We start from the raw sequence: 57,125 nt of genomic DNA, 5'->3' as shown, positions 1-57,125 counted from the left end.
CGCCTCGCCGCGGCCTCCGGCCAGGTCATCCTCACCGGCGGAGCCACCGCGGCCGGCCCGGCGATCCTCTGCTCGCTGCGCGCCACCGTGGAGCGCACCGAGGACGTGCTGCTGCCGCTCACCCCCGGGCTCCACCGGCGCGGCTTCGCCACGGCCGTGGTCCGTATCGGCGGGGCCAGGCTGGGCGTGCTGAGCTGCCATCTGAGTCTGCAGAAGGACGAACGCCGCGAGCAGGCCGCGCTGCTCCTGGACCGCCTCTCCGGTCTGGGCGCGGACCACGCCATCGCAGGCGGCGACCTCAACGAAGGCCCCGACGGCCCCGCCTTCCGCCTGCTCTCCGCGAGCCTGAAGGACTGCCGGGCCGTGGCCCCCTGGGGCGGCGCGGACACCTGGCCGCACAGCGAGCCCCCGCAGCGCATCGACGCCGTCTTCGCGACCAAGGGCATCGAGGTGCTCGGCTGCGGCGTGCCCCTCGGCCAGCCGGGCGTCACACGGGCCGACCTGATCGCCGCCACGGACCATCTCCCGGTCCTCGCCGCCCTGCGCGTACCGGTGGCGTGAGCTCCGCTTGAACGAAGTACAGGAAAGGCTTGCGGGCCCTGCGCGGGACGCCTACAGTCGCACCTGTACTTAGTTCAAGTACCCGCCAGGAGGGGGAACCTGATGTCCGGTGAGCGTGAGTCGCTGGCCGCGTTCGTGGAGACCGCGGCGAAGGAGTTCGGGGTGCCGGGGGCCGCCGTGGCCGTACTGACCGGTGGCGAGGAGATCCATGTCGGCCACGGCGTGACGAACGTGGAGCACCCCCTGCCGATCGACGAACACACGCTCTTCCACCTGGCCTCGGTCAGCAAGACCTTCACGGCGACCGCGCTGATGCGCCTGGTCGGGCAGGGCAGGGTGGACCTCGGCGCGCCGGTCCGCCGGTACGTTCCCGAGCTGCGCCTCGCCGACGAGGAGACCGCCGCCCGGATCACCCTGCTGAACCTGCTCAACCACACGGCGGGCCTGGACTGGAACCTGGTCGGCACTGACGAGGGCGACGGCTCGCTCGCCGCGTTCGTCGGACAACTGGACCGGCTGCCGCTGATCGGCCCGCCCGGCGCCCGGGCCTCCTACAGCCAGGCCGGATACAACCTGCTCGGCCGGGTCGTGGAGAACGTGACCGGTCTGCCGTTCGAGCAGGCGCTGGCCGAACTGGTCCTTCAGCCGCTGGGCCTGTCCGACACCGTCTTCGACCTGGACGACGTCGTGGTCCGCCGCTTCGCCGTCGGCCACAACCGCGCCGAGGACGGCTCCCTCACCCTCGCCCGCCCCTGGAAGTCGCGGCGGGCCGGACTGCGCGGCAACAACCCCGGCGGCGGTGTCGTCTCCTCGGCGAGCGATCTGCTGCGCTGGGCGCGGTTCCAACTCGGCGACGGAGAAGGGCTGTTGACCGCCGGGATGCTGGGCCGCATGAAGGAACCCACCGTCGAACTGCGGGGCAGCACGCTCGGCGACGCCTTCGGCATCGGCTGGTTCCTGCGCGACGTGGAGGGCGTGCGCACGGTCGGCCACGGGGGTTCGGGCAACGGGCAGTTCGCCGAGCTGCTGCTGGTGCCGGAGCGCGACTTCGCCGTCGTCTCCCTCGCCAACTCCGGCCCGGACGGCCACCAGTTCAACCAGGCGGTGCTGAAGCGGGCGCTGGAGCTGTTCCTCGATGTGGTCGAACGGGAACCCGAGCCGCTGCCGTACGACGAGGAGCGGGCGCGGGAGGTCGCCGGGCGGTACGAGATCGACGCCATGAATCTCGACATCGCGGCGGAGGACGGCCGGCTCACCCTGGCCGTCGGCATCAAGCCGGAGATCCGCGCGGCGTCGGACGCGGAGATGCCGCCGGACCATCCGGCGGCGGCGATCGGCTTCCTGCCGGGGGACGAGTACATCGTTGTGGAGGGTGGCCTGAAGGGGCAGCGGGGCTGTTTCTCCCGCGCGGAGGACGGCAGGGTGACGGGCGTCGACCTGGCCGGGCGCCTTTTCAGCCGGGCCTGACACCCGTGGGCACTCTTCAGCGAGCAGCGCCCCTGGTCGTTCAGGCAGTACCGGGCACAGTGTCCGCCCCGCCCGGCCGCAGCCCGTCGAGCAGTGCCCGCAACCCCGCCGCGTAGCTGCCGTCGGGCGCGGCCCCGTACTCCGCGGCCGCCGCCGTCCCCAGCCGCTCCCGCAACCGCGGAAACGGCTCCGCCGCCTCCGCCGCCTTGGCCAGGGTCTCCGAGACCATCCCCTCGGCATCCGCCCCGGCCCGCCGCAGCCTCCGCGTGAGGGAGGCGGCGGCGGAGGCGCCGAGCGCGTTGCCCAGGACGTACGTCACCACCGCACCGGCGGCCCGGTCCGCCTCCTCCGGCGTGAACCCCGCGGTCTCGAAGACGCCGAGGAGACGGTCGTCGTAACGGGCCTTGCCGGTGCCGTAGAGGACATGGGAGCCGATCGCCTGCACCAGCCACGGATGCCGTACGAGCATCGCGTGCAGCCGGTCGGCCATCGTCGTGGCCGTGCCCCGCCAGTCGTCCGCGTCGAGCGCCGGCAGTTCGACCTCGTGCCACACCCGGTCCGCGGCGAGCAGCAGGAGGTCGTCCTTGTTCTTCACATGCCAGTAGACGGCGGTCGCCGCGGCCCCCAGCCGCTTGCCCAGGCCGCGCATGTTGAGGCCTTCGAGGCCCTCGTCGTCCAGCAGCCGCACGGCGGTCCGGACGATCTGTTCCTGGGTGAGCGTGTCGCGCGGCATGGGCTCACCCTAGGAGCCCCGCAGCACTTGTACAAAGTTCAGACCACCGCGCCCCGCCCCGGTCCGTCGTCCTCCTCGTCGTCCGTGCGCATCCGCATCACCAGCGTGGCGAAACCGCCGAGGAAGCCGCCGATGCCGAGGGTCGTCAGCCACCAGGTCATGTCCCAGCCGAGCAGCACGGCCAGCAGCAGCAGGATCGGCCCGCCGACGACGCCCAGCCAGGCGAACTTCGCGGTGGCGTCGGCCTCCGGCAGCGGCGGCGGCTCCGGGGGGACGAAATGGCCCTCGTCGTCCTCGTCGAAGTCGTCCTCGGAGGGCTCGGGCGGGTTGTGGTCGCGCGGGCCGACCCCGGGCGCGAAGGAGACCGAGCTGCCCAGCGGCCGGACCGGCGCCTTGTCGGTGTCGCTCTCGGCGCCCTTCTCCGGCTCGGGCAGCGCGAGGTCCTCCACCGGCTTGAAGGGCCTGGCGCCCGGCGGGTCGGCCGGCTCCTCGCCGTACCCCTCGACGATGGCCCGCCAGGCGGCGTCCTCGTCGAAGGGCACCTTCTGCTCGTCCGGCTCGCGGCCCTCGCGGTCGGACTCGTGCTCAGCCACCTGTGGCCGTCCCTTCCTTGCCGAGACTGGGTGCGAGCCGGCCCATGAAGGCGAGGCTCTCCTCGAAGATCCGGTCCGCATCCTGGTCCAACGTCGCCACGTGGTAGCTGTGTTCCAGCACGATCTCCGTCACGTCCGTGGACGACACCCGGCTCAGCACCCGGGCCGAGTCGGCCGCCGGAACGACATGGTCCTGGGCGCTGCGCAGCAGCAGCAAGGGCTGGGTGACCTGGGGCAGCTCGCCGTCCAGCCGGCGCAGGAACACCCGCAGCGAGTGCGCCGCGTGCAGCGGCACCCGGTCGTAGCCCAGCTCGGCCGCGCCCTCCTTGGCGATGTCGCTGGCGATGCCCTTCGTCGTCCGCACGAGATGCCGGGCCACCGGAAGGGCGTACGCCGACAGGCCGTGCACCTTGTTCGCCGGGTTGACGACCACCGCGCCCGCGACCCGCTCGCCGTGCCGGGCCGCCAGTGCGAGCGCCAGCGCGCCGCCCATCGACAGGCCCGCGACGAACACCTGCGAGCAGCGCTCGGCGAGGAGGCGCAGCTCGCGGTCCACCTCCGCGTACCAGTCCTGCCAGCCGGTGACCTGCATGTCCTCCCAGCGGGTGCCATGGCCGGGCAGCAGGGGGAGCGACACGGTCAGGCCGTGCGCCGCGTGGTGCTCCGCCCAGGGGCGCAGCGACTGGGGCGAGCCGGTGAAACCGTGGCAGAGGAGGACCCCCACCTCCCCGCCCTCGTGGCGGTACGGCTCGGCTCCGGGGAGGACCGGCACCTTCGACGCTCCTGTTCCTGAAGAGGGCCCCCACCGGTGACCGGTGGCGGCGTGAGGGAAACGTGCGGATGTGCTTCACCGTACGCGACCGCACTGACACCGACCAGGGTCGTCGGGGCCTTTGGCGGTCCTGAAGGGTTAAGGTCTGTTCGACGGAAACGGGAGGCAAGCGGGTGTTGTACGGCACGATGAAGGTCGCCATCGGGGGGCCGCTGAAGGTCGCCTTCAGACCTTGGGTGGAGGGCCTGGAGAACATACCGACTTCAGGTCCCGCCATCCTGGCGAGTAATCACCTGTCCTTCTCGGACTCGTTCTTCCTGCCCGCGGTCCTGGACCGCAAGGTCACCTTCATCGCGAAGGCCGAGTACTTCACCACCCCCGGGGTCAAGGGCCGGCTGACCGCGGCCTTCTTCAAGGGTGTCGGACAGCTCCCGGTGGACCGCTCCGGGGCGCGCGGCGCCGGCGAGGCCGCGATCAAGAGCGGCATAGAGGTGCTGGAGCGCGGCGAGCTGTTCGGCATCTACCCCGAGGGCACCCGCTCGCCGGACGGTCGGCTCTACCGGGGCAAGCCCGGCGGCCTCGCGCGCGTGGCGCTCGCCACCGGCGCTCCGGTCATCCCGGTGGCGATGATCGACACCGAGAAGATCCAGCCGCCCGGCAAGGTGGTGCCGAAGCTGATGCGGCCCGGCATCCGCATCGGCAAGCCGCTGGACTTCAGCCGCTACCACGGCATGGAGCACGACCGTTTCGTGCTGCGCGCCCTGACCGACGAGGTCATGTACGAGATCATGAAGCTGTCCGGCCAGGAGTACGTCGACATGTACGCGACGGCGGCCAAGCGGCAGATCGCGGAGGCGGCGAAGGCGGCCAAGGAGGCCGAGAAGAAGGAAGCCGACAAGAAGGCGGAGGCCTGAGGGAGGGGCCGGGGGACGGGGGGGACATGGCCAGGCGCGAGCGCGTGATGAGGATGTCGGTCGAGCTGCCGCTGTGGCGCGCGCTCGCCGGCTACCGCGTCCTGACCATGCTGTACGCGATCGGTCTGGGAGCCACCAGGCACGGCCTCTACACGCGCCCCTGGGTCGCCGTCGGCTACTTCGCCGTCCTGTTCGTCTGGACCCTCGCCACCCTGCCGAGGGTGCGCAACGCGGCGAGCTGCACCAAGCGCTTCCTGGCCGTCGACCTGACCGTCGCCCTCACCGGCGTCCTGGTCACCCCCCTCGCCGACAGCCATCAGCGGATCGCGGGCGGCCCCACGCTGCCGTCGATATGGACCGGCGGTGCGGTGCTGGCCTTCGCGATCAAGGGCGGCTGGCGCTGGGCCGCCGCGGCCTCCACGCCGGTCGCGCTGGCCAACCTGGTCGAACGCGGCCATCCCGCCCGGGACACCGTGCACAGCCTGATCCTCGTCTGGGTGGCCTCGATCGCCGTCGGCTACGTCGTGGAGGTCGCCCGCGCCTCCGAGCGCACCCTCGCCCGCGCCCTGGAGATCGAGGCCGCGACCCGGGAACGGGAGCGGCTGGCCCGGGACATCCATGACAGCGTGCTCCAGGTGCTGGCGATGGTGCAGCGGCGCGGCGCGGTCATCGGCGGCGAGGCGGCGGAGCTGGGGCGGCTCGCCGGGGAGCAGGAGGTGGCGCTGCGCACGCTGGTCTCCGGGGGTCTGCTGCCGGTCTCCCGGGTGTCGGAGGACGCCTCCGCGGGAGCCGTCGTACGCGTGGTGGAGGAGCCCGACGACGACGGACCGGTCGACCTGCGCATCCTGCTGGCGCCCTACGCGGGGGCCCGGGTCAGCCTGGCCGAGCCCGGCGCGCCGGTCGAGCTGCCCCGGCCGGCCGCGCGGGAGCTGGCCGCCGCGGTGGGCGCCGCCCTGGACAACGTGCGCGAGCACGCGGGCGAGCGGGCCCGGGCCTGGATCCTGGTCGAGGACGAGCCGGACGAGGTCCTCGTGACCGTCCGGGACGACGGCCCCGGCATCCCCGAGGGCCGGCTCGCCCAGGCCCAGGGGGAGGGGCGGCTCGGTGTGGCCCAGTCGATCCGGGGACGGCTGCGCGACCTGGGCGGCAGCGCCGAACTGGTCTCCGTCCCCGGGCAGGGCACGGAAGTGGAACTGAAGGTACCGAAGAACGCGAAGGCGGGGCGTCGATGAGCGAGCAGCAGGACCCGATCAAGGTCATGGTGGTGGACGACCACCCCATGTGGCGCGACGCGGTCGCCCGGGACCTGACCGAGTCCGGCTTCCACGTGGTCGCCACCGCCGGCGACGGCGAGCAGGCGGTCCGCCGCGCCAAGGCCGCCGTCCCCCACGTCCTCGTGCTGGACCTCAACCTGCCCGCCAAGCCCGGCGTCCAGGTGTGCAAGGAACTCGTCGCCCACAACCCGGCGTTGCGCGTCCTCGTCCTCTCGGCGAGCGGTGAGCACGCGGACGTGCTGGAGGCGGTGAAGTCCGGCGCGACCGGCTATCTGCTGAAGTCGGCCTCCACCGAGGAGTTGCTGGACGCGGTGCGCCGTACCGCCGTCGGCGACCCGGTGTTCACGCCCGGCCTCGCCGGACTGGTCCTCGGCGAGTACCGGCGCCTGGCCGCCGAGCCCGCCCCGGCCCCGGAGGCCGACGAGCCCGGCGCGCCCCGGCTGACGGACCGGGAGACGGAGGTGCTGCGGCTGGTCGCCAAGGGCCTGAGCTACAAGCAGATCGCCGAACGCCTCGTCATCTCCCACCGCACGGTCCAGAACCATGTGCAGAACACCCTCGGCAAGCTGCAGTTGCACAACAGGGTCGAGCTGGTGCGGTACGCCATAGAGCGCGGACTGGACGACGAGTAGGGCCCGTCGACGAGCCGGGCCCGCTGCGGAGCCGTACACGCCGTACACGCCGGAATCACCCGTCCCGCCTCTCCCGATGTGACGCGAATCACCATTAGCGTGACTCTCTGTCAGGGAACCGCGGTGAAGGGACTTTTCCATGCGGGTGGGAGTACTGACCGGAGGCGGCGACTGCCCCGGGCTCAACGCCGTCATCCGGGGCATCGTCCGCAAGGGCGTGCAGGAGTACGGCTATGACTTCATCGGCTTCCGGGACGGCTGGCGAGGTCCCCTCGAGGGCGACACCGTCCGTCTCGACATCCCCGCGGTGCGCGGCATCCTGCCCCGCGGCGGCACCATTCTCGGCTCCTCGCGCACCAACCCCCTCAAGGCGGAGAACGGCGTCCGCCGGATCAAGGACAACCTCGCCAAACTGGACGTACAGGCCCTCATCGCGATCGGCGGCGAGGACACCCTGGGCGTCGCCGCACGGCTGTCCGACGAGTACGGGGTGCCGTGCGTCGGGGTGCCCAAGACGATCGACAACGATCTGTCGGCCACCGACTACACCTTCGGCTTCGACACCGCCGTCAACATCGCCACCGAGGCCATCGACCGGCTGCACACCACCGCCGAGTCCCATATGCGGGTCCTGGTCGTGGAGGTGATGGGCCGGCACGCGGGCTGGATCGCCCTGCACTCCGGCCTGGCCGGCGGCGCCAACGTCATCCTCATCCCCGAGCAGCGATTCGACGTCGAGCAGGTCTGCGCCTGGGTGACCTCCCGCTTCCGGGCGTCGTACGCGCCCATCGTGGTCGTCGCCGAGGGCGCCATGCCGAAGGACGGCGACATGGTGCTCAAGGACGGCTCGCTGGACTCCTTCGGGCATGTCCGGCTCTCCGGGGTCGGCGAGTGGCTGGCCAAGGAGATCGAGAGCCGCACCGGCAAGGAGGCCCGGACCACGGTCCTCGGCCATGTCCAGCGCGGCGGCACGCCCAGTGCCTTCGACCGCTGGCTCGCCACCCGCTTCGGCCTGCACGCCATCGACTGCGTCCACGACGGCGACTTCGGCACGATGGTCGCCCTGCGCGCCACCGACATCGTCCGGGTCCCGATCTCGGAGGCCACCGCCAAGCTGAAGACGGTGAACCCGAAGCTGTACGAAGAGGTCGGGGTGTTCTTCGGCTGACGGTGGCCCCGGACGGCTACACGGTCGTGCGGCGCAGCTGACCCATCAGCTCCCGTACGACCGTGGCCCCGTTCAGGCTCAGCACCGATTCCGGGTGGAACTGCACCCCGGCGAAGCCCGGACCTCGTACGGCATGCACCTCCCCGTTCTCCGCCCGGCTCACCTCCACCCCGTGTGCGGCCAGCTCCCGTGCCGCCTCCTCGTCGCAGTGGGCCACGAAGCTGTTGTAGAAGCCGACGGTCTCCGCCCGCCCGAACAGGTCGATCGTGGTCTGCGCGCCCTGGTACGGCACCTTCTTCCGCACGATCGCAAGGCCCAGTTCCGCCGCGATCAGCTCGTGCCCCAGGCATACTCCGAGCACGCCGTGCCGGTGCTCCCGGATCACCCGGGCGGCCAGCTTTCGCAGGAACCGCATCTTCGGGTCGGCGAGGTCGGAGGGGTCACCGGGCCCGGGCCCGAGGACGACCGGCCCCTCATGGGCGAGCACCGCCTCCCGCAGCTCCGGCTCGTCGTACCGCCGGACGGTGACGTCCAGCCCGTTCGACCGCAGCACGTGCGCGAGCATCGCCGTGAAGGTGTCCTCGGCGTCCACCACCAGGGCGTGCCCCTCCACAGCCGCGGAACGCTCCTGCATCCGCAGCCAGAACGGCGCGAGCGCGGCCCGCCGCCCGTCCAGCGCCGCCCGCACCCGCGGGTCGTCGGCCAGCCGGGGCCGGTCCTGCTCCTCACGCGGCCGGGACGGCCGTACCCCGAGGGCCGCCAGCACGCCCGCCGCCTTCGCGTGCGTCTCCGCGACCTCGCCCGCCGGGTCCGAGCCGCGCACCAGCGTCGCCCCGACCGGGACCCGTAGCCGCCCCTGGGCGGAGATGTCGGCGGTGCGGATCAGGATGGGGGAGTCCAGGGTCTGCGCGCCCCCGGAATCCCGGCCGAGCAGCGCCAGCGCGCCCGCGTAGTAGCCGCGCCCACCGGCCTCGTGCCGCTCGATCACCCGGCACGCGTTCTGCACCGGCGACCCGGTCACCGTCGCCGCGAACATGGTCTCCCGCAGCACGTCCCGCACATCCAGGGAGGACTTCCCGCGCAGCTCGTACTCGGTGTGCGCGAGGTGCGCCATCTCCTTCAGCCGCGGCCCGACGACCACCCCGCCCATGTCGCCGACGGTGCACATCATCTTCAGTTCCTCGTCGACCACCATCGACAGCTCCTCGATCTCCTTGCCGTCGGCGAGGAAGGACAGGAGATGCTCCGGGGTCGGGCCCTCGGCGGGATAGCGGTAGGTCCCGCTGATCGGGTTCATGACGACCGTGCCGCCGGACATCCGGACGTGCACCTCGGGGCTGGCGCCGACCAGCGTGCGGTCCCCGGTGTGCACGACGAACGTCCAGTACGCGCCCCGCTCGCCCTCCAGCAGCCGCCGGAACAGGGCGAGCGCGTCGGCGCGGCCGAACCCCGGGATCTCGCCCTCGTACGTGCGCCGGATCACGAAGTTCGCGCCCTCGCCCCGGCCGATCTCCTCCGCGAGCACCCGCCCGACGATCTCGCCGTACTCCGCGTCGCCGACGTCGAAGCCGCCGCCCTCGACGCGCACCTCGCGCGCCGGGAGCTGCGCCAGCGCCACGTCGAGCGGGAGCTCGTACGACTCCTCGGGGGTGAGGACCAGCAGCGGGGTGCCGTCGTCGCGGACGTCGAAGCCGCGCTCGCGGATCTGCCGGAACGGGACCAGTGCCAGCCCCTCGTCGGGCAGGTCGGCGAGCCGGTCGCGGCGGATCACCGGGCCGAGCAGGATCTCCACCGTGTGCTCGTCGCGGCCCGGGGTGCGGCGGCGGAGCAGGGCGAAGGGGCGGTCGTCGTGCAGGAGCTGTGCCAGGTCCATGGGTCCTCTTCCGTCGATGTCGGTGAGGAACGACCCCGGACACGCCGAAGGCCGCCCCTCGGGCGGCCTTCGCGAAGTCTTGCGTACGCGCAGTCAGTGGGCCGCCGGATGAGCGGTCCACCACCAGTTCTGGATCGAAAGCGCGAACATGGCGCAAACCCTACCGCAGCCGTCCCCCGGTCCACAGGACAACCCTCGCGTCTCACTCTTCGAGCCAGAAGATGGGGCATGCGATGCAACCCCGTAATGTTTACGAGGTGACCGTGAACGCTAAGACCAGCCCGAGCGCTGGCAACACCTGGCGAAACCTGCCCGCGGCGCAGCAGCCCGAGTACCCCGACCCCGAGGCTCTGCGCGCAGTGATCGCGGACCTCGAGTCGTATCCGCCGCTCGTCTTCGCGGGCGAGTGCGACCAGCTGCGCGCCCGGATGGCGGCCGTCGCCAAGGGAGAGGCGTTCCTCCTCCAGGGCGGCGACTGCGCCGAGGCCTTCGACGCGGTGTCCGCCGACCACATCCGCAACAAGCTGAAGACGCTGCTCCAGATGGGTGCCGTCCTCACCTACGCGGCCGCCGTGCCCGTGGTGAAGGTCGGCCGCATCGCCGGGCAGTACTCCAAGCCCCGCTCCAAGCCGACCGAGACCCGCGACGGCGTGACGCTCCCGGTGTACCGGGGCGACTCCGTCAACGGCTTCGAGTTCACCGAGGCGTCCCGCATCCCGGACCCCGAGCGGCTGAAGCGCATGTACCACGCCTCGGCGTCCACGCTGAACCTGGTGCGCGCCTTCACCACCGGTGGTTACGCGGACCTGCGCCAGGTGCACGCCTGGAACCAGGACTTCGTGAAGACCTCGCCGTCCGGCCAGCGCTACGAGCAGCTCGCGCGCGAGATCGACAACGCGCTGAACTTCATGCGGGCCTGCGGCACGGACCCGGAGGAGTTCAAGACCGTCGAGCTGTACTCCTCGCACGAGGCGCTGCTGCTGGACTACGAGTCCGCCCTGACCCGGGTCGACTCGCGCACCGGCAAGCTGTACGACGTCTCCGCGCACATGGTGTGGATCGGTGAGCGCACCCGGCAGCTGGACCACGCGCACATCGAGTTCGCCTCGCAGATCCGCAACCCGATCGGCATCAAGCTCGGCCCGACGACGACGGCCGAGGAGGCGCTGCAGTACATCGACCGCCTCGACCCCGAGCGGGAGCCGGGCCGGCTGACCTTCGTCGTCCGGATGGGCGCCGACAAGATCCGCGACAAGCTTCCCGAGCTGGTGGAGAAGGTCACGGCGTCCGGCGCGACGGTGGCCTGGGTGACCGACCCGATGCACGGCAACACCTTCGAGGCGGCCTCCGGGCACAAGACCCGCCGCTTCGACGACGTGCTCGACGAGGTCAAGGGCTTCTTCGAGGTCCACAAGGCGCTCGGCACCCACCCGGGCGGCATCCACGTGGAGCTGACCGGCGACGACGTCACCGAGTGCGTGGGCGGCGGCGACGAGATCTTCGTCGACGACCTGCACCAGCGCTACGAGACGGCCTGCGACCCGCGGCTGAACCGCAGCCAGTCGCTGGACCTGGCGTTCCTGGTCGCGGAGATGTACCGGGACCAGTAGGACCGTGGAGCCGTAGGGCCTGTGGGCGATCTGGGGCGCGGATCACAACCGATCCGCGCCCTTCCCTACTTTTGCGGGCCCGGCGCGGCGGGTAAGGTTAGGTTTGCCTCACCGATCAAGGGGATGGCAGTCAAGAGAGCGATCCCGTCGGGAGGTGAATCCGCGTGTACGTCTGCAGCTGCTTCGGCATCACCGAGGCCCAGGTCAAGCAGCACGCGGAGGACGGTGCCTGCACCCCCCGCCAGATAGCCTCCGCCTGCAAGGCGGGCACGGACTGCGGCTCCTGTGTCCGTCGGATCCAGGCCCTCCTCGGCCGGGGCGCCTGCCCGCGGCGTGAGCTGGCCGACCAGGGCAGGCCGGTCCTCTCCGCGCTCCCGGAAGCCGATCTTCCGGAAGTCGAGCTCCCGGAGACCGGGCTCCCGGAAGCCGCCTAGCTCTCCGGCTGCTCGATGACCTGTGCGATGTAGAGCGCCTCGCCCAGCTTCTCCACCAGCTCCAGCTGGGTGTCGAGGTAGTCGATGTGGTGCTCCTCGTCGGCGAGGATGTCCTCGAAGATGTTGGCGGACGTGATGTCGCCCTTCTCGCGCATCACCTTGATCCCCCGGCGCAGCCGGTCGATCGCCTCGACCTCGATCTGCCGGTCGGCCTCGAACATCTCCTTCACGGTCTGCCCGACGCGCACATGGAACAGCCGCTGGTAGTTCGGCAGCCCCTCCAGGAACAGGATCCGGTCGGTGAGCACCTCCGCGTGCTTCATCTCGTCGAACGACTCGTGCCGTGTGTACTTGGCGAGCTTGTACCACCCGAAGTTCTCCTGCATCTTCGCGTGCAGGAAGTACTGGTTGATCGCCGTCAGCTCGCCGGTGAGCTGCTCGTTGAGGAACTCGATGACCTCGGGGTCGCCCTGCATCGCAGAGGCTCCTTCCGCACGGGAAACACGGGGGTGTGCGGCCGCATGATTGCACCGGTGACGAAGATCGTCCAGTAAGTGCGCACTTAGTAAGTAAGTGCTTGCTTGATGTGAATTGTCCGGTCCGTGGACGCGTGGTCGACTCATGGTCAAGGGCACTGCCCGAGGTCTGTCAGGATGGATACATGGGTCATCCGGTGGAGCGAGAGTCTGGAGCAACGGCAGGGTCCGAGCTTCCGCCGGGTCAGCGTCTCCAGCGCGGCTGGCCGGTCACGCACTACGGCCCCGTCCCGAAGTTCCGCCCCGAGCGCTGGGAGTTCCGGGTCTTCGGCGCCACCGCCGACGGTGACAAGCACCTCTGGAACCACGAGGAGTTCACGGCCCTGCCGTACACCACCGTGGTGGCCGATCTGCACTGTGTGACCAAGTTCAGCATGGTCGGCGCGGAGTGGGGCGGCATCCCCGCCCGCACCATCCTCGACCTGGCCCCGCCGGCGCCGGACGTCACCCATGTGATGGTCTGGGCCGAGTACGGCTTCAGCTCCAACCTCCGTCTGTCGGACTTCGCCTCCGACCGCACGATCTTCGCGACCCACAAGGACGGCGAACTCCTCACCGCCGAGCACGGCTTCCCGGTCCGCCTGATCGTGCCCCACCTGTACGCCTGGAAGGGCCCGAAGTGGGTCCGCGGCGTCGAGTACATGACCGCCGACCGCCGCGGCTTCTGGGAGGAACGCGGCTACCACAACATCGGCGACCCGTGGAAGGAACAGCGGTACTCCTACCAGGAGGAGCCGGGGCAGGGGCCGGAGCTGTGAACCGGCCGGGTGCCGTCAGCCGTCCCTGAGCTTCTTCAGCCGCTCGACGTCCGCCGCGTGCCCCGCCTTGCCCCCGGGCGTCTCGATGATCAACGGTACGCCCTCGGTCGCGGGGTGGGTCATCAGGGCCCGGAACGGGTCCTCGCCGATGTGGCCGGCGCCGATGTTCTCGTGCCGGTCCTTGTGGGCGCCGACCACGTCCTTGGAGTCGTTGGCGTGGATCAGCTTCAGGCGGCCCTCGCCGACGGTGTCCACGAGCAGGTCCAGGGTCTGGTGCATGCCGCTCGGGCCGGTCAGGTCGTGGCCGGCCGCGAAGATGTGGCAGGTGTCGAGGCAGACCCCGAGCTTCGGGTGCGCGTCCAGCGCCTCGAAGTACGGACCGAAGTCCCAGGTGCGGGAACACAGGGAGGCACCCTGCCCGGCCGTCGACTCCAGCAGCAGAAACGGGTCGTCGTCGTGCGTCAGCTCGTCCAGCAGCGGCAGCAGGTGCGCGCGCACCTGCTTCAGCGCCACCTCACGGGCCCGCCCGCCGGTTGCGCTCCCGGTGTGCACGACCACACCCAGCGCACCGATCTCCCGCCCCCGCCGCAGGGAGTGCCGCAGCGACTCCACCGACCGCTCCACGGTCGCCTCGGTGTGCGAGCCGAAGTTGATCAGGTAAGGGGCATGGACGTACGCCGGGATCGACTCCTCCGCGCAGGCGGCGCGAAAGGCCTCGTCCTGCCGGGGATTCCCGGCAGGCGTGGCCCAGCCCCGCGGATTGGCCACGAAGACCTGCACGGTCTCCGCCCGCAGCTCACGGGCGTACGACAGCCCCACGGAGTGCAGGCCGCCGGCCACGGGGACATGGCCGCCGACGGGGTTGCGCGCGGGGGCGGCCGGGAGCGAGAGCGAAGACGAAGATGGTGAGGTCATGGCTCACCCAGCATGCCAGGACGTGCGGGGACGCCCCCGGTCAGGGTACGACCGCGGGACGCGGGGGTGACATGAGTGATCCCCATGGCCCGGCAGGCCCGGTCCCGGCCCCCGCCGCCCTTGCCGGCCCTGCGGCCCGTGCCGGGCGCGCCGTTCGGCCGGACCGGCGCCGAGCGAAGCCCTCCGGGCCCGGCCATGAGGCGGTCCGTCCACGCCCCGTGCCTGCCCTGGTCACCGTCACCGGATGGTGATCGTGATGGTCGACCCCTTGGGCGCCTTGTCGCCGCCCTGCACCGACTGCTTCTTCACGGTGTCGCCGAACAGCCCGAGCAGGCCGCGGTCCTCCTCCACCTTGAACCCGGCGCCCTCCAGCGCCTTGTGGGCGTCGTCGACGCTGTCGCCGACCACGTCCGGCACGTCGACCATCTCCGGGCCCTTGGACAGCGTCAGCGTCACCGTGTCGCCCGCGGCGGCCTGGCTGCCGTTGCCCGGGGTCTGCTGGGCCACCTTGCCCTTGTCGTACTCGGAGTTGACCTGCTGGGCCGCGATCTTCACCTTCAGGCCGGCGTCCGTGAGCTGCTGCCTGGCGTCGGACAGATCGTCACCGGTGACGTCCGGCACGTCGACGGGGCGGCCCTTGCTGACGGTCAGCGCGATCGCCGACCCGGCGTGCCGCTTGGTGCCGGCCTGCGGCGTGGTGGCGATCACCGAACCCTGGGCGACGTCCTCGCTGAACTGCTGGGTGACCATGCCCGGTTCCAGTCCGTCCGCCTTCAGCCGGGCCCGCGCCTCGGCCAGGGGGCGGCCCGTGACATCCGGCACGTTCACCGTCTCCGGGCCCAGCGACACGGTCAGCGTCACCGAGTCGTGGTCGCGGATCCGGGCGCCGGGCGCGGGGTCGGTGCCGATGACCGTGCCCCGCTGGACGGTGTCGTTGTACTCGCGCTTGACCTGCCCGACCTCGAGACCGGCCGACTCCAGCCGGTCCCGGGCCTGTGCCTCGGTCTTCGACAGCAGCGGCGGAACCTTCGTGAACTGGCCCGAGTTGATGTACCAGACCCCGGCGCCCACGCCGAACACCACCAGCACGGCGGCGACGATCGTCAGCACCAGCCGCCTCGACCGCCGGGGCGGCACAGGCGGCGCCTGCAGCCGGGTGGTGTGCCGGGCGGCACCCCCGGCCGGCTCCTCCTCGTTGACGGGCAGCGGCCGCGGCACCGTCAGCGAGCGCGGTATCACGCTCGTACGGTCGCCGGCGTTGTCGTGCTCCGCGGCGACCGCCTGCGGCGGCACCGCGTCCAGCTGCTCGTCGCTCAGCCCCTGGCGTGCCTCGCGCGCCCGGGCGAGCAGTGCCACGGCGTCGTACGGCCGGAGGTCCGGGGTGCGCGCGGTCGCCGAGGCGACCAGCTCGTCCAGCTCGTACGGCAGCCCCGGCACCAGCGCCGAGGGCGGCGGCACGTCCTCGTGGATGTGCTTGTAGAGGACCTGGGCGGGGGAGTCCCCGGAGTGCGGCTTGCCGCCGGTCAGCATCTCGTAGAGGACGACACCGCACGCGTAGACGTCGACACGCGGATCGGCGGTGCCCTGCTCTATCTGCTCGGGCGCGAGATACGACACGGTCCCGAGCACGGTGCCGGTCGTGCTGGTCTGGGTGTCCACGGACCGCACGAGCCCGAAGTCGGCGACCTTGACCCGCCCGTCGTCGCCTATCAGCACGTTCTCGGGCTTCATGTCCCGGTGCACGAACCCGGCCCGGTGCGCGGCGCCGAGCGCGGCGAGGACGGGTTCGAGGATGTCGAGGGCCGCGCGGGGCTGCAGCGCCCCACGCTCGCGCAGCACGTCCCGCAGAGTGCATCCGGCGACGTACTCCATCGCCAGGTACACGTACGACCCGTCGGTCCCCTGGTCGAAGACCTGCACCACGTTCGGGTGCGCCAGCCGGGCGACGGACTTCGCCTCCCGGATGAAGCGCTCCACGAAGGATCCGTCGGCCGCGAGTGTCGGGTGCATCACCTTCAGCGCGAGCACACGGTCCAGACGGGTGTCCAGGGCTCGGTAGACCGTGGCCATCCCGCCGACCGCGATCCGCGCGTCGACGCGATAACGGCCGTCGAGCACCTGCCCGACGAGGGGGTCCTGAAGGGTCGTATCCACGCAGGGGAGTCTACGAGGACGCACCGACACTTCCCCCGCCGAGACCGCTTTCCCCCAGCCACTGAAGCCGACCTGTGACGCGACACACGAACCCGGCCCAACCTCTACGAGCCACCCACCCCGCGCCGACCGCCGCCGGCGCCGCCCGCCGTCCGGGAGTTCGGCCGGCGCCGCCCGCCGTCCGGGAGTTCGGCTGGTGGCGCCCATCGTCCGGGAGGTCGGCTGGTGGCGCCCGCCGTCCGGGAGTTCGGCTGGTGGCGCCCATCGTCCGGGAGTTCGGCTGGTGGCGCCCGCCGTCCGGGAGTTCGGCTGGTGGCGCCCATCGTCCGGGAGTTCGGCTGGTGGCGCCCATCGTCCGGGAGGTCGGCTGGTGGCGCCCGCCGTCCCGGAGTTCGGCTGGCGCCGCTCGCCGCGCGTCCCGGCTCGGCTGGTGCCGCCTGGCGTTCGGGCTGCGGGCTGGTGCCGCCCACTGCCCAGGCTGCTCGCTGCCGCCCCCCAATCACCTGTGCAGTTCGCGGCCCCTAGGGCCCGTGCCGCCTGCCCGCGCCCCTGCGACTCGCGGCCGCCGACGGCTCAGGCGATCCGCGGCCGCCGCTGCAGCGCCTGCGGCCCGCGCCGTCCGCCCGCGCCCACACGGCCCGCGGCCGCCGACGGGCAAGGCGTTCCACTGCCGCCCGCCCCCGCGACCCGCGGCCGCCGGCGGTGACGGTGCCCCACGGGAAGGTCCAGCCCTCCGGTGGGCGGTCACGGGTGGTGCGCGGGTGGGCGGGCGGTGGGTGGCTGCGGTACCGGGTCAGAACGCAGGACGCTCGGGATCCAGCACGGCCAGGCCCTCCGCAGGAGACGACGCCTCGGCGAAGTGCCTGCGCGGAATCCGCCCGGCCAACCGAGCCAGCCGGCCCCCCTCCACGGCATGCCGCATCGCCGCCGCCATGAGTTCCGGCTCCTGTGCCCGGGTCACCGCAGAGGCGAGCATCACCCCCGCACACCCGAGCTCCATGGCCAGCGCGACGTCGGACGCCGTACCGGCCCCCGCGTCCAGAATCACCGGCACACGCGCGTGCTCGACGATCAGCTGGAAGTTGTGGGGGTTGCGGATCCCGAGCCCGGACCCGATCGGCGACCCCAGCGGCATGACGGCCGCACAGCCCACGTCCTCCAGCTTCCGCGCCAGCACGGGATCGTCATTGGTGTACGGCAGCACCGTGAACCCGTCGTCGACCAGCGTCTCCGCCGCCTCCAGCAGCTCCACCGGGTCCGGCAGCAGCGTCCGCTCGTCGGCGATGACCTCCAGCTTGATCAGATCCGTGCCCAGCGCCTCCCGCGCCAGCCGCGCGGTCAGTACGGCCTCGCCCGCCGTGAAACAGCCCGCCGTGTTCGGCAGCACCCGGATGCCCAGCCTCTCCAGCACCGACAGCACCGAACCGTGCACGGAGGGGTCCACCCGCCGCATCGCGACCGTCGTCAGCTCCGTACCGGAGGCGACCAGCGCCCGCTCCAGCACCTCCAGGCTGGGCGCACCGCCCGTACCCATGATCAGCCGTGACGAGAAGGCCGTACCCCCGAGGACCAAGGGATCGTCGGCCATGGTCAGCCTCCCTGAACCGCGGTGAGGACTTCGACCCGGTCGCCCGCGGCCAGCGCCGTGGTCGCCCACTGCGCGCGCGGGACGACGGTCTCGTTGACGGCGGCGGCCACCCCGGAGGGCGACGGGGCCAGCGACCGTACGACGGCGTCGAGAGCGGTACCCGGAACGATCTCCCGGCGCTCTCCGTTGACGGAGATGGACACAGTGACGGAGATGCTCATGCGGGCTGCTCCATGAGGATGGCGGCGCCGAAGCGCCGCGGCGTGAACGGACGGGCTTCTTCCGGGAGCCGGCCACTGGCCAGCACCTCGGCCATCACATCCCCGGTGACCGGCGTGAGCAGCACCCCGTTGCGGTGGTGCCCGGTGGCCAGCAGCAGCCCGTCGAGCCCGGACGGGCCGAGCAGCGGCGCGTTGTCGGGGGAGCCGGGGCGCAGACCGGCCCGGGTCTCGGTGAGCGGCAGTTCGGTGATGCCCGGCACCAGCTCATGGGCGTCGCGCAGCAGCTCGTACACCCCGCCCGCGGTGACCGTCGTGTCCCAGCCCAGCTCCTCGCTGGTCGCGCCGACGACCAGTTCGCCGTCCTCCCGGGGCACCAGATACACATGGCCGCCGCGCACGATGGCCCGCACGGTGCGGCTCAGGAAGGGCGCGTACCGGCGCGGCACCGTCAGCCGCAGCACCTGCCCCTTCACCGGCCGCACCGGCGGCAGCAGCGCCTCCGGCACGCCCGCGAGCCGTCCGCTCATGCTCCCGGCCGCGAGCACCACCTGCCCGGCGCTCAGAGCGGTGCCGTCCGCGAGCGTGACCCCGGCGGCCCGGTCCCGTACGACGTCCAGCCGCTCGGCCCACGCGCGGTGGAACACCACGCCCGCCCGCTCGCACGCGGCCACCAGGGCCGCCGCCAGCCGCCGCGGGTCGATCTGGTGGTCGCCGTCGACCCGCAGCCCGCCGCGCACCCCGGGCGCCAGCATCGGCTCCAGGCGCCGGCACTCCCGCCCGGACAGCCACTCCGACTCCAGGCCGCAGCGCCGCTGCAGGGCATGCAGTTCGCGCAGATGGGCGCGGTCGTCGGCGTCGAGCGCGACCTGGAGGGTGCCGCAGCGGCGGTAGCCGAGGTCGTGGCCGGTCAGCTCGGTCAGCTCGGCCGCGAAGTCCGGGTAACGGCGGGCCGATTCCAGGTTCAGGGCGAGCAACTCCTCCCCGCCGTAGTGCAGTTCGGTGACCGCGGCCAGCATTCCGGCCGCGACCCGCGCGGCTCCGCCGCCGGGCTCGGGGTCCACCACGGCCGTGGCGAGCCCGCGCCGCGCCGCGCGCCAGGCCGTGACCAGGCCGATGATGCCGCCCCCGATGACGAGGACGTCGGACGTATCGGACGTACGTGACGACATGGGCGTCCAGCCCCTCCCTTCGCCGGCATGACCCGGATCAGGTTCGTACGGTCGGAGGCCGCCAGCCTCCCTCTCAGCCCGGTGCGTCCGGGCTCCCGCGAGTGCTTGTACGGTGGCCACCCTAGCCCGCACCCCTCGTCACCCGTAAGGGAGCCCCCGCCCGTGGCCCGATCGCTCGACGGACTGATCCTCGCCCCCGTGGCGGACCAAGCCCCAGGTCAGGTGGGCACCCGCACCCGGTTCGCCTACCACGAGAAGGACGGCGAGATCTGGGCGGAGTACACGGGCGGCGACGTCGTGCGCGGCCATCTGGTCGGCACCCGGGAGGGTGACCGGCTGGACTTCCGCTACGTCCAGCTGAGGACCGACGGGACGACCTCCTCCGGGCACTGTGTGTCCACGGTGGTGGAGCTGCCGGACGGGCGGGTGCGGCTGGAGGAGACCTGGGAGTGGGAGTCCCGGGCGGGCACCGGGACGAGCGTTGTGGAACAGGTCACCGGGCACGCCCGCTGACTGACGCGTTGTCACGTGTCTATGGTGATCGGGTGAGCGAGCAGACAGCGCAAGGGGGCACGTCGGCACGGCGGCGCGTGGTCGTGGTCGGCGCGGGCATGGCCGGGGTGCAGACGGCGGTCGCCTTGCGGGAACAGGGGTACAAGGGCTCCGTCACCGTGATCGGGGCGGAGCCGCACCAGCCGTACGACCGGCCGCCGCTGTCGAAGGCCGTGCTGCTCGGCAAGGCCGAGGGCTCCGCCTTCGACGTGGACTTCGAGTCCCTGGGCGTCGAGCTGCGGCTCGGCTGCGAGGTGCTGGGCCTGCGCCCCGCGGAGCGCGAACTGGACACCGAGGCGGGCCCGGTGCCGTACGACGTCCTGGTGCTCGCCACCGGCGCCGAGCCGATCACCCTGCCGGGCACCGAGGGCGTGCCCGGCGTGCATCTGCTGCGCACCCTGGACGACGCCGAACGGCTGCAGCCGGTCCTCGCCCGGCAGCACGAGATCGTGGTCGTCGGGGCCGGCTGGATCGGCGCCGAGTTCGCCACAGCCGCCCGTGGAGCCGGCTGTGCGGTGACCGTCGTGGAGGCCGCCGGCCGTCCGCTCGCCGGCGCCCTGCCCGCCGAGGTCGCCGCACCCATGGTCGCCTGGTACGCCGACGCGGGCGCCGAACTGCGCACGCACGCGCGCGTGGAGCGCGTCGAGCCCGGCGCGGTGATCCTCGACGACGGCACCCGGCTGCCCGCGGGCGCCGTGGTCGTCGGCATCGGCGCCCGCCCCGCCACGGCCTGGCTTGCCGGCTCCGGCGTCGAGCTGGGCCCGCACGGGGACGTCCTCGCCGACGACCGTCTGCGCACCTCGGTCGAGGACGTGTACGCCGTCGGCGACTGCGCCTCCTTCCCCTCCGCCCGCTACGGCGAACGGCTGCTCGTCCACCACTGGGACAACGCCCTGCAGGGCCCGCGCACGGTCGCCGCGAACATCCTCGGCGAGACCCCGGCGGTCTACGACCCGGTGCCGTACTTCTGGTCCGAGCAGTTCGGCCGCTTCGTGCAGTACGCCGGCCACCACGCCGCCGCCGACCGCCTGGTGTGGCGCGGCGACCCGACGGGTCCGGCCTGGACGGTGTGCTGGCTGCGCGAGGACCACCTGGTGGCCCTCCTGGCGGTCGGCCGCCCGCGTGATCTGGCGCAGGGGCGCCGGCTGATCGAGGCGGGCCGCCGCATGGACACGCAGGCCCTGGCCGACCCCTCGAAGCCCCTGAAGGACGCCACGGCCGACTAGCCTGGTCATCCCGGCCGGACCTGCCTGACTTCCGACTGTCAGTGGGGGATGGCAGGCTTGTTCTCGTGACCGAGATTGACGCAAAAATCGATGCTCTCGTCCCCGCCTGGCTCACCCTCCCCGACATCGCCGAACAGCTCGGCGTCGAGGTGACGCGCGTGCGGCAGCTGGTCAAGGAGGGCCAGCTCATCGCCGTACGCCGAGGTGAGAACCGCGCACTGCACGTCCCCGCAGCCTTCATCGACGGGGACAAGGTCGTCAAGGGCCTGTCCGGCACCCTGACGCTCCTGCGGGACGACGGCTTCACGGACGAAGAGATGATCGAGTGGCTCTTCACCCCCGACCCGACCCTGCCCGGCACCCCCGCGCAGGCCCTGAGCGAGAATCGCGGCACGGAGGTGAAGCGCCGCGCCCAGGCGCTCGCCGTCTGAGCCGAATCGCACCTGAAGGGGTGGTGTGCGGGCCGTCGTAGCCCGTACGCCACCCGCCGAAGCCGTCAGGGACACCGACCAGGGGGGACCCACGTATGTCCGACACCGCACGCGCCGCGCTCGCCGACGCCCGCCTGTACCTGTGCACGGACGCGCGCACGCGCCAGGGCGACCTTCCCGAGTTCCTGGACGCGGTCCTGGCCGGCGGTGTCGACATCGTGCAGCTGCGCGACAAGGGCATGGAGGCCGCAAAGGAGCTGGCGCACCTGGAGGTCTTCGCGGAGGCCTGCGCCCGGCACGGCAAGCTCCTCGCGGTGAACGACCGCGCGGACGTCGCCCACGCCGCCCGCGCCGATGTGCTGCATCTCGGCCAGGGCGACCTGCCGGTCCCCGCGGCCCGCGCCGTCCTCGGCGACGCGGTGCTGATCGGCCGCTCCACGCATGCCGAGTCCGAGGCGGCCGCGGCCGCCGTGCAGGAGGGCGTGGACTACTTCTGCACCGGCCCCTGCTGGCCCACGCCCACCAAGCCGGGCCGGACCGCGCCCGGCCTCGACCTGGTGCGGTACACGGCCGGCCTGGGCACCGACCGTCCCTGGTTCGCGATCGGCGGGATCGACCTCGCCAACCTCGACCAGGTGCTGGACGCGGGCGCCCGCCGGGTGGTCGTGGTGCGCGCGATCACCGAGGCCGGCGACCCGGGAGCGGCCGCGGCCGAGTTCGCGAAGCGGCTGCGGCAGGGCTAGCGGCACCGGTGGGGGAGCCCTGCCCGTGTCTCAGTCCGTGGCTGGCCGTCGCTCTGTCCGTGGTTGTGTCCGTGTTTTTGTCCAAGGAGTGGACAGGATAGCGACAATTCGGGCAAATCTTCGCCGTCCGGTTGGGGGACCGCCCACCCCTGGCTAACCTGCCCGTATGGCCCTCGGAACCCCCTCCACCAGGACTGATCGCGCACGCACCGTGCGCGACATGCTCGCCACCGGCAAGACGACGTACTCGTTCGAGTTCTACGCGCCGAAGACCCCCCAGGGCGAGCGGAACCTGTGGAACGCCCTCCGGAGGGTCGAGGCCGTCGCCCCCGACTTCGTCTCCGTCACGTACGGCGCCGGCGGTTCCACGCGCACGACCACGGTCCGGGAGACTGAGCAGATCGTCGTGGACACGACGCTCACTCCCGTCGCCCACCTCACCGCGGTCGACCACTCGATCGCCGAACTGCGGAACATCATCGGCCAGTATGCGGACGCCGGGATCCGCAACATGCTCGCCGTGCGCGGCGACCCGCCCGGCGACCCGATGGGCGAGTGGGTGCCGCACCCCCGGGGACTCACGTACGCGGCCGAGCTCGTCCGGCTCATCAAGGAGTCGGGCGACTTCTGCGTGGGCGTCGCCGCCTTCCCGGAGATGCACCCCCGCTCCGCGGACTGGGACACCGACGTCGCCCACTTCGTGGACAAGTGCCGTGCGGGCGCGGACTACGCCATCACACAGATGTTCTTCCACCCGGAGTCGTATCTGCGGCTGCGCGACCGCGTGGTGGCCGCGGGCTGCGAGACGCCCGTCATCCCCGAGGTGCTGCCGGTCACCAGCGTGAAGATGCTGCAACGGGTGCCCAAGCTCAGCACCGCCCTGTTCCCGGACGCTCTGAAAGAGCGGATCCTCACAGCGAAGGACGATCCGGCGGCGGTACGCTCCATCGGTATCGACTTCGCCACGGAGTTCTGCGCCCGGCTGCTCGCCGAGGGAGTGCCCGGACTGCACTTCATCACGCTCAACAACTCCACGGCGACCCTGGAAATCTACGAGAACCTGGGCCTGCACCACCCCCCGCAGGCCTAGACCGGCCGCACCGCGATACGACACACTGCGTAGCGGTCACTGGGAGAGGGGCGTACATGGGCTGGACGGTCCTCTACATCGCGTTCGGCATCGTCGCACTGTGGTTGCTGGGCGAGGTGCTGCTGCAGTACAAGGCGCGCCTGCGCTGGCGGCTGCTGGCGTTCGCCGGCTTCCTCGGGGTCGTGGTCGGTGTGCTGATGCCGTCCGTGATCGTGATCGGCGTCGGCGCCATCGCCTTCGCGGTCGGCCAGACCTATGTCACGCTGTCGTTCCGCCGCGGCTTCGCCGCCGGCTGGGCGGTCAAGCGTCCCGAGGCGGAGGCCGAGGCCGCGGGCGGCAGCAAGCGCCGCCGCGGCAAGGCCGACCGGCACGACCCGGCGCTCGACGACACCGACCCCGAGCTCGTCGGCCCGGAGGACGACCGGGGCGCCGACCGGGCCGGCTACGGCCAGGGGCGCGGCGACTACGACGACTACGACCGCGACGACGTCTTCACCCCGTCCGGCCGTCCGGCCACGGAGCCCGCCGCGGCCGAGGCCACCGCCGTCTACGAGCCACAGCCCATCCCCGAGGACACCGGCTCCTACGGCGTCTACGGGGACACCGCCTACGCGGCCGCGGCCCAGCCCCAGGGCGCCGAGCAGCAGAACTACGCCTACGACTACTCGGGCTACGCCCAGCAGGGCTACGGCTACGACGCCGGCGGCCAGCAGGGCTATGCCAACTACTCCGACCCGTACATCGGCACCCAGTCCTACGGCGACGCCTCGTACGGCACCGGCTACTCCGGCCAGTACGCCCAGCAGGGCTACGCCCAGGCCCCGTACGGCGGCGGCTACGGCGAGACCCCGGCGGACGGGGTGTGGGTGCCGCAGCAGCGCACCGACGAGACCTACGGCGGCGAACTCCCGCAGGAGCAGCCGTACCCGCACCAGAACCAGGGGCACGCCCAGCAGCAGCCCGGTGCCGGGTACGACGAGCAGTACCGTTTCTGAGGCCGTATCGCTTCTGAGGTCCTATCGCTTCTGAGGGCCCGGCTCGGCTCACTGGGAGCCGCGGAACTCCGGGCCCTCCACGATCAGCCCCGCCACCAGCGCGCCCGACATGCCCGCGTGCGGCAGCCCGCCGCCTGGGTGGGACCAGCCGCCGACCCGGTACAGACCGGGCAGCCGCGTCGTGTTCGACGGATGCAGGAAACGGCCCCCTCCGGCGGCCAGCGCGGGGGCCGGCACCGCGCCGAGGAAGGCACCCGTCTCGTCGTCGGAGTTGTCGGGTGTGCGCACCTCCTGCCACAGGACGCGGTCCCGCAGGCCCGGTATCACGGCCTCGGCGGCTTCGAGGAGATGCTCCGTGTACTGCCGGACCATGCCCTCCTCGTCCCAGTCGACGGCGCTCGGCACCACCGCGGACAGCACCACGGACTCGTGCCCGTCGTCCGGTCTGAGCGCGGGGTCGTCCGGGCGCAGCACGGCCACCGTGGGCGGTGGCGGCTGGTCCCCGTCCGCCGAGGCCAGGAAGTCCAGCTCGGACTCCGGGTCCGGCGCATGGACGACCGTGCGATGTGCGGCACCGGCCTCGCACCCGCCGCGCAGGGCCAGCAGCAGGGCGAACCGCCCGGGACGGGTCGTGAAGGGATCGGTCCGCACATCCCCGTTCCCGTCCAGCGGACGGTCCGTCAGCGCCTTCAACCACGCCGGGTCCACGTCCGCCACGACATGGTCCGCCTCGGCCACCGTGCCGTCTCCCAGCTTCACGCCCGCGGCCCGGCCGTCCTTGTCCAGGATGCGCAGGACCTCCGCGTCGAAGACGAACTCGACCCGCCGCTCCAGACACCGCTCGTACACCGCGCGCGCCAACTCCCGGACGCCGCCGCGCACATACCAGGTGCCGAAGGCGTGCTCCATGTAGGGCAGGACGGCCGCGCTCGCCGGAGCGGTCCGCGGATCGAGGCCGTGGGCGAGCGCGGAACTCTGCAGCAGGGCGTCGAGGCGCTCGTCGCGCAGCTCCCAGGCGCCGATCTCGGCCAGTGTGCTCGCGCGTCTGGTGCGCAGCAGCCGCTTGTGCGGGACGGCCGGATACGGCTCCTTCTCGGCCAGCACCCGCCAGTCGGGCCACAGCGGCTCCTCCAGCAGCGGCCTGCGGGTACGGTCCCAGGCCTCCCGGGCCCGCACCAGGAACTCGCCCCAGCGCTCGCCCGCGCCCCCGCCCAGCGCCTCCTCCAGGGCCGCGACCACACCCGCGCGCGAGGCGTTCGGCAGCGACACCTCGGTGCCGTCCGCGAAGACGTGCCGCGAGGACGGATCGACCTGGACCAGCTCGACGCGGTCCTCCAGCGGCTCCTTGCCGGTCTTGACGAACAGATCGCGGTACACGGCGGGCAGCGTCAGCAGTCCCGGGCCGGTGTCGAAGCCGAACCCGTCCCGCTCGAAGCGGCGCACCGCACCGCCGTACGTGTCCGTGCGCTCGTACACCACCACCCGGTGGCCCGCGACGGCCAGCCGGGCGGCGGCCGCCATCGCGCCCATCCCGGCGCCGATCACCGCAATCCGTGCCATGCCTGCGACTTTATCGACCGCCACTGACAACCCGCCCCGCGGGAGCCCAGGACACCCGCGAGGCCGCCCGGAAACGTGGGCACGCGTGCGTACGGCTGAGTACCCGTACTCAGGCGGTGAGATGAGTACGCGCGCGGATGGGCCGCGGCCTCGGCGAACGGGACAGTGGAAGCACGGCAAGGGGGCGCGGCCCGGCACCGCCGACACGGGGCGGCGGAACGGCGCCCGCCACCCGGCCGCTCCTTCCGCCGATCCGTCGGCGGAAGCGAGTCGGGGGACCCGGGGACGACCACCCACGGGGGACCAAAGGGGGAGTACGGGGGAGTGGGAGGGCGCCGGTCCGGCAGCGGACCGGCACCCTCCTCGTACCCGCTCAGCCCTTGCCGCTCACGCGCCCCTGCAGCAGCCGCGACAGGGCCGCGTGGACGTCATCCAGGGAGCGCTCCGGCTGGAAGGACTTCCAGTCCAGCGCGGCCACCAGGACCATGCCGACCAGCGCGGCCGCCGTCAGCTGGACGTCGATCTCGTCGCTGAACTCCCCGGCCGCCACGCCCTCGCGCAGCACCTGCTCGACTACCGCGACGGCCTCCTGCCGGACCACCATCAGCGTGGACTGCCAGGCCCGGTTGGTGCGCCACAGCTCGGCCACGTACAGCTGGGTGAAGGCCGGATAGCGGTCGATGAAGACCAGGCCCGCGCGGACCATCGCGTCCAGCGCGTCCACCTTGCTGCCGCCGGCCCGTGCGGTCCGCTCCGCCGCCTCCTGCAGAGAGGCGGTGAGCAGGCCCACGCCGTGCCGCAGCAACTCCTCGAAGAGGACCGACTTGCTCGCGAAGTTGTAGTAGACCGTGCCCTTCGCGACCCCGGCCCGCTCCGCGATCTCGTCCACCGTGGTCGCGGAGAAGCCCTGCTCGGCGATGAGCGTGACGGCCGCCTCGTAGAGCTTCTGCCGGGTGGCCTCGCGGCGCGTGCTGCCGCCGGACCTGGCGCTGCTGCTTTCCATGGCCCTGATTCTCACAGGTACGCGTGCGTGCGGGGCGTCCCCCTGGCTCACAGGCTCAGCTCCGGGTGCAGCCGGTCCAGCGTCCACACCTGGCGGCGGCGGGCCGCGAGGGCCGTCAGCGCGAGCGCGCCCGCGGTGAACGCGGCCAGCACACCGCACGCCTGCCAGACCGGGCCGAGCCCGCCGCCGGTGATCAGCCGGCGCAGTGCCTCCACGATGTAGCTCATCGGCAGGAACGGGTGGATCGCGTTGAAGAAGCCCGGGCTGGTCTGCACCGGGTAGGTGCCGCCCGCCGAGGTCAGCTGGAGCATCAGCAGCGCGAGCACCAGGATCCGGCCGGCCGCGCCGAAGCGGGCGTTCAGCCACTGCACGATCGCCCCGAAGCACGCCGTGACCAGGCACAGGAAGCCGATCGTGCCGGCCGCGCGGAGCATCTGCAGACCGATCGCCCAGTGCAGGACGGCCATCAGCGCGGACACCTGGAGCACGCCCACGGCGACCACCGGCAGCCAGCCGGCGAGCGCGATCCGCCAGGCCGGCGAACCGGCCGCCAGGGCACGCCGGTTGAGCGGCGGGATCAGCATGTAGGCGACCATCGCGCCCACCCACAGGGACAGCGGGATGAAGTACGGGGCGAATCCCGTGCCGTAGTTCGGCGCCTTGTGCAGGTCGTGCGAGGCCAGCTGGACCGGGTCGGCCATCACGCCGGTGCGCCGGTCGCGGTCCTTCTTGTCGTAGTCCGGGATCTTCCTGGCGCCGTCGTGCAGTCCGCCGGCCAGCTTCCCGGAGCCGTCGGACAGCTTGTACAGGCCGCCGTTCAGGGTGGTGGCGCCCGACGCGGCGGTGCCGATGCCCTCGTCCAGCGTGGTCGCGCCGGTCTGCGCGGTACCGAGCCCGGAGTGCAGTTTCCTGGCGCCGTCGGCGACCTTCTGGGCACCGGCGTTCAGCTTGTCGATCTTCGCGACGGCGTCCTCGACGTCCTCGTACAGGTGCGGTGCGCGCTTTTCGAGGGCCGTGGCCTGGTTCTGCAGGGTGCCGAGGTTGTCCCGCATCGTCTTCAGGTCGCCGTCCTGGTCCGCGATCAGCGTGTTGAGGTCGTCGGCGACGGTGGCCACCTCGGCGGCGGCCGTCCTGGCCCGCTTCAGGTCCGGACAGACCGGGTCGGGAACGGCCGCGGTCTCGCAGCGCGCCTTGTAGATCTCCTCCAGGACGGCGGAGTTCGTGTGGGCGGCCTGTGCGGCGCCCGGGGCGAGCTTCACCAGGACGTCGAGGTTGTCCTTGACGGTCTTGGCCGAGTCGGCGACCAGGCGCGCGGTGTCCCCGATGGTCTTCTCGTTGTCCTTGAGGTAGGGCCCTGCCGTGTCGTGGACGCCGTTGACCTTGTCGGCGAGGGCCTGGGTGCCGTCGGCGACCTGGCGGGACCCGTCCTGGAGGTCACCGGCGCCGGTGTTCAGCTTCTTCAGGCCCGTGGCCAGCCTGCCGCTGCCGCTCTTGGCGTCCTTCAGCCCGTCGGCGAGGTCCCTCGAGCCCTTCTCGGCCTTCCCGATGCCGGTGTTCAGCCGGTCGGCACCCGCGGCGGCGGTGACGGTCTTGTCGTGGATGCCGGAGAACGAGACGAAGATCTTGTCCAGGAAGGTCCGGGAGGCCTTGGCGGAGGCGGCCGAGCGGACCTCGTGGAAGACGGTCCGGGAGATCTGGCCGACGATGTAGTTGTTCGCGTCGTTGGTGCGCACCTGAAGGGCGCCGGTCTCCGGGGAGTCGCCGGAGCTGGAGGCGATCCGCCGGCTGAGGTCGGCCGGCATGGTCAGCGACAGGTAGTACGTGCCGTTCTCGACCCCCTCGCGGGCCTCCTCGTCGCTCACCTCGTGCCATTCGAAGGTCCGGCTGTCGCGCAGTCCGTCCACGATGTCGTCGCCGGCGGTGATCCTCTTCCCGCCCGCGGTGGCACCCTTGTCGTCGTTCACCAGGGCCACCGGGATCCGGTCCAGACGGCCGTACGGGTCCCAGAAGGACCACAGGTACAGGGCGCCGTAGAGCAGCGGCAGCACGAGCAGCGCCACCAGGGCGGCGCGCGGCAGCCGCCCGCGTCCGAAGCGCCTCAGCTCGAGCACGGCCAGCCTAGGCGAGCGCATCGATGTCCTCCTTCGGGTCGCTCTTCTCGCTCGCGCCGTCCGTGCCGGCCCCGGCTTCGGTGTCCTTCGGCCCGGTCGGTACGACGACGCAGTCGCCGGGGGCCGTGCGGCAGACGACCGCCACCGTCGTCCCCGCGCGCGTGAGCGAGCGCAGCAGCTCCCACAGCTCGGCGCGTTCGGTGTCCGAGAGTTTGGTGCCGATGTCGTCGACGCCGAGCAGTCCGGGCCTGCCGAGCAGCGCCAGGGCGATGGACAGGCGCAGTTCCTGCGGCCGCTCCAGGTCGCGCACGGCCGTCCGGGAGCCCTTGGGCAGCGTTTCCGGATCGAGTCCGGCGGCGGCCAGGGCCGCGTCGACGCGCAGCCGTGCCTCGTGCACGCGCTGGGTGCGCGGGCGCAGCAGTTCGCGCAGGGAGTCGCCGAAGCGGCTCTGCAGCAGGGCCCGTTCGCGCAGGTGCTCGCCGACGGTCAGGGCCGGCTCCAGATCGGTCACCCCGGCCACGTTGGCGACCGCGCTGACGCGGCGCAGCCGGGCCATGTGCCGCGGGAGCCGGAACCCGCCCACGGTGGCCGTGCCCTCGGTGGGCTTCATCCGTCCTGTGAGTGCGAGCAGCAGACACGTGCGGCCCGAGCCGGACGGTCCCTCGATCGCGATGAGTGAGCCGGGCTCCGCGTCGAGGGTGACGCCGCGGAAGGCCCACCCCCGCGGTCCCTTGAGGCCAAGGCCCTCGGCCCTGACGTGCACGCCGTCCACAAGCCCCCCTGCGGCTTCGTGTTTTGAACTGACTGGTCAGTGCAAAAGTACGCCCGAACCTACGCTCGAAGCAAAGTCCCAGGTCAGAACGGATTGTCAGTGCCATACCTCACGATGGGCACATACGGCACCCGTGCCGTCACCCAGACGACAGGAGGTTCGTCATGGCCAACCCGTCCGCAGCCGCCGCACGCCGGCGCCGCGCCACCGGCCCTGCCCCCTCACTGACCGGCCCGGCGAGCGACGTGCACCCCGTGCTCCGCCGGGCCACGGCCCCGCCCGCCGCCCTCGACCTGCTCGCCCAGGCCCGCGCAGGACTGGACGAGGCCGCCGTCCTGGAAACGCCGAACGAGCGCTATGCGACGGCCCACCTCGCCGCCCTGCGCACCGCCGCCGCCGTGCTCGCCGCCCGCGGCCGCCCCGAGACCTCCCCGCGCCGCCGCGCCCGGATCCGCAGCGCCTGGGAGGTACTGCCCGAGATCACCCCCGAACTGACCGAGTGGAGCGCGCTGTTCGCCTCCGGCGCCGCCCGCCGGGCCCGCGCCGAGGCCGGCATCCAGGGCGCGGCGAGCCGCCGCGACGCCGACGACCTCATACGCGACGTGGCGATGTTCCTGCGCATCGTCGAGCGGATGCTCGTCCTCCAGCCTGTCCTGCCCCAACCCCGCCAGGACCCCGGACAACCGGACGGCCCGAGAGCGCGCGGTGACCTTCCGGACGCGGGCTGACCACCGGCGCGGAGCGCCCCGGAGGCGAACGGACGGAGAGGCCGTCCGGCCTGCGAGACGCGGGCGGCGCTACCCGCCCGCGGTGACCGGGTACGGCGGCGGAGGCAATAGGGTGGAGGACGTCTGAAGCCTTCAGCCTTCCGCCCCGCCGAGGAGTCAACTGCCGTGTCGGACCCGATGCGCCCCCGCGCCTCCCTGCGTACCGCCGTGGTCTGGGAGGTCCTCCAGGACGCCCTCGACCGCCGGGTCAAGGCCACGGGCCGGGAGTCGCTGGACGTCCTCGACACCGGAGGCGGCAGCGGCAACTTCGCCGTGCCCGTCGCCCGGCTCGGCCATCGCGTCACCGTCGTCGACCCCAGCCCCAACGCGCTGTTCGCGCTGGAGCGCCGGGCCGCCGAGGCCGGCGTCGCCGAGCGGGTCCGGGGCGTCCAGGGCGATGCGCACGGCCTGTTCGACGTCGTCGAGCGAGGCGGCTACGACGTCGTGCTGTGCCATGGCGTCCTGGAGTACGTGGACGACCCGGCCGAGGGCGTCCGCAACGCCGTCGCCGCGCTGCGCTCCGAGGGCGTCCTCAGCCTGCTCGCCGCCGGCCTTGGCGGCGCCGTGCTCGCCCGCGCCCTCGCCGGACACTTCACGGAGGCCCGGCAGGCGCTGCAGGACCCCGAGGGCCGCTGGGGCGCCGGTGACCCGATGCCGCGCCGGTTCACCGCCGAGCAGCTCACCGCGCTGGTCGAGGGCGCGGGCCTGAACGTCGGCGCCGTGCACGGCGTGCGGGTCTTCGCCGACCTGGTCCCCGGCGTCCTCGTGGACACCGAGCCCGGCGCCCTGGACGCGCTCCTCAAGTTGGAGGCCGCCGCGGCCGAGCAGCCCGCGTTCCACTCCGTCGCCACCCAGCTGCATGTGCTCGGTGAGACGCCGGGTGCCGCCGAGGTCTGAGCGGACGACCGTGACCCGCCGCTGATCAGGGCCTCGGCGGCGGATGGAGTACGCCACAGGACCCCCGATCGAGGGGTTTGCGCCGTATGATCGAGGTACACCACCCGGCATGACGGGTCGGCCGCCGGGGAATGGAAGCCTCAGCGAGCCGGGACTGTCATGGCGGATTCCGGTTGGCCAATTGGCGTAGAGGGGCGGGTTTCACGGGGGCGATTCCCTGCCTATCCTGAAGGGACCCCCCGGGTCGCCCCGGCGACTGCACGATGAGGAGGACTCCGTGCCGCTCTCGGAGCACGAGCAGCGCATGCTCGAGCAGATGGAGCGAGCGCTGTACGCCGAAGATCCCAAGTTCGCGTCAGCGCTTGAGGGAAACGGGCTGCGGACGTACACCCGGCGGCGGGTCTACCAGGCGGTTGCGGGCTTCCTCATTGGTATCGCGCTCCTCATGACCGGAATGGTCATGCAGCTGATCTGGGTCAGCGTGGTGGGTTTCCTCGTCATGCTGGGCTGTGCCGTACTCGCCGTCACCGGCTGGCGCAAGGCCCCCAAACCGGGCGAGCAGCCCGCGGCGGGTGCCGTCCGTCGCCAGGTGCGGCCGAAGCGCTCGATGATGGACCGGATCGAGGAGCGCTGGCAGCGCCGCCGGGACGAGCAGGGCCACTAGGCGTCCGGCGGTTACCGCGGACGCGGAGGAACAACCACAGACAACGTGTGAGGGGCGACCACCGGCGGTGGTCGCCCCAAAGCCAATCTCTCAGCCCTGCCGCTGCGGCGTCCGGCGCGGGACGCCGGGCCGGGCCGCCGCCACCCGCGCCCCGAGCGCGGACCAGCGGGCCGACACCGCCCACAGCACCCGCACCGACGAGCGGGGCAGGAACAGCGCCCGCAGCCGCGTGCCGGTGCTCGCCGTGCCGCGCAGCCCCTCGATCACCCGGCGCACGTCCGCCGCCGTACCCGCCGCCGGGCGCGGCCGGGGCGCGTACAGCACCTGCTCCAGCGCGTCCGCGACCCGGTGCACCGCGGCCCCGTTCGCCGGGTCCAGCCGACCCAGCTCGACGATTCGCCCGGCCGCCCTGCGCGGGGTCAGCGACTCGTCCGGCGCGATGCCGTGGTCCCAGGCGCTGTCCGTCAACTCCTGCCAGGCGTCCAGGGTGTGCGCCGCCGCGCCCTGCTCGGTCCGGGCGTGCCCGCCGAGCCGCGCCGAGCGTACCCGTGTTCGCCACAGCAGCGGAGACAGCGGAACCGCGAGCACCACCAGCGCGGCCAGAGCGATCAGCGGATACCACCACGGGCCCGTGCCACCGCCGCCGCCGTGCGGGGCCGCCGCGGCCGACGCGGTTCCGCAGTCCCGCAGCTTGACCAGCTCGGGCGGGCAGCTCCGGCTCGGCGAGGCCGCCGCCGAGGGAGCCGAGGACGACTGGTGCGAGGGCAGAGCCGGGTCCGGCAGCGTGGTGCCGGGCGTGTCCGACTGGGTGTACGACGGCGTGGTGCCGCGGGTCGGGGTCGGCTCGAAGCGGGTCCACCCCACACCCTCGAAGTACAGCTCGGGCCAGGCGTGCGCGTCCTTCTGGTTCACCGCGACGGTGCCGTCGGCCTGCGGGGTGCCGGGCGCGAAGCCCACCGCGACCCGGGCGGGAATGCCGAGGGTGCGGGCCATCGCCGCCATGGCGAAGGAGAAGTGGACGCAGAAGCCCTGCTTCTTCTTGAGGAAGTTGGCGATGGCGTCGGGGCCGCGGCCGACCTCGACCTGGGTGTCGTACTGGAAGCCGCCCGTGACCGCGAAGTAGTCCTGGAGCCTGACCGCCTCTTCGTAGTGGCTCCGCGCGCCCGCCGTGATCTGCCGGGCGGTCCTGGCCACCACCTTCGGCAGCGAGGACGGCACCATCGTGTACTCGCGCTTCAGGGCCGCCGGCGGCTCCGGCGCGCTCGACAGCTGCTCGGCGGTCGGCTGCACGTCCAGGCTGGTCACCTGGTAGGTCTCGCCCCGCGTGGTCTGGCCGTGGTCGCCGACCAGGGTCATGCCGACGGGCTCGTAGCGCCAGCGGCCGCCGATCTTCACACCACTCGGCGGGTACGGCATCGGCAGCCAGTTCTGGGCGTACCAGTCCGACGACGTGATCGTGGTTTTCACCGTGCCGCGCCTGATGTCCGCGCCGAGTCCGATGGGCGTGGGGAACTGGTCCGGCACCCCGACGATGTGCCGCTGGGCCGGTTTCCACGTGGTGCCGTCGAAATCGTCCAGGGACACGATCCGCAGATAGAGGTCCGAGACGTCGTCCGTGCTGGTCTTCAGGGTCAGCACCTGGCGGTCGTCGTTCGTGTTCAGGCTGTCGCGCAGCGACACCAGCGGGTTCACCGCGGAGATCGTGCCGCCGTTGCCGTTGCCGACTCCCACGCCCGTGCCGGCGGCGTCCAGCAGGCCTCCCTGCATCGCCGGCAGGGCGAGCGGCACCACCAGGGCCGCGCCGAGCGCCAGCGCGCCGATCCTGCGCCCGGTACGCACCGGGGCCACGACGTCGTCCTCCAGCGGGCCCGGAGTACGCGGGGCACCGCCGAAGACCCGGCCCCACTGCGCCAGCCGGTCCCGGCCCTCCGCGAGCAGCAGCATCAGATAGCCGGCCGCCGCCACCAGGAACCACAGCCAGTCGGTTCCGCCGTCGGACAGCCCGGCGGCCACCGAGTACAGCGCGAGCAGCGGCAGTCCGGCCGGGGCCGCGCTGCGGAAGGTCACCGCGAGCGTGTCCACCAGCAGGCCGATCAGCAGCACGCCACCGATCAGCATCAGCTTGATGCCGTCGGTCAGCGGCGCCGGTATCGCGTACTCGCTGACATCGGTCGAGCCCTGCTGGAGCAGGTCGGCGAAGTGCCGGAAGGCGTCCGGGCCGGGGATCAGCCCGATGACCGCGTACCCCCGGGCGAAGACCAGGGTCAGCAGCACCAGGGTCACCAGCGACTGCGCCGCCACGGTCAGCGGCCGGCCCAGCGGCACCCGGCGGGCCGCCGCGCCCACCCCGGTCTGCACGGCCACCAGCGGGACCAGCTGCAGCAGCCAGGTCGGCTCCGCCACCAGGGGCAGCAGCGCGCAGGAGGCCATCAGCGTCGCCGCGGCCGCGCACAGTGCCAGCCGTGCCCGCCCGCTCATCGCACCGTCTCCCCGCCGACCGGGGCCAGGCCCGAGCGCTCCCGGTCCGCCTGCTGCCACAGCCCGTTCAGCGCAGCGCCGCGGGGCACGCTCAGCGCCGTCCAGCCCGCCTCGCGCAGCATCCGCAGCCGCTCGGCGTGCTGTTCGCCCGGCTGCGGCACATCGGTCGCCTCCCGGGTCCAGGTGTCCGGGTCCAGCACGAAGGCGACGGCACCGCCGCTGCGCCGGCTCATCTTGGCGACCGTCGCCGCCTGCTCCTCGTCCAGGTCGCCCAGGAAGGCGACCAACAGCCCCTCGTTTCCGCCGCGCAGCACGTCGTACGCCCGGGACAGGCCGCTGCCGTCGGAGTGGTCGATCACCGCGAGGGTGTCCATCATCAGCCCGGCCGCCTCCGCGGTCTCCTGGCCGGTGCCCGCGAACCCGTCGGCTCCCTTGCCGGGCACCACGCTGCCGCTGTCGGTCAGCAGCCGTACCGAGAAGCCGCGTTCGAGCATGTGCACCAGCACCGAGGCGGCGCCGGAGACGGCCCACTCGAAGGCCGAGTCGGGGCCCGCGCCCTCGAAGGCGCCGCCCCGGGTGTCCAAAAGGACGGTGCACCTCGAGCGCCGGGGCTGCTCCTCGCGGCGCACCATCAGCTCGCCGTAGCGCGCGGTGGACCGCCAGTGCACCCGGCGCAGGTCGTCGCCGTAGCGGTAGCCGCGCGGGATCACGTCGTCCTCGCCGGCCAGAGCCAGCGAGCGCTGCCGCCCGTCGCCGTACCCCTTGGCCTCGCCGCTGAAGCGGACCGGGGCGAGCGGCTCCACGCGCGGGATGACCGTGAGGGTGTCGAACGCCGAGAAGGAACGGGTGAGTTCGCACATCCCGAAGGGGTCCGTCAGCCGCAGCTGCAGCGGGCCCAGCGGATAGCGGCCGCGCAGGTCGGAGCGGACCCGGTAGGACACCTCGCGGCGGCCGCCCGGCTCCACCCGGTCCAGCACGAACCTCGGGCGCGGACCGAGGACGTACGGCACGCGGTCCTGGAGCATCAGCAGGCCGGTGGGCAGCCGTGAGACGTTGTCCATCCGCAGGTGCACCCGGGCCTCGCTGCCGGCCGGCACGCGCGCGGGGGAGAGCCGGCGGGTGCCGGCCACCCGGTAGCGCGTGCGGTACACCACGGTCGCGCAGATGACCGGCAGTGCGGCCAACAGCAGCCCGACCCGCAGCAGATCGCTCTGGCCCAGCACGTACGCGCAGATCGCGGCCGCGATCCCGGCCGCCAGGAAGGAACGGCCGCGGGTCGTCAGGCCCGCCAGGGCCGTACGAACGCCGCCCGTGTCCCCGCGGTCGGCCTCCGCCTGCCCCGTCCCCCCGGCGCTCATCACAGACTCCGCGGGGGCTGCTGGGGATACGCCGGAACGCCCTGCCCGAGGCCGCCGAAGCCGCTGTGCGGGCCCGGTGCCGCGGGCACCGGGGTGTGCTGGAGGATCTCCTGTACGACCTGCTCGGCGGTACGGCGGTTCAGCTGGGCCTGGGCGGTGGGCAGCAGGCGGTGCGCGAGGACGGCGACGGCGAGCGCCTGGACGTCGTCCGGCAGCGCGTACTCCCGGCCGGCGAGGGCCGCGGACGCCTTCGCGGCGCGCAGCAGATGCAGCGTCGCGCGCGGGGAGGCGCCGAGTCTGAGGTCGGGGTGGGTGCGGGTGGCGGCGACCAGCTCCACCGCGTACCGCCGGACCGGCTCGGAGACGTGCACGGTGCGCACGGCCTCGATCAGCTTCACGATCTCGTGCGCGTGCGCCACCGGCTGCAGGTCCTCCAGCGGGTTCGCCCCGCCGTGGATGTCGAGCATCTGCAGCTCGGCCTCCACACTCGGGTAGCCGACGCTGACGCGGGCCATGAAGCGGTCGCGCTGGGCCTCGGGCAGCGGGTAGGTGCCCTCCATCTCGACCGGGTTCTGCGTGGCAACCACCATGAAGGGGCTGGGCAGTTCGTACGTCTGCCCGTCGATGGTGACCTGCCGCTCCTCCATGGACTCCAGCAGCGCCGACTGGGTCTTGGGCGAGGCGCGGTTGATCTCGTCGCCGATCACGATCTGCGCGAAGATGGCGCCCGGCTTGAACTCGAAGTCCCGGCGCTGCTGGTCCCAGATGGACACACCGGTGATGTCCGAGGGCAGCAGGTCGGGCGTGAACTGGATGCGCCGCACCGAGCAGTCGATGGACCGCGCCAGCGCCTTGGCCAGCATGGTCTTGCCCACTCCGGGGACGTCCTCGATCAGCAGGTGGCCCTCGGCGAGCAGCACGGTCAGCGCGAGCCGTACGACCTCGGGCTTGCCCTCGATCACGCCCTCCACCGAACCGCGCACCCGTTCCACCGTGGCGGTCAGATCAGTGAGGCTCGCTCGATCGTCATAGGTCGTCACCCGGCCCTCCTCGGCCCGTTCTTTCCGGGCCGACGCTGCGTGCGAAACCGGCCCACCCCGAAACACGGACACCGCGCGGGAAAAGTTCCGCGCGACGCCACACCCGCATTCTTGCCGCCGTTACCGATTCGTGTCACTCGCCTGTGGACAACTGCCCGCAGGATGTCGGTCTTACCTCTTTTTCGACCGCATTTTCGATACGGCGACGGCGGGATGCTTCCGGGGCGGCCGGCCGGTGTGCCCGGTCAGGCCGGGTCGACCTCGCGCAGCAGACCGGTGCGCACGTCGAACACGAAGCCGCGCACGTCGTCGGTGTGCACCAGGAACGGCGAGGTGCGCACGCGCTGCATGGACTGGCGCACGTCCTGGTCGACGTCCCGGAAGGACTCCACCGCCCAGGCCGGCCGCTGGCCGACCTCCATCTCCAGGTCGTGCCGGAAGTCCTCGGTGATGGTCTCCATGCCGCACCCGGTGTGGTGGATGAGTACGACGCTGCGGGTGCCGAGCGCCCGCTGGCTGATGGTCAGGGAGCGGATCACGTCATCGGTGACGACACCGCCCGCGTTGCGGATGGTGTGACAGTCACCGAGCTGCAGGCCGAGCGCGGCGTGGAGGTCGAGACGGGCGTCCATGCAGGCCACGACCGCGACCTTGAGAACGGGGCGGGCGTCCATCCCGGGGTCGGTGAACTCGGCGGCGTAGGCCTGGTTGGCCTCGACCAGGCCATCCGTCACGGAGCCGCCGGTCGTTATGGCGCCTTCGGATCCAGTGGGAACTGCTGCGGAAGTCGTCATACTCATGACGTTACTGGTCACCCCCGGTCCCGTCCTCCTGTAAGAGCGGGACAAAAAACGTCATCGCGGCTTGTTGTGAGCTATCCCATACGGAGGGTAAACATGCCCCGGACGGGTGAATCCGGTCGAATTGCGGCGCCCGTCGCGATGCGGTAGGCGACGCGCAGGCCGGTTGATTGACCGCGAGACAGGGTGGACTAAAGTGACGCGAAGCGGGAGGCGTGGCTCTCCCTGCTGGTGAAACCCCTGGAGACCCCGGCTCACCCCGGACCGTCTCCCCACGTGCGCGGCGCGTACGTACGGCTCGGCCTCCTCCCGCTCCCGGTCCGGCTGACGCTTCCGGCGCCGGCAGGCCTGACCCTTCACGAGCTGGCGGGGACCCGGCGGTGCGTACGGCCCGCCGGAAGATGAGAGGCCCCCTTGAGCCAGAGTCGACACGTCCCGGTGATGCTCCAGCGGTGCCTGGACCTGCTGGCGCCCGCCCTGGAGCGCCCGGGAGCGGTGGTCGTCGACTGCACCCTCGGCCTCGGCGGACACAGCGAGGCGCTGCTGACGCGGTTCCCCGAGGCGCGGCTGATCGGCCTCGACCGGGACAAGGAGGCGCTGCGCCTGTCGGGCGAGCGGCTGGCGCCCTACGGTGAGCGCGCCACCCTCGTGCACGCCGTCTACGACGAGCTGCCCGACGTACTGCACAAGCTCCGCATCGCGCGCGTGCAGGGCGTTCTGTTCGACCTCGGGGTCTCCTCCATGCAGCTGGACGAGGCCGACCGCGGCTTCGCCTACGCCCAGGACGCGCCGCTGGACATGCGGATGGACCAGACGACGGGGATCAGCGCCGCCGAGGTCCTCAACACCTACCCGGCGGGCGAACTCGTGCGGATCCTGCGTGCGTACGGCGAGGAGAAGCAGGCCAAGCGGATCGTGGCCGCGATCGTGCGCGAGCGCGAGAAGGAGCCGTTCAGCAACAGCGCGCGGCTGGTCGAGCTGATCCGTGACGCTCTTCCGCAGGCCGCCAAGCGCACCGGCGGCAATCCCGCCAAGCGCACCTTCCAGGCGCTGCGCATCGAGGTCAACGGCGAACTGTCCGTACTGGAGCGGGCGATCCCGGCGGCGGTGAAGGCCCTCGACGTGGGCGGCCGCATCGCAGTGCTGTCGTACCACTCGCTGGAGGACCGCCTGGTCAAGCAGGTCTTCGCGGCCGGCGCCGCCTCCACCGCGCCCCCCGGCCTGCCGGTCGTGCCGGAGCGCTACCAGCCGCGGCTCAAGCTGGTCACCCGGGGTGCCGAACTTCCCACCGAGGAAGAGGTCGCCGAGAACCGCCGGGCCGCACCGGCCAGGCTGCGCGGCGCCGAACGCATCAGGGAGGACGCCGAGTGACCGAGACGGGTCGGTTGGATTCCCGAACTCACCGGGGAGACCGCGAGGGTTTTCGCACGCACCCGGTGGCCGGCGGGAGCCGTCGGTCTCTCCAGGAGGGCCACGAGGGTTCCTGGACCCACCGGGTGGCTCGCGGAGGCCGCCGGACTCACCAGAGCGGTCATGTGGTTCTTGGGACGTACAGGGGTGCTGGTGCGGGATCCCGGGCGTACCGGGAGACCGGCGAGCGGGCCCGGGCATACTGCCGGACCGGTGAGGGAGCCCGGGCGTACTGCGGGAGCGGTGAGGGATACCCGACGTACCGGGAGACCGGTGAAGGTCTCCAAACCCACCGGGAGCGCCACGAGGGCTCCCGAACCGACCGGGGGAGCCGTGAGTAGGAAACCCGAACTGAGGGGGCGGGCCGCGCGGCTCGCCCGGCTCTTCCCGGCCGGCCGTGCGCGGGCCGCCCGCACCCCGTTCGTCCTGCTCGTCGTCCTGCTCCTCGGCGGCGGCCTCATCGGGCTGCTGGTGCTCAACTCCGCACTCAGCGAAGGCTCGTTCAAACTCGCCGACCTGCAGAAGCAGACGAAGAACCTCACCGACGAGGAACAGGCCCTGCAGCGGGACATCGATGCCTACTCCGCTCCCGACGCCCTCCAGCGCCGCGCCCACGAACTCGGCATGGTCCCCGGCGGCGACCCGGCCTTCCTCGGTGCGGACGGCAAGGTCAAGGGCGTCCCGAGCGCCGCCGGCCCCGAGTCCGCCACCTTCGCCGACCCGGCCGCCCCTCAGCCCCTGACCCCGGCCACGGCTCCCGCCACGACCCTGGCCCCGCCCACCACCCCGGCCTCGGCCACGCCCGCCGCGCCGACCCCCGCCACGCCCACCACCCCGGCCCCGGCCACGCCGTCGCCCGCCGCACCGGCACCGGGACAGCCCCGGTCCGCCGCCGTCGCCTCCGACCCCGCCGCGGCCATTCCCCCGCCCCCCTCCATCCCCCAGCCCGCCCCCACCCCGGCCCCCGGCAGGTGACGGACGTGTCCGACAGGGAACCGCGCCGTCGTGTGCCGGGGCCGGCGTGTGCGCTCCGCCCGGGTGGCGGGAGGGGCGGGCGCCGGTCCTGGTGTGCCGTCGGTGCGGTCCAGCCGGCGCTGTGCTGCCGTCCGGCCCCGGTCGCCGCCCCGGAAGGTGTCGTGGCGCGGCTTTCGATGTCCCAGCCCATTCCCACCCCGACCCCTGGCAGGTGACGCAAGTGTCCGACAGGGAACCGCCGCGCCGTCGTGTGGCCGGGCCGGCCTGGCCGCCGCGGCCGAGGAGTGCCGTGCGGCGGCAGCCCGTGCCCGGTGCGCGTCCGGCGCGACGGCCGAGCGGTGCTCTGCCGCCGGCCCAGCGCCCGCTCCGGCTCGGCAGCCCCCGGCCCCGGCTGCGCCTGGTCAGCCTGACGCTGACCCTGGTCCTGATCGCCTTCGTCGTACGGCTGCTCCAGGTGCAGGCCGTCGACGCCGGCGCGTACGCCGCGCAGGCCGAACAGAACAGGTACGTCGTGCACACGCTGGCCGCCGACCGCGGCGGGATCACCGACCGCAACGGCGTGGCCCTCGCCATCAGCGAGGACGCGTACGACATCACGGCCGATCCGACGATGTTCAGCAGGCAGCAGCTGAAGATCGGCGACGGCCCGGAGCAGGCCGCCGCGCTGCTCGCGCCGATCCTCGGGCAGAGCCAGGCCGACCTCGTGAGGAAGCTGCGGCCCCGGAACACGAACTCCCGGTACGCCCGGCTCGCCACCCGGCAGACCCCGCAGGTCTGGAAGCAGATCAAGGACCTGAAGAGCGCGCTCGCCAAGAAGGCGGAGAAGGACGGCAACACCGTCAACGTGCTCGCCGGCGTCTTCGCCGACCCGAGCAGCCAGCGGGTGTACCCCAACGGCGACCTCGCCGCCGCGATACTGGGCTGGGTCAACGCCGACGGCCAGGGCGGCGGCGGCATCGAACAGGAGCTGAACAAGCAGCTCACCGGGAAGGACGGCAAGATCCGGTACGCCCAGTCCGGGGGGCGTGAGGTGCCCACGGCCGGGTCGACGGAGACGCCCGCCGTGCCCGGTTCCGACGTCGAGCTGACCATCGACCGCGACATCCAGTGGGCCGCGCAGAACGCCATCACCGAGCAGGTGGCGAAGTCCAGGGCCGACCGCGGCTATGTCGTCGTCCAGGACACCCGCACCGGGCAGATCCTGGCCATGGCCAACTCGCCCGGGTTCGACCCCAACGACCTGTCGAAGGCCGACGGCGAGGCCCTGGGCAACGCGGCCCTCCAGGACGCCTACGAGCCCGGCTCCACCGCCAAGCTGATGTCCATGGCGGCCGTGCTCCAGGAGAACGCGGCGACCCCGCTCACCCACGTCGTCGTACCCAACCGGCTGCACCGCGGCGACCGGCTCTTCCAGGACGACGTCGACCACGACACCTGGTATCTCACGCTGAACGGCGTCCTCGCCAAGTCCAGCAACATCGGCACCATCCTCGCCACCGGCCAGCTCGGCAGGACGCAGTCCGAGGCCGACAGGGTGCTCTACTCGTACCTGCGCAAGTTCGGCATCGGCAGCTACACCGGACTCGGCTTCCCCGGCGAGACCCCCGGCATCCTCGCGCCGTACCAGAAGTGGTCCACCTCGCAGCAGTACACGATTCCTTTCGGCCAGGGTTTCTCCATCAACGCCGTACAGGCCGCCTCCGTGTACTCGACCATCGCCAACGGCGGGGTCCGGATCGAGCCGACCCTGGTGCGCGGCACCAAGGGGCCCGACGGGCGCTTCACACCCGCGCACAAGCCCAGGCAGACCCGGGTCGTCAGCGAGAAGACGGCCAGGGCCCTCGCGCAGATGCTGGAGTCCGTGGTGGACGACGAGCAGGGCACCGGCATCAAGGCCCGCATCCCCGGCTACAACGTCGCCGGCAAGACCGGCACGGCCAACCGCGTGGATCCGGCCACCGGCAGGTACCGCGGCTACACCTCGTCGTTCGCCGGGTTCGCGCCCGCCGACAACCCCCGCATCACCGTCTACTGCGCCATCCAGAACGCCACCTCCGGCAGCTACTTCGGCGGCCAGATCTGCGGTCCCATCTACAAGCAGGTGATGGAGTTCGCCCTGAAGACCCTCCAGGTCCCGCCGACCGGTGCGCCGGCCGCGAACCTGCCCGTCGACTACAAGCCCTGATCAGCACCGGAACACCAGGAACCAACTCGTGACAACGATCACCCCCGACGCCGGGAACCAAGGGGCCGAGAACCCCTCACTTCGCTCCGGAGCGGGTACGCCCGGTACGCTCACCGCCGTGCCACACGCTGATCAGTCCCAAACCACCCAGAAGGGCGCTTCCGTGACATACCCGGGACCGCCGCGACCGGTTCAGGTCTCCGCCACACCCCTCGCGGAACTGGCCGATCAGCTGGGTGCCGCCGCTCCGGACGCCGCCGCCGAGGTCACGGGGATCACCCACGACTCGCGCGCCGTCCGCCCCGGCGACCTGTACGCCGCCCTCCCGGGCGCCCGCCTGCACGGCGCCGACTTCGTCACCCAGGCCGCCGGCCTCGGCGCGGTCGCCGTGCTCACCGACCCGACGGGCGCCGGGCGCGCCGCCGCGACCGGACTGCCGGTCCTCGTCGTGGACGACCCGCGCGGACGGATGGGCGAGCTGGCGGCGACGATCTACGGCCACCCCGGCCGCGACCTGCTCCAGATCGGCATCACCGGCACCTCCGGCAAGACCACCACCGCCTATCTGGTCGAGGGCGGGCTCAGGACCGCGAAGTCCACGGGCCTCGTCGGCACCGTCGAGATGCGCATCGGCGACGAGCGCATCAAGTCCGAGCGCACCACCCCCGAGGCCACCGACCTGCAGGCCCTGTTCGCCGTCATGCGCGAGCGCGGCGTCGAGGCGGTCGCCATGGAGGTCTCCAGCCACGCCCTGGTCCTCGGCCGGGTCGACGCCTGTGTCTTCGACATCGCCGTGTTCACCAACCTCAGCCCGGAACACATGGAGTTCCACTCCGACATGGAGGACTACTTCCGGGCCAAGGCGCAGCTGTTCACGCCGGAGCGCAGCAGACTCGGTGTGATCAACGCCGACGACGCGTACGGCCGCCGGCTCGCCGAGGAGGCCACGGTCCCGGTCGTCACCTTCTCCGCCGAGGGCCACCCCGACGCCGACTGGCGTGCCGAGGACGTCCAGGTCGGCCCCATGGACTCGACGTTCACCGTCGTGGGCCCGAAGGGTGAGCGCGTACACGCCAAGTCTCCGATCGCCGGTCCCTTCAACGTGGCGAACACCCTCGCCGCCGTCGTCGCCCTCGCCGCCGCCGGTCTCGACCCGCAGACCGCCGCCGACGGCATCGCCGCCGTCCCGGGCGTCCCCGGCCGCCTGGAGCGCGTGGACGCCGGGCAGCCCTACCTCGCGGTCGTCGACTACGCCCACAAGACCGACGCCGTCGAGTCCGTGCTCAAGGCGCTGCGCAAGGTCACCAAGGGCCGCCTGCACATCGTCCTCGGCTGCGGCGGTGACCGCGACCAGACCAAGCGCGCCCCGATGGGCGCCGCCGCGGCCCGGCTCGCCGACACGGCCGTACTGACCTCCGACAACCCCCGCTCCGAGGACCCCCTCGCGATCCTCGCGACCATGCTCCAGGGCGCCGCCTCCGTGCCCGCGCACGAGCGGGGCGAGGTGCTCCTGTTCGAGGACCGGGCCGCCGCGATCGCCGCCGTCGTGGGCCGCGCCCAGGCCGGCGACACCGTGCTGGTCGCGGGCAAGGGGCACGAGCAGGGCCAGGACATCGCCGGCGTGATCCGTCCCTTCGACGACCGCCAGGTGCTCCGCGAAGCCATCCAGAAAACCCAGGGATGAAAATCCAGAAGACCCAGGGGATGAACTTGTGATCGCCCTCTCCCTCGCCGAGATCGCAGCAGTCGTCGGCGGGCAGACGCACGACATACCGGATCCGTCCGCCGAGGTCACGGGACCGGTCGTCCGGGACTCCCGCGAGGTGGTGCCGGGCAGCCTGTTCGCCGCCTTCGTCGGCGAGCGCGTGGACGGCCACGACTACGCACCGCAGGTGATCGAGGCGGGCGCGGTCGCCGTACTGGCCTCGCGCCCGGTCGGCGTGCCCGCGATCGTCGTCGACGACGTCCAGACCGCGCTCGGCGCCCTCGCCCGGCACGTCGTACGCCGGCTCGGCGCGACCCTCGTCGCCCTGACCGGCTCGGCGGGCAAGACCAGCACCAAGGACCTGATCGCGCAGGTGCTCCGGCGCAAGGCGCCGACCGTGTTCACGCCCGGCTCGCTCAACAACGAGATCGGGCTGCCGCTGACCGCCCTGTCCGCCACCGAGGAGACGCGGTTCCTCGTGCTGGAGATGGGCGCGCGCGGCATCGGGCACATCCGCTACCTCACCGGCCTCACGCCCCCGAAGATCGGCCTGGTCCTCAACGTCGGCACCGCCCACATCGGCGAGTTCGGCGGCCGGGAGCAGATCGCACAGGCCAAGGGCGAGCTCGTCGAGGGCCTTCCGGAGGACGGCGCCGCGATCCTCAACGCCGACGACCCGCTGGTGCGCGCCATGGCCGCCCGTACCAAGGCGAAGGTGGTCCTTTTCGGAGAGTCGGCCGAAGCGGACGTACGCGCCGAGAACGTGCGACTCACGGACAGCGGACAGCCTTCCTTCAGGCTTCTCACACCCTCCGGTGCAAGCGATGTGACCATGCGCCTGTACGGTGAGCACCACGTGTCGAACGCGCTCGCCGCGGCCGCCGTCGCCCATGAGCTGGGCATGTCCGCGGAAGAGATCGCCACCGCGCTCTCCGAGGCGGGCTCCCTCTCCCGCTGGCGGATGGAGGTCACCGAGCGCCCGGACGGCGTGACCATCGTCAACGACGCCTACAACGCCAACCCCGAGTCCATGCGGGCCGCCCTTCGGGCGCTCGCGGCCATGGGCAAGGGGCGCCGCACGTGGGCGGTGCTCGGCAAGATGGCCGAGCTGGGGGACGAGGCGCTCGCCGAGCACGACGCCGTCGGACGGCTCGCCGTCCGGCTCAACGTCAGCAAGCTCGTCGCCGTCGGGGGGATTGAGGCCTCCTGGCTGCAACTGGGCGCATATAACGAGGGTTCGTGGGGTGAGGAGTCGGTGCACGTGTCCGACGCACAGGCGGCGATCGACCTGTTGCGCAGCGAGTTGCGCCCGGGGGACGTCGTACTCGTGAAGGCGTCCCGTTCGGTGGGTCTGGAGAGCGTTGCCCAGGCGCTCGTCGAGACCGGTGCCGAGGGCGAGGTTGTCGCCCGATGATGAAGCAGATCCTGTTCTCAGGAGTCATTGGCCTCTTCCTGACGCTGATCGGCACCCCGCTGCTGATCAAGCTCCTCGCCCGCAAGGGCTATGGCCAGTACATCCGTGACGACGGTCCGCGCGAGCACGCCAGCAAGCGCGGTACGCCGACGATGGGCGGTATCGCCTTCATCCTGGCGACGATCGCGGCGTACTTCCTGAGCAAGCTCATCACCGGTTACCCGCCCACCTACTCCGGGCTGCTGGTCCTCGGCCTCATGTTCGGCATGGGCCTGGTCGGCTTCCTCGACGACTACATCAAGATCGTCAAGCGGCGTTCGCTGGGTCTGCGGGCCAAGGCGAAGATGGCCGGCCAGCTGATCGTCGGCATCGCCTTCGCGGTGCTGTCGCTGATGTTCGCCGACGCCCGCGGCAACACCCCGGCCTCCACCAAGCTGTCCTTCATCACCGACTTCGGCTGGACGATCGGCCCGGTGCTGTTCGTCGTCTGGGCGCTGTTCATGATCCTCGCGATGTCGAACGGCGTGAACCTCACCGACGGTCTGGACGGTCTGGCCACCGGCGCCTCCGTGCTGGTCTTCGGCGCCTACACTTTCATCGGCGTCTGGCAGTTCCAGGAGTCCTGCGCCAACGCGCAGACCCTGACCAACCCGGCCGCCTGCTACGAGGTGCGCGACCCGCTCGACCTCGCGGTGATCGCCTCCGCGCTGATGGGCGCCTGCCTGGGCTTCCTGTGGTGGAACACCTCGCCGGCGAAGATCTTCATGGGCGACACCGGTTCGCTCGCCCTCGGCGGTGTCCTCACCGGCCTGGCCATCCTCTCCCGCACGGAACTGCTGCTGGCCATCATGGGCGGCCTGTTCGTCCTGATCACCATGTCGGTCGTCATCCAGGTCGGCTCCTTCCGGCTCACCGGCAAGCGCGTCTTCCGGATGGCGCCACTCCAGCACCACTTCGAACTCAAGGGCTGGTCCGAGGTCCTGGTGGTGGTCCGATTCTGGATCATCCAGGGAATCTGTGTGATTGTCGGACTTGGCCTCTTCTATGCAGGATGGGCAGCGGAAAAGTGACCTCCACCTCGGAGCCCCACGACTTCCAGGGCAAGCACGTCACCGTCGCAGGGCTCGGTGTCTCCGGCGTCCCGGCGGCCAAGGTGCTGCACGCGCGCGGGGCGAGCGTCACGGTCGTCAACGACGGCGACGACGCACGCGCGCGTGAGCAGGCCGCCGAACTGGAGGCGCTCGGCATCACCGTGCGCCTCGGCGACGGGGCGACCCTGCCCGAGGGCACCGAGCTGATCGTCACCGCGCCGGGCTGGAAGCCCGACAAGCCCCTGTTCACCGCGGCCGCCGAAGCGGGCGTGCCGGTCTGGGGCGACGTCGAGCTGGCCTGGCGCCTGCGCGGCCCCGACGCCGCCCCGTGGCTGGCCGTCACGGGCACCAACGGCAAGACCACGACCGTGCAGATGCTCGCGTCCATCCTGAGGGCCGCGGGCCTGCGCACGGCCGCCGTGGGCAACATCGGCGTCTCGCTGCTGGACGCCGTCCTCGGCGAGGAGACCTACGACGTCCTCGCGGTGGAGCTCTCCAGCTACCAGCTGCACTGGGCGCCCTCGCTGCGCGCCCACTCGGCCGCCGTCCTCAACCTCGCCCCCGACCACCTCGACTGGCACGGCTCCATGGAGGCGTACGCCAGGGACAAGGGCCGTATCTACGAAGGCAATCGGATCGCCTGCGTCTACAACGTGGCCGACAAGCTCACCGAGGAGCTGGTGCGCGAGGCCGACGTCGAGGAGGGCTGCCGGGCCATCGGCTTCACCCTCGGCAGCCCCGCGCCCTCCCAACTCGGCGTCGTGGACGGCATCCTGGTCGACCGCGCCTTCGTCGAGAACCGGCAGAAGAACGCCCAGGAGCTGGCCGAGGTCTCCGACATCGATCCGCCGGCCCCGCACAACATCGCCAACGCCCTTGCCGCGGCGGCCCTCGCGCGCGCCTACGGGGTGCCCGCCCAGGCCGTACGGGACGGCCTCAGGGCCTTCCGCCCGGACGCGCACCGCATCGAGCACGTCGCCGACCTCGACGGCGTCGCGTACGTGGACGACTCCAAGGCGACCAACACCCATGCCGCGGAGGCCTCGTTGGCGGCATATGAGTCGATTGTATGGATTGCGGGTGGTCTGGCGAAGGGTGCGACCTTCGGGGAACTGGTCGCCAAGTCGGCAAAGCGACTTCGCGGTGCCGTCCTGATCGGCGCCGACCGGGCGCTGATCCGCGACGCCCTCGCGCGACACGCCCCGGAAGTACCCGTGGTCGACCTCGACCGGACCGACACTGGGGCGATGCTCCAGGCGGTGACGGAGGCGAGGCGGCTCGCTCAGCCCGGTGACACGGTGCTGCTGGCCCCGGCCTGCGCCTCCATGGACATGTTCACCAACTACAACCAGCGCGGTGACGCGTTCGCGGCGGCGGTCCGCGAACTCGAAGCCTGACCCCGGCCGCCCGCCGGGCGGATCTTGGGAGGGACGCGTGGGACGGTCGACGTTCAGTGGAGGCGCCGATGCCCAGTAGCCGTACCGGAAAGCCGCCCGTGCAGGGGGCGTCCCGGCGTCCGCGTCCCGCCGTCTCCCGGCCCACGGGCGAGAGTCCCGTGCAACGGCTCTACGGGCGGGCACGCAAGGCCTGGGACCGGCCGCTGACCGCCTACTACCTGATCCTCGGCGGCAGCGTGCTGATCATCGTGCTGGGCCTGGTGATGGTCTACTCGGCCTCCCAGATCACCGCACTGCAGATGTCGCTGCCGGGGTCGTACTTCTTCCGCAAGCAGCTGCTGGCCGCCGTGCTGGGCGGCGTACTGCTGTTCACGGCCTCCCGCATGCCGGTGAAACTGCACCGGGCGCTCGCCTATCCGATCCTGGCCGCCGCCGTCTTCCTGATGGCCCTGGTGCAGGTGCCCGGGATAGGGATGACGGTCAACGGCAACCAGAACTGGATCTCCCTCGGCGGCTCCTTCCAGGCCCAGCCCAGCGAGTTCGGCAAGCTCGCCCTGGTGCTGTGGGGCGCGGACCTGATCGCCCGCAAGCAGGAGAAGAGGCTGCTGACCCAGTGGAAGCACATGCTGGTGCCGCTGGTGCCGGTCACCTTCCTGCTGCTCGGTCTGATCATGCTCGGCGGCGACATGGGTACGACGATCATCCTCACCGCGATCCTGTTCGGCCTGCTGTGGCTCGCGGGGGCGCCCACCCGGCTGTTCGCGGGGGTGCTGACGATCGCGACCCTGATCGGCGGCGTCCTCATCAAGACCAGCCCCCACCGCCTCGCCCGCCTCAACTGCATCGCCGCCACCGACTCCGGCCCGAACGACATGTGCTGGCAGGCCGTGCACGGCATCTACGCCCTCGCCTCCGGCGGACTTTTTGGTTCCGGTCTCGGTGCGAGTGTGGAAAAATGGGGCCAACTTCCCGAAGCCCACACCGACTTCATCTTCGCGGTCACCGGTGAGGAACTGGGCCTGGCGGGGACGCTGTCGGTGCTCGCCCTGTTCGCGGCTCTAGGCTATGCGGGTATCCGCGTGGCCGGACGCACGGAGGACCCCTTCGTGAGGTACGCCGCGGGAGGCGTGACCACCTGGATCACCGCCCAGGCGGTGATCAACATCGGTGCGGTGCTCGGTCTGCTGCCGATCGCCGGCGTCCCCCTCCCGCTGTTCTCCTACGGAGGGTCCGCCCTGCTGCCGACCATGTTCGCCATCGGGCTGCTGATCGCCTTCGCACGCGACGAGCCCGCTGCGCGGGCGGCGCTTGCGATGCGGCAACCTCGCTTTGGTAGAAAGCGGGCGGGAGGCTCCGGCGGTGAGCGGGGGCCTCGGAGATGGAACACGATGCGACGGCGTGCCTCGGTGGCGCGTTCGTCCGGAGAGCGGTGAATTTCGGTGCATGTCGTACTCGCCGGTGGGGGGACCGCCGGCCACATCGAGCCCGCGCTCGCCCTCGCGGACGCCCTGCGCAGGCAGGACCCGACCGTGGGGATCACGGCCCTGGGCACGGAGCGCGGCCTGGAGACCCGGCTCGTCCCGGAGCGCGGCTACGAGCTGGCGCTGATCCCGGCGGTGCCGCTGCCCCGCAAGCCGACCCCCGAGCTGATCACCGTTCCGGGCCGGCTGCGCGGCACCATCAAGGCCGCCGAACAGATCCTGGAACGCACCAAGGCGGACGTGGTGGTCGGTTTCGGCGGTTATGTCGCCCTGCCCGGCTACCTGGCCGCCAAGCGCCTCGGCGTGCCCATCGTGATCCACGAGGCCAACGCCCGCCCGGGCCTGGCCAACAAGATCGGCTCGCGGTACGCGGCCCGGGTCGCCGTCTCCACGCCCGACAGCAAGCTGCGCGACGCCCGCTACATCGGCATCCCGCTGCGCCGCTCCATCGCCACCCTGGACCGTGCGGCCGTCCGCCCCGAGGCGCGCCACCGCTTCGGCCTCGACCCGAACCTGCCCACGCTGCTCGTCTCCGGCGGCTCCCAGGGCGCCCGCCGCCTCAACGAGGTCGTCCAGCAGGTCGCCCCGTGGCTGCAGCAGGCCGGCATCCAGATCCTGCACGCGGTCGGCCCGAAGAACGAACTGCCGCAGGTGCACCAGATGCCGGGGATGCCCCCCTACATCCCGGTAAGTTACCTGGACCGGATGGACCTCGCGTATGCCGCGGCGGACATGATGCTCTGCCGCGCGGGCGCGATGACCGTCGCCGAACTCTCCGCCGTCGGACTCCCGGCCGCCTATGTCCCGCTGCCGATCGGCAACGGCGAACAGCGGCTCAACGCCCAGCCGGTGGTGAAGGCCGGCGGCGGCCTCCTCGTCGACGACGCGGAACTCACGCCCGAGTGGGTGCAGCAGAACGTCCTGCCCGTGCTCGCCGATCCGCACCGGCTGTACGAGATGTCCCGCGCGGCAAGCGAGTTCGGCCGCCGGGACGCCGACGACCTGCTCGTCGGCATGGTGTACGAGGCGATCGCCTCGCGCCGTTAGGACCGTATGACGAAAGGGCAGTGAGCGTGGCCGGACCCTCCACCGCCGAGCGCGGTGAACGCCAGCAGGAGTCGTCCGGCCCGCCGCTCGTCCGGAGGCTCAAAAAGCCGCGCCTTCGTACGATCGTCATCCTGGCCGCGCTCGCCGTGCTCCTCGGGGCCGGTGGCACCTGGGTGTTGTACGGATCGACATGGGTGTGCGTCGAGCACGTCTCGGTGTCCGGCACGCGCGTGCTGACCCCCGCCGAGGTGCTGGACGCGGCGGCCGTACCGGTCGGGGCGCCGATGATTTCCGTCGACACGGACGGCATCGAAGCCCGACTCCGCCGGAAACTGCCCCGAATTGACACGGTTGACGTGGTCCGTGCCTGGCCCCATGGAATCGGCCTGAAAGTGACCGAGCGCACTCCGGTTCTGCTGAGCCGAAAGGGCCGGGACTTCGTCGAAATCGACCACGAAGGTGTCCGGTTCGCCACGGTTTCGCAGGCGCCGAATGGCGTTCCGGCGCTGGAATTGTCCCTCTCCCGCACCGGTTCCGCCGCCGCGAGCTTCCGGCGCTTCGGCACCGACCGGCTGGTGCGGGAGGCGGTCCGGGTCGCGGGCGATCTGCCGGCCGCCGTGGCGGCGGACACCCGGGCCGTCCAAGTCCGTTCCTACGACGCCATCTCGCTGGAGTTGGCCGACGGCCGCACGGTCGCGTGGGGCAGCAGCGAGAACGGCCGGGCCAAGGCACGGACCCTCGCAGCTCTCATGAAAGCAGCTCCCGGCGCGCGGCACTTCGACGTCAGCGTTCCCACCGCCCCTGCGTCATCGGGGAGTTGACGCACATCAGCGCAGGCCAGCACCCTGGTTGGGCACTGCTATGGCTGATCACATAGGGTGAAAAGAAAAACGGGAGGTTCGGCGTGTTCGTTGAACGGGCGCCACTTGTCGACTTAGTGTCCTGTTCAGAAGACTCCAGGGAACAGACACACTGGTAACCCTAAACTTCAGGGTTAGGGTTCGGGTCGGCGTTACGGACCGTCCCATTCGGCATCCGTCGTCCCGGCGCGGGGCACCGCCCGGCGGCGACAACGTAATTCGAGGCGAGAGGCCTTCGACGTGGCAGCACCGCAGAACTACCTCGCAGTCATCAAGGTCATCGGTGTCGGCGGCGGTGGTGTCAATGCCATCAACCGGATGATCGAGGTCGGTCTCAAGGGTGTCGAGTTCATCGCCATCAACACCGACGCACAGGCGCTGTTGATGAGCGACGCCGACGTCAAGCTCGACGTCGGCCGCGAACTCACCCGCGGACTCGGCGCCGGAGCCAACCCGGCCGTCGGCCGCAAGGCCGCCGAGGACCACCGCGAGGAGATCGAGGAGGTCCTCAAGGGGGCCGACATGGTCTTCGTGACGGCCGGTGAAGGCGGCGGCACCGGCACCGGCGGCGCGCCCGTCGTGGCCAACATCGCGCGCTCGCTGGGCGCCCTGACCATCGGCGTGGTGACGCGCCCGTTCACCTTCGAGGGACGGCGCCGCGCGAACCAGGCCGAGGACGGCATCGCCGAGCTGCGCGAAGAGGTCGACACCCTCATCGTCATCCCCAACGACCGGCTGCTGTCCATCTCGGACCGCCAGGTCTCGGTCCTGGACGCCTTCAAGTCCGCCGACCAGGTCCTGCTCTCCGGTGTCCAGGGCATCACCGACCTCATCACCACGCCCGGCCTGATCAACCTCGACTTCGCCGATGTGAAGTCGGTCATGTCCGAGGCCGGTTCGGCCCTCATGGGCATCGGCTCGGCCCGCGGCGACGACCGCGCGGTGGCCGCGGCCGAGATGGCCATCTCCTCGCCGCTGCTGGAGGCGTCCATCGACGGCGCCCGAGGCGTGCTGCTCTCCATCTCCGGCGGCTCCGACCTCGGTCTGTTCGAGATCAACGAGGCCGCCCAGCTGGTCAGCGAGGCCGCCCACCCCGAGGCCAACATCATCTTCGGCGCGGTCATCGACGACGCCCTCGGCGACGAGGTCCGGGTCACCGTGATCGCGGCCGGCTTCGACGGCGGCCAGCCCCCGGCCCGCCGGGACAACGTCCTCGGCTCGGCCTCGGCTTCGGCGGGCTCCCGCCGCGACGAGCCCGGTCCGGCCCGGCCGAGCGAGCCCAGCCGTCCGTCCTTCGGCTCGCTGGGCAGCGTCAAGCCCAAGGAGGAGCCGGAGCCGGCGCCCGAGCCGGTGGCCGACATCCCGGCCGCCCCGCCGGTGACGCCGGCGCCCCGCCCCTCCTACGCGGACAGCGCGGCCGAGGAGCTGGATGTGCCGGACTTCCTCAAGTGATAGGAACGCGCGAGCGCGTGAGCGGCGCGCACTTCGCCTTCACCGACCGGTGGGGCGGGGTGAGCGCCGCTCCGTATGAGGAGCTGAACCTCGGCGGCGCGGTGGGCGACGACCCGGAGGCCGTACGGGCCAACCGGGACATCGCGGCCAAGTCGCTCGGCCTCGACCCGGGCCGGGTCGTCTGGATGAACCAGGTGCACGGCGCCGACGTGGCCGTGGTGGACGAGCCCTGGGGAGAGAGCCCGGTGCCGGAGGTCGACGCGATCGTCACCGCGCGCCGCGGACTCGCCCTCGCCGTCCTCACCGCCGACTGTGTGCCGGTGCTGCTGGCCGATCCCGTGGCCGGGGTCGTGGCGGCGGCGCACGCGGGCCGGCCCGGCATGGTCAAGGGCGTCGTCCCCGCCGCCGTACGGGCCATGGTCGGACTCGGCGCCGAGCCGGGCCGGATCGTCGCTCGCACCGGACCGGCCGTGTGCGGGCGGTGCTACGAGGTGCCGGAGGCGATGCGCGCCGAGGTGGCGGCCGTCGAACCGGCGGCGCACGCTGGGACGAGCTGGGGCACGCCGGCGGTCGACGTGAGCGCCGGGGTGCACGCACAGCTCGACCGGCTCGGGGTGTGCGACCGGGCGCAGTCGCCGGAGTGCACGCTGGAGTCGGGCGACCACTTCTCGTACCGCCGAGACCGCACCACCGGGCGGCTCGCGGGCTATGTCTGGCTGGACTGATGGGGCATGACGGACCGTAAGACCGAACTCGCCGGAAACCTGGCGAAAGTGGAGGAGCGCATCACCGCCGCGTGTGTGGCGGCAGGGCGCAAGCGGGAGGAGGTGACCCTGATCGTGGTCACCAAGACCTACCCGGCGAGCGATGTGCGGATCCTGTCGGAACTCGGTGTGCGCCATGTCGCCGAGAACCGTGACCAGGACGCGGCACCGAAGGCTGCGGCATGTGCGGATCTGCCGCTCAAATGGCACTTTGTCGGTCAGTTGCAGACCAACAAGGTCCGTTCCGTGGTCGGTTACGCGGATGTCGTGCAGTCCGTGGATCGTCCCAGGCTCGTCACGGCTCTGTCGAAGGAGGCCGTGCGGGCGGGGCGCGAGGTGGGCTGCCTCGTCCAGGTGGCCCTGGACGCGGGGGAGAGCGGCCGGGGCGAGCGCGGAGGCGTGGGCCCGGGCGGAATCGAAGAGTTGGCCGACCTCATCGGCGAGGCTCCGGGACTGCGGCTCGACGGGCTGATGACCGTCGCTCCGCTCACCGGGGAGTACGCGGGACGCGAACAGGCGGCGTTTGAACGGCTCATGGATTTGTCGACTGACCTGCGCCGAGCCCATCCGGCTGCAACCATGGTGTCAGCAGGGATGAGTGCGGACCTCGAACAGGCCGTGGCCGCCGGGGCGACACATGTGCGCGTCGGCACTGCGGTACTCGGAGTCCGCCCTAGGCTCGGGTAACGTCGCCAAGAAGTCGGACCACAGCAGAAAATATGGTCAGTGCCTGTTCAAAGCGGGCGCAACGACCTCGTGGATCGCGGGCACTTGGCAGTCGTCAGCCGATCCACCACAGAGCGGAGGACTCAGAGCATGGCCGGCGCGATGCGCAAGATGGCGGTCTACCTCGGCCTCGTGGAGGACGATGGGTACGACGGCCGCGGATTCGACCCCGACGACGACTTCGAGCCCGAGTTGGACCCGGAACCCGAGCGGGATCACCGAAGGCACGAATCTTCACACCAGTCGCACAGCGCACATCAGTCCCAAAGGGACGAAGAGGTGCGAATCGTGCAACCGCCCGCGCCGCGCGAGCCGGTGGTCCGTTCGGCTGCGCTCGCCGCGGAATCCGGACGTCCGGCGCGGATCGCGCCCGTGGCATCCATCACACAAGAACGTCAGTCCCTCGAGAAGAACGCACCGGTGATCATGCCCAAGGTTGTGTCCGAGCGAGAGCCTTACCGGATCACCACGCTTCACCCCCGGACCTACAACGAGGCCCGTACCATCGGGGAACACTTCCGTGAGGGCACCCCGGTGATCATGAATCTGACTGAGATGGATGACACAGACGCAAAGCGACTTGTCGACTTTGCGGCCGGTTTGGTGTTTGGTCTTCACGGCAGCATCGAGCGGGTGACGCAGAAGGTGTTCCTGTTGTCTCCTGCTAACGTCGATGTCACGGCGGAGGACAAGGCCCGCATCGCAGAGGGCGGGTTCTTCAACCAGAGCTGAGACGCAACAACCGGATCGAGGCTCGGAAGAGCACGGAACAGGGGAGAGGGAAGCGCAGGCCATGAGCGTGTTCGTCACGGTGGTCCACACCGCGCTGCTGGTGTTCCTCGTCGTGCTCATCTTCCGGCTGGTCATGGATTACGTGTTCCAGTTCGCCCGCTCGTGGCAACCCGGCAAGGCGATGGTGGTCGTACTGGAGGCCACCTACACTGTCACCGATCCACCGCTGAAGCTTCTGCGGCGGTTCATCCCGCCGCTGCGTCTCGGGGGCGTGGCGCTCGACCTGTCCTTCTTCGTACTGATGATCATCGTCTACATCCTCCTCTCCATCACGGGGAGCTTCATGTGATGAGGGTGGACGATACGGTCTTGCCGACTGCCGATGACTACGTTGAGGTGAAGAGATGCCGTTGACCCCCGAGGACGTGCGGAACAAGCAGTTCACGACCGTCCGCCTCCGAGAAGGCTATGACGAGGACGAGGTCGATGCCTTCCTCGACGAGGTCGAAGCCGAACTGACCCGTCTGCTCCGCGAGAACGAGGACCTGCGCGCCAAGCTGGCCGCGGCGACCCGTGCGGCCGCGCAGAACCAGCAGAACATGCGCAAGGGCCCGCCGGAGCAGGACCAGCAGCCGCACCCGCAGCAGCAGGGCATGCGAGGTCCCGGCGCGCCGGTGCCCGCCGGCATATCGGGCCCGCCGCAGCAGCAGATGGGCGGCCCCATGGGTGGCCCGCCCCAGCTGCCGAGCGGCGCCCCGCAGCTGCCCGCCGGTCCCGGCGGCCAGGGCGGCCCGCAGGGTCCCGGTCCGATGGGCCAGGGTCCGATGGGCCAGGGCCCGATGGGCCAGGGTCCGATGGGTCAGGGTCCGATGGGTCAGGGTCCGATGGGTCAGGGTCCGATGGGTCAGGGCCCGATGGGCGGCCAGCCGCCCATGCAGCAGATGGGTGGCCCGATGGGCGGCCCCATGGGCGGTCCGATGGGCGGCCCCGGTCAGGGCCCCGGCGGCGACAGCGCCGCCCGAGTCCTCTCGCTGGCCCAGCAGACCGCCGACCAGGCGATCGCCGAGGCCCGCTCCGAGGCCAACAAGATCGTCGGCGAGGCCCGCAGCCGCGCCGAGGGTCTGGAGCGTGACGCCCGAGCCAAGGCCGACGCCCTGGAGCGGGACGCGCAGGAGAAGCACCGCGTCGCGATGGGCTCCCTGGAGTCCGCCCGCGCCACGCTGGAGCGCAAGGTCGAGGACCTGCGCGGCTTCGAGCGCGAGTACCGCACGCGCCTGAAGTCGTACCTCGAGTCCCAGCTGCGCCAGCTGGAGACCCAGGCCGACGACTCCCTGGCCCCGCCGCGCACCCCCGCCACCGCGTCCCTGCCGCCGTCCCCGGCGCCCTCCATGGCCCCGGCCGGCGCGAGCGCCCCGTCCTACGGCGGCAACCAGACGATGGGCGGCAACCCCGGTCCGTCCGCCCCGTCGTACGGCGGCCAGCAGCAGATGACCCCGGCCATGACCCAGCCGATGGCCCCGGTCCGCCCGCAGGGCCCGTCCCCGATGGGTCAGGCACCCTCGCCGATGCGCGGGTTCCTGATCGACGAGGACGACAACTGAGCACCGGGCACTAGTACGACAACGGCGTCGGCAGCGCTCAACAGGGCGGGCCCCCGGGACTTCGGTCCCGGGGGCCCGCCCTGTTCACGCGGCTTGACGAAGGTGTCAGCGGCGGGTTGTAGCGTGCCGGGCCATGGAGGCAGACGTACTACGGCTTCGAGCGCGCGGACGCCGAGACGCTGCACCGCCGGCACGTGTGGGCGGGCGAGGTGCGGACGCAGCTCGCGGCGGCGGGGCTGCCGGTGGAGGCGGAGCGCATGGACGCGGCGGTGAGCGGCGGCGTCGAGGTGACCGTCGATCCCGGAGCCGACGAGGCGGGCGGCGTGTACGTCGGCCGGCAACCGGCGCCCGTGCTTACGTCGGCCGGCACCCGGCGCCCGTGCTGCGGACGGCCTCGATGCGGACCGCGCACCGGCAGGACGCCCA

53 protein-coding genes, 1 pseudogene and 1 riboswitch (1 of these 55 running past the window's edge) are annotated in these 57,125 nt (G+C 71.9%); of the genes and pseudogenes, 35 read left to right on the top strand and 19 right to left on the bottom strand.

From position 1 onward, the window contains the following. Nucleotides 1–561: the 3' portion of an endonuclease/exonuclease/phosphatase family protein gene (locus ABT288_RS21335; protein WP_351609978.1), read on the top strand. The gene continues 195 nt to the left of window position 1, outside the view; 561 of the gene's 756 nt are visible here — the last part of the coding sequence; its start codon lies off the left edge, out of view; its stop codon occupies nt 559–561. Between the two features lie 102 nt (nt 562–663). Further along, nucleotides 664–2,028 carry a serine hydrolase domain-containing protein gene (locus tag ABT288_RS21330; protein WP_351609975.1) on the top strand — a complete coding sequence of 455 codons (1,365 nt, stop codon included), beginning with the start codon at nt 664–666 and terminating at the stop codon, nt 2,026–2,028. Between the two features lie 40 nt (nt 2,029–2,068). On the opposite strand, the gene ABT288_RS21325 is transcribed toward ABT288_RS21330, so the two are convergent. The 3 genes from ABT288_RS21325 to ABT288_RS21315 are packed head-to-tail and all read right to left on the bottom strand — an operon-like array spanning nt 2,069 to nt 4,126. Beyond that, nucleotides 2,069–2,761 carry a TetR/AcrR family transcriptional regulator gene (locus ABT288_RS21325; protein WP_351609973.1) on the bottom strand — a complete coding sequence of 231 codons (693 nt, stop codon included), beginning with the start codon at nt 2,759–2,761 and terminating at the stop codon, nt 2,069–2,071. A gap of 38 nt (nt 2,762–2,799) precedes the next feature. Further along, the gene (locus ABT288_RS21320) at nt 2,800–3,354 is read right to left on the bottom strand and encodes a hypothetical protein (protein WP_351609970.1); all 555 of its coding nucleotides are present in this window, start codon (nt 3,352–3,354) and stop codon (nt 2,800–2,802) included. After that, nucleotides 3,347–4,126, bottom strand: a complete 780-nt coding sequence (locus ABT288_RS21315; RefSeq protein ID WP_351609967.1) for an alpha/beta hydrolase — start codon at nt 4,124–4,126, stop codon at nt 3,347–3,349. Before ABT288_RS21315 ends, ABT288_RS21320 begins: the two co-directional genes overlap by 8 nt. A 176-nt stretch (nt 4,127–4,302) precedes the next feature. Between ABT288_RS21315 and ABT288_RS21310 the strand changes: the two genes are divergently transcribed. The 4 genes from ABT288_RS21310 (at nt 4,303) to ABT288_RS21295 (ending at nt 8,114) form a co-directional block, all read left to right on the top strand. Further along, nucleotides 4,303–5,040, top strand: coding sequence for a lysophospholipid acyltransferase family protein (locus ABT288_RS21310; RefSeq protein WP_351610016.1), 738 nt, complete (start codon nt 4,303–4,305; stop codon nt 5,038–5,040). Between the two features lie 26 nt (nt 5,041–5,066). After that, the gene (gene macS, locus ABT288_RS21305) at nt 5,067–6,272 is read left to right on the top strand and encodes a MacS family sensor histidine kinase (protein WP_351609965.1); all 1,206 of its coding nucleotides are present in this window, start codon (nt 5,067–5,069) and stop codon (nt 6,270–6,272) included. Continuing rightward, nucleotides 6,269–6,946: a response regulator gene (locus ABT288_RS21300; protein ID WP_351609962.1), complete on the top strand. Its 678-nt coding sequence runs from the start codon at nt 6,269–6,271 to the stop codon at nt 6,944–6,946. Before macS ends, ABT288_RS21300 begins: the two co-directional genes overlap by 4 nt. A gap of 139 nt (nt 6,947–7,085) precedes the next feature. Beyond that, a complete protein-coding gene (locus tag ABT288_RS21295; protein ID WP_351609959.1) occupies nt 7,086–8,114 on the top strand; it encodes a 6-phosphofructokinase in 1,029 nt (342 codons plus the stop codon). Between the two features lie 16 nt (nt 8,115–8,130). On the opposite strand, the gene ABT288_RS21290 is transcribed toward ABT288_RS21295, so the two are convergent. After that, complete coding sequence (locus ABT288_RS21290) at nt 8,131–9,987, bottom strand: anthranilate synthase family protein (protein WP_351609956.1); 1,857 nt, start codon at nt 9,985–9,987, stop codon at nt 8,131–8,133. Nucleotides 9,988–10,080: 93 nt separating this feature from the next. After that, nucleotides 10,081–10,137, bottom strand: coding sequence for a trp operon leader peptide (locus ABT288_RS21285; protein WP_115913573.1), 57 nt, complete (start codon nt 10,135–10,137; stop codon nt 10,081–10,083). Nucleotides 10,138–10,244: 107 nt separating this feature from the next. On the opposite strand from ABT288_RS21285, the gene ABT288_RS21280 reads away from it, so the two are divergent. Next, a complete protein-coding gene (locus tag ABT288_RS21280; protein ID WP_351609953.1) occupies nt 10,245–11,597 on the top strand; it encodes a class II 3-deoxy-7-phosphoheptulonate synthase in 1,353 nt (450 codons plus the stop codon). A gap of 164 nt (nt 11,598–11,761) precedes the next feature. Continuing rightward, nucleotides 11,762–12,031, top strand: a complete 270-nt coding sequence (locus ABT288_RS21275; RefSeq protein ID WP_351609950.1) for a (2Fe-2S)-binding protein — start codon at nt 11,762–11,764, stop codon at nt 12,029–12,031. Here the strand turns inward: ABT288_RS21275 and bfr are convergent. Beyond that, nucleotides 12,028–12,507, bottom strand: coding sequence for a bacterioferritin (gene bfr, locus ABT288_RS21270; RefSeq protein WP_351609948.1), 480 nt, complete (start codon nt 12,505–12,507; stop codon nt 12,028–12,030). The two genes, ABT288_RS21275 and bfr, sit on opposite strands and share 4 nt — an antisense overlap. A 185-nt stretch (nt 12,508–12,692) precedes the next feature. Between bfr and ABT288_RS21265 the strand changes: the two genes are divergently transcribed. Beyond that, nucleotides 12,693–13,325 carry a sulfite oxidase-like oxidoreductase gene (locus ABT288_RS21265; RefSeq protein ID WP_351609945.1) on the top strand — a complete coding sequence of 211 codons (633 nt, stop codon included), beginning with the start codon at nt 12,693–12,695 and terminating at the stop codon, nt 13,323–13,325. A 15-nt stretch (nt 13,326–13,340) separates the two neighbouring features. On the opposite strand, the gene ABT288_RS21260 is transcribed toward ABT288_RS21265, so the two are convergent. The 5 genes from ABT288_RS21260 to thiO form a co-directional block, all read right to left on the bottom strand. Next, nucleotides 13,341–14,240, bottom strand: a complete 900-nt coding sequence (locus ABT288_RS21260) for a deoxyribonuclease IV (RefSeq protein ID WP_351609942.1) — start codon at nt 14,238–14,240, stop codon at nt 13,341–13,343. Nucleotides 14,241–14,477: 237 nt separating this feature from the next. Beyond that, complete coding sequence (gene pknB, locus ABT288_RS21255; protein WP_351609939.1) at nt 14,478–16,394, bottom strand: Stk1 family PASTA domain-containing Ser/Thr kinase; 1,917 nt, start codon at nt 16,392–16,394, stop codon at nt 14,478–14,480. A 793-nt stretch (nt 16,395–17,187) separates the two neighbouring features. Beyond that, complete coding sequence (locus ABT288_RS21250; RefSeq protein WP_351609937.1) at nt 17,188–17,982, bottom strand: thiazole synthase; 795 nt, start codon at nt 17,980–17,982, stop codon at nt 17,188–17,190. Nucleotides 17,983–17,984: 2 nt separating this feature from the next. Beyond that, on the bottom strand, nt 17,985–18,185 hold the full coding sequence (thiS, locus tag ABT288_RS21245) for a sulfur carrier protein ThiS (protein WP_351610013.1): 201 nt from the start codon (nt 18,183–18,185) through the stop codon (nt 17,985–17,987). Nucleotides 18,186–18,199: 14 nt separating this feature from the next. Then, nucleotides 18,200–19,372, bottom strand: coding sequence for a glycine oxidase ThiO (thiO, locus tag ABT288_RS21240; protein ID WP_351609934.1), 1,173 nt, complete (start codon nt 19,370–19,372; stop codon nt 18,200–18,202). Then, a riboswitch (TPP riboswitch) is annotated at nt 19,370–19,481 on the bottom strand. (Overlaps the previous gene by 3 nt.) 53 nt (nt 19,482–19,534) lie before the next feature. Between thiO and ABT288_RS21235 the strand changes: the two genes are divergently transcribed. From ABT288_RS21235 to ABT288_RS21210, 6 genes are all read left to right on the top strand, one after another. Beyond that, nucleotides 19,535–19,885: an avidin-fold protein gene (locus ABT288_RS21235; RefSeq protein WP_351609931.1), complete on the top strand. Its 351-nt coding sequence runs from the start codon at nt 19,535–19,537 to the stop codon at nt 19,883–19,885. 32 nt (nt 19,886–19,917) lie between these two features. Then, nucleotides 19,918–21,150 carry an NAD(P)/FAD-dependent oxidoreductase gene (locus ABT288_RS21230; RefSeq protein ID WP_351609928.1) on the top strand — a complete coding sequence of 411 codons (1,233 nt, stop codon included), beginning with the start codon at nt 19,918–19,920 and terminating at the stop codon, nt 21,148–21,150. A 65-nt stretch (nt 21,151–21,215) separates the two neighbouring features. Further along, nucleotides 21,216–21,581 (top strand): Rv2175c family DNA-binding protein, encoded by a 366-nt coding sequence (locus tag ABT288_RS21225; protein ID WP_030742629.1) that lies wholly within the window; start codon nt 21,216–21,218, stop codon nt 21,579–21,581. Between the two features lie 95 nt (nt 21,582–21,676). Further along, nucleotides 21,677–22,324 carry a thiamine phosphate synthase gene (gene thiE / locus ABT288_RS21220; RefSeq protein WP_351609925.1) on the top strand — a complete coding sequence of 216 codons (648 nt, stop codon included), beginning with the start codon at nt 21,677–21,679 and terminating at the stop codon, nt 22,322–22,324. Between the two features lie 166 nt (nt 22,325–22,490). After that, a complete protein-coding gene (gene metF, locus ABT288_RS21215) occupies nt 22,491–23,414 on the top strand; it encodes a methylenetetrahydrofolate reductase [NAD(P)H] (RefSeq protein ID WP_351609922.1) in 924 nt (307 codons plus the stop codon). A gap of 56 nt (nt 23,415–23,470) precedes the next feature. Then, entirely contained in the window at nt 23,471–24,409 is a 939-nt protein-coding gene (locus ABT288_RS21210; protein WP_351609919.1) for an SCO2102 family sporulation regulator, read from the top strand. 48 nt (nt 24,410–24,457) lie between these two features. Here the strand turns inward: ABT288_RS21210 and ABT288_RS21205 are convergent, their stop codons facing one another. From ABT288_RS21205 to ABT288_RS21190, 4 genes are all read right to left on the bottom strand, one after another. Beyond that, nucleotides 24,458–25,969, bottom strand: coding sequence for a phytoene desaturase family protein (locus ABT288_RS21205; protein WP_351609916.1), 1,512 nt, complete (start codon nt 25,967–25,969; stop codon nt 24,458–24,460). Nucleotides 25,970–26,342: 373 nt separating this feature from the next. After that, the gene (locus ABT288_RS21200) at nt 26,343–26,972 is read right to left on the bottom strand and encodes a TetR/AcrR family transcriptional regulator (protein WP_351609914.1); all 630 of its coding nucleotides are present in this window, start codon (nt 26,970–26,972) and stop codon (nt 26,343–26,345) included. 47 nt (nt 26,973–27,019) lie between these two features. After that, nucleotides 27,020–29,104 carry a YhgE/Pip family protein gene (locus ABT288_RS21195; protein WP_351609913.1) on the bottom strand — a complete coding sequence of 695 codons (2,085 nt, stop codon included), beginning with the start codon at nt 29,102–29,104 and terminating at the stop codon, nt 27,020–27,022. Beyond that, nucleotides 29,091–29,855, bottom strand: a complete 765-nt coding sequence (locus ABT288_RS21190; RefSeq protein WP_351609909.1) for an ATP-binding cassette domain-containing protein — start codon at nt 29,853–29,855, stop codon at nt 29,091–29,093. The genes ABT288_RS21195 and ABT288_RS21190 overlap by 14 nt, the downstream gene beginning before the upstream one ends. 164 nt (nt 29,856–30,019) lie before the next feature. Between ABT288_RS21190 and ABT288_RS21185 the strand changes: the two genes are divergently transcribed. From ABT288_RS21185 to ABT288_RS21175, 3 genes are all read left to right on the top strand, one after another. Beyond that, entirely contained in the window at nt 30,020–30,583 is a 564-nt protein-coding gene (locus tag ABT288_RS21185) for an SAV_6107 family HEPN domain-containing protein (RefSeq protein WP_351609907.1), read from the top strand. Between the two features lie 165 nt (nt 30,584–30,748). Then, nucleotides 30,749–31,519, top strand: a complete 771-nt coding sequence (locus ABT288_RS21180; protein ID WP_351609905.1) for a methyltransferase — start codon at nt 30,749–30,751, stop codon at nt 31,517–31,519. Between the two features lie 277 nt (nt 31,520–31,796). After that, nucleotides 31,797–32,183, top strand: a complete 387-nt coding sequence (locus tag ABT288_RS21175) for an SCO2097 family morphological protein (RefSeq protein WP_351609902.1) — start codon at nt 31,797–31,799, stop codon at nt 32,181–32,183. A gap of 90 nt (nt 32,184–32,273) precedes the next feature. Here ABT288_RS21175 and ABT288_RS21170 read toward each other — a convergent pair whose 3' ends face one another. The 4 genes from ABT288_RS21170 to ABT288_RS21155 all read right to left on the bottom strand — a co-directional run bounded on the left by ABT288_RS21170 (nt 32,274) and on the right by ABT288_RS21155 (nt 37,853). Then, entirely contained in the window at nt 32,274–34,661 is a 2,388-nt protein-coding gene (locus tag ABT288_RS21170) for a transglutaminase TgpA family protein (RefSeq protein ID WP_351609899.1), read from the bottom strand. Next, the gene (locus tag ABT288_RS21165; protein ID WP_351609896.1) at nt 34,658–36,019 is read right to left on the bottom strand and encodes a DUF58 domain-containing protein; all 1,362 of its coding nucleotides are present in this window, start codon (nt 36,017–36,019) and stop codon (nt 34,658–34,660) included. Before ABT288_RS21165 ends, ABT288_RS21170 begins: the two co-directional genes overlap by 4 nt. Continuing rightward, a complete protein-coding gene (locus ABT288_RS21160) occupies nt 36,019–37,059 on the bottom strand; it encodes an AAA family ATPase (protein WP_351609893.1) in 1,041 nt (346 codons plus the stop codon). Before ABT288_RS21160 ends, ABT288_RS21165 begins: the two co-directional genes overlap by 1 nt. Before the next feature lie 245 nt (nt 37,060–37,304). Next, nucleotides 37,305–37,853 (bottom strand): beta-class carbonic anhydrase, encoded by a 549-nt coding sequence (locus ABT288_RS21155; protein WP_351609891.1) that lies wholly within the window; start codon nt 37,851–37,853, stop codon nt 37,305–37,307. Between the two features lie 420 nt (nt 37,854–38,273). On the opposite strand from ABT288_RS21155, the gene rsmH reads away from it, so the two are divergent. From rsmH to ABT288_RS21070, 17 genes and pseudogenes are all read left to right on the top strand, one after another. After that, nucleotides 38,274–39,230 carry a 16S rRNA (cytosine(1402)-N(4))-methyltransferase RsmH gene (gene rsmH, locus ABT288_RS21150; protein WP_351609888.1) on the top strand — a complete coding sequence of 319 codons (957 nt, stop codon included), beginning with the start codon at nt 38,274–38,276 and terminating at the stop codon, nt 39,228–39,230. Between the two features lie 372 nt (nt 39,231–39,602). After that, nucleotides 39,603–40,244, top strand: coding sequence for a cell division protein FtsL (gene ftsL / locus ABT288_RS21145; protein WP_351609885.1), 642 nt, complete (start codon nt 39,603–39,605; stop codon nt 40,242–40,244). 220 nt (nt 40,245–40,464) lie between these two features. After that, nucleotides 40,465–42,429 carry a peptidoglycan D,D-transpeptidase FtsI family protein gene (locus ABT288_RS21140; protein WP_351609882.1) on the top strand — a complete coding sequence of 655 codons (1,965 nt, stop codon included), beginning with the start codon at nt 40,465–40,467 and terminating at the stop codon, nt 42,427–42,429. 163 nt (nt 42,430–42,592) lie between these two features. Then, entirely contained in the window at nt 42,593–44,113 is a 1,521-nt protein-coding gene (locus ABT288_RS21135) for a UDP-N-acetylmuramoyl-L-alanyl-D-glutamate--2,6-diaminopimelate ligase (RefSeq protein WP_351609879.1), read from the top strand. 28 nt (nt 44,114–44,141) lie between these two features. Continuing rightward, complete coding sequence (locus tag ABT288_RS21130; RefSeq protein WP_351609876.1) at nt 44,142–45,548, top strand: UDP-N-acetylmuramoyl-tripeptide--D-alanyl-D-alanine ligase; 1,407 nt, start codon at nt 44,142–44,144, stop codon at nt 45,546–45,548. Beyond that, entirely contained in the window at nt 45,545–46,618 is a 1,074-nt protein-coding gene (mraY, locus tag ABT288_RS21125) for a phospho-N-acetylmuramoyl-pentapeptide-transferase (protein WP_351609873.1), read from the top strand. The genes ABT288_RS21130 and mraY overlap by 4 nt, the downstream gene beginning before the upstream one ends. After that, the gene (gene murD / locus ABT288_RS21120; RefSeq protein ID WP_351609870.1) at nt 46,600–48,036 is read left to right on the top strand and encodes a UDP-N-acetylmuramoyl-L-alanine--D-glutamate ligase; all 1,437 of its coding nucleotides are present in this window, start codon (nt 46,600–46,602) and stop codon (nt 48,034–48,036) included. Before mraY ends, murD begins: the two co-directional genes overlap by 19 nt. Nucleotides 48,037–48,104: 68 nt before the next feature. Then, a complete protein-coding gene (ftsW, locus tag ABT288_RS21115) occupies nt 48,105–49,469 on the top strand; it encodes a putative lipid II flippase FtsW (RefSeq protein ID WP_351609868.1) in 1,365 nt (454 codons plus the stop codon). Between the two features lie 6 nt (nt 49,470–49,475). Then, the gene (gene murG / locus ABT288_RS21110; RefSeq protein WP_351609865.1) at nt 49,476–50,564 is read left to right on the top strand and encodes an undecaprenyldiphospho-muramoylpentapeptide beta-N-acetylglucosaminyltransferase; all 1,089 of its coding nucleotides are present in this window, start codon (nt 49,476–49,478) and stop codon (nt 50,562–50,564) included. A 26-nt stretch (nt 50,565–50,590) separates the two neighbouring features. Beyond that, complete coding sequence (locus ABT288_RS21105) at nt 50,591–51,385, top strand: cell division protein FtsQ/DivIB (RefSeq protein ID WP_351609862.1); 795 nt, start codon at nt 50,591–50,593, stop codon at nt 51,383–51,385. A 279-nt stretch (nt 51,386–51,664) separates the two neighbouring features. Next, on the top strand, nt 51,665–52,876 hold the full coding sequence (gene ftsZ, locus ABT288_RS21100; RefSeq protein WP_351609859.1) for a cell division protein FtsZ: 1,212 nt from the start codon (nt 51,665–51,667) through the stop codon (nt 52,874–52,876). After that, nucleotides 52,873–53,601, top strand: a complete 729-nt coding sequence (gene pgeF / locus ABT288_RS21095) for a peptidoglycan editing factor PgeF (RefSeq protein WP_351609856.1) — start codon at nt 52,873–52,875, stop codon at nt 53,599–53,601. Before ftsZ ends, pgeF begins: the two co-directional genes overlap by 4 nt. A gap of 6 nt (nt 53,602–53,607) precedes the next feature. Then, nucleotides 53,608–54,327, top strand: coding sequence for a YggS family pyridoxal phosphate-dependent enzyme (locus tag ABT288_RS21090; RefSeq protein ID WP_351609854.1), 720 nt, complete (start codon nt 53,608–53,610; stop codon nt 54,325–54,327). A 129-nt stretch (nt 54,328–54,456) separates the two neighbouring features. After that, nucleotides 54,457–55,098 (top strand): cell division protein SepF, encoded by a 642-nt coding sequence (locus ABT288_RS21085; RefSeq protein ID WP_351609851.1) that lies wholly within the window; start codon nt 54,457–54,459, stop codon nt 55,096–55,098. A gap of 61 nt (nt 55,099–55,159) precedes the next feature. Continuing rightward, nucleotides 55,160–55,447, top strand: coding sequence for a YggT family protein (locus tag ABT288_RS21080; protein ID WP_076090190.1), 288 nt, complete (start codon nt 55,160–55,162; stop codon nt 55,445–55,447). 55 nt (nt 55,448–55,502) lie between these two features. Further along, entirely contained in the window at nt 55,503–56,699 is a 1,197-nt protein-coding gene (locus tag ABT288_RS21075) for a DivIVA domain-containing protein (RefSeq protein ID WP_351609849.1), read from the top strand. A gap of 209 nt (nt 56,700–56,908) precedes the next feature. Beyond that, nucleotides 56,909–57,125 (top strand): annotated as a pseudogene (locus ABT288_RS21070) (hypothetical protein); the annotation flags it as partial.

Origin of the sequence: Streptomyces sp. NPDC001093, from assembly GCF_040298985.1 — a bacterium.
Lineage (GTDB): Bacteria > Actinomycetota > Actinomycetes > Streptomycetales > Streptomycetaceae > Streptomyces.
Note: the sequence above shows the minus strand (reverse complement) of the source record. Positions and strands in the feature narration are given on the sequence as shown.

Bases quoted from the DNA above. Each gene is read 5' to 3' on its own strand.
- ABT288_RS21300 (WP_351609962.1), top strand. From the start codon at position 6,269: ATGAGCGAGCAGCAGGACCCGATCAAGGTCATGGTGGTGGACGACCAC.
- thiE (WP_351609925.1), top strand. From the start codon at position 21,677: ATGTCCGACACCGCACGCGCCGCGCTCGCCGACGCCCGCCTGTACCTG.
- ABT288_RS21185 (WP_351609907.1), top strand. From the start codon at position 30,020: ATGGCCAACCCGTCCGCAGCCGCCGCACGCCGGCGCCGCGCCACCGGC.
- ABT288_RS21075 (WP_351609849.1), top strand. From the start codon at position 55,503: ATGCCGTTGACCCCCGAGGACGTGCGGAACAAGCAGTTCACGACCGTC.
- ABT288_RS21195 (WP_351609913.1), bottom strand. From the start codon at position 29,104: ATGCGCTCGCCTAGGCTGGCCGTGCTCGAGCTGAGGCGCTTCGGACGC.
- ABT288_RS21170 (WP_351609899.1), bottom strand. From the start codon at position 34,661: ATGAGCGGGCGGGCACGGCTGGCACTGTGCGCGGCCGCGGCGACGCTG.
- ABT288_RS21265 (WP_351609945.1), top strand. From the start codon at position 12,693: ATGGGTCATCCGGTGGAGCGAGAGTCTGGAGCAACGGCAGGGTCCGAG.
- ABT288_RS21200 (WP_351609914.1), bottom strand. From the start codon at position 26,972: ATGGAAAGCAGCAGCGCCAGGTCCGGCGGCAGCACGCGCCGCGAGGCC.
- ABT288_RS21155 (WP_351609891.1), bottom strand. From the start codon at position 37,853: ATGACGACTTCCGCAGCAGTTCCCACTGGATCCGAAGGCGCCATAACG.
- thiO (WP_351609934.1), bottom strand. From the start codon at position 19,372: ATGTCGTCACGTACGTCCGATACGTCCGACGTCCTCGTCATCGGGGGC.
- ABT288_RS21330 (WP_351609975.1), top strand. From the start codon at position 664: ATGTCCGGTGAGCGTGAGTCGCTGGCCGCGTTCGTGGAGACCGCGGCG.
- ABT288_RS21165 (WP_351609896.1), bottom strand. From the start codon at position 36,019: ATGAGCGCCGGGGGGACGGGGCAGGCGGAGGCCGACCGCGGGGACACG.
- ftsW (WP_351609868.1), top strand. From the start codon at position 48,105: ATGCCCAGTAGCCGTACCGGAAAGCCGCCCGTGCAGGGGGCGTCCCGG.
- metF (WP_351609922.1), top strand. From the start codon at position 22,491: ATGGCCCTCGGAACCCCCTCCACCAGGACTGATCGCGCACGCACCGTG.
- murD (WP_351609870.1), top strand. From the start codon at position 46,600: ATGGGCAGCGGAAAAGTGACCTCCACCTCGGAGCCCCACGACTTCCAG.
- ABT288_RS21080 (WP_076090190.1), top strand. From the start codon at position 55,160: ATGAGCGTGTTCGTCACGGTGGTCCACACCGCGCTGCTGGTGTTCCTC.
- ABT288_RS21250 (WP_351609937.1), bottom strand. From the start codon at position 17,982: ATGGCCGACGATCCCTTGGTCCTCGGGGGTACGGCCTTCTCGTCACGG.
- macS (WP_351609965.1), top strand. From the start codon at position 5,067: ATGGCCAGGCGCGAGCGCGTGATGAGGATGTCGGTCGAGCTGCCGCTG.
- ABT288_RS21085 (WP_351609851.1), top strand. From the start codon at position 54,457: ATGGCCGGCGCGATGCGCAAGATGGCGGTCTACCTCGGCCTCGTGGAG.
- ABT288_RS21205 (WP_351609916.1), bottom strand. From the start codon at position 25,969: ATGGCACGGATTGCGGTGATCGGCGCCGGGATGGGCGCGATGGCGGCC.
- ABT288_RS21210 (WP_351609919.1), top strand. From the start codon at position 23,471: ATGGGCTGGACGGTCCTCTACATCGCGTTCGGCATCGTCGCACTGTGG.
- ABT288_RS21090 (WP_351609854.1), top strand. From the start codon at position 53,608: ATGACGGACCGTAAGACCGAACTCGCCGGAAACCTGGCGAAAGTGGAG.
- ABT288_RS21325 (WP_351609973.1), bottom strand. From the start codon at position 2,761: ATGCCGCGCGACACGCTCACCCAGGAACAGATCGTCCGGACCGCCGTG.
- bfr (WP_351609948.1), bottom strand. From the start codon at position 12,507: ATGCAGGGCGACCCCGAGGTCATCGAGTTCCTCAACGAGCAGCTCACC.
- ABT288_RS21295 (WP_351609959.1), top strand. From the start codon at position 7,086: ATGCGGGTGGGAGTACTGACCGGAGGCGGCGACTGCCCCGGGCTCAAC.
- ABT288_RS21260 (WP_351609942.1), bottom strand. From the start codon at position 14,240: ATGACCTCACCATCTTCGTCTTCGCTCTCGCTCCCGGCCGCCCCCGCG.
- ABT288_RS21290 (WP_351609956.1), bottom strand. From the start codon at position 9,987: ATGGACCTGGCACAGCTCCTGCACGACGACCGCCCCTTCGCCCTGCTC.
- mraY (WP_351609873.1), top strand. From the start codon at position 45,545: ATGATGAAGCAGATCCTGTTCTCAGGAGTCATTGGCCTCTTCCTGACG.